This is a genomic window from Nocardioides sp. NPDC101246 (assembly GCF_044767415.1).
Classification (GTDB): domain Bacteria; phylum Actinomycetota; class Actinomycetes; order Propionibacteriales; family Nocardioidaceae; genus Nocardioides.
In genome coordinates this window covers 1-56,463 of record NZ_JBIWNX010000013.1, presented here as the reverse complement: position 1 = coordinate 56,463, position 56,463 = coordinate 1, and the positions used below count along the sequence as shown (strand labels likewise).

Genomic DNA, 56,463 nt, shown 5'->3' with positions numbered 1-56,463 from the left:
CCACCTGGTCCACGCCGAAGGCGCCGCCGGCGTTGTTGACCAGCAGGTCGAGACGGTCCCCGACCGCCTCGACGAGCGCCGCGACGGAGTCGTCGGAGGTGACGTCGGTCGCGATCGCGGTGCCGCCGATCTCCTCGGCCAGCGCCTCGATCCGGTCGGCGCGGCGAGCGGCGAGGAAGACGTGGTAGCCCTCCTTGGCGAGCTGGCGGGCGGTGGCGGCGCCGATCCCGCTCGAGGCGCCGGTGACGACAGCATTCTTGGACGACATGGGGCCATTCTCTCGTCGCCCGCTCGACTTTGCCCACCGGGTCCCACGATCGAAGACGTTTCACGCGGGTTCGCGCAGCCGGGAATGATGGACGAGGTCCGCGTGTTGAGAGACGGGACCACAGGCGTACACACAAAGGGGCAGGAATGATCCACCGCGTAGCGATGGTCAGTCTGCACACCTCTCCGCTCGACCAGCCCGGCACCGGTGACGCCGGCGGCATGAACGTCTACGTGCTCGAGCTCTCCCGGCGGCTGGCCACCCAGGGCATCGCGGTCGACATCTTCACGCGCGCGACCTCCTCGCGCCTGCCGCAGGTCGTGGAGGCGTACGACGGGGTGGCGGTCCACCACGTCCATGCCGGTCCGTTCGAGGGGCTGGCCAAGAGTGACCTTCCCGGACAGCTGTGCACGTTCGCGCGTGAGGTGCTCCGCGCGGAGGCGTCCAACCCGCCGGGCTACTTCGACGCCGTGCACTCCCACTACTGGCTCTCCGGCCAGGTCGGTGCCCTCTCCCGTGACCGCTGGGGCGTGCCGCTGGTGCACTCGATGCACACCATGGCCAAGGTCAAGAACGAGGCGCTGGCCGAGGGCGACAACCCCGAGCCGGAGGCCCGCGTGATCGGGGAGGAGCAGGTCGTCGAGGCGTCCGACATGCTGATCGCCAACACCGACCTCGAGGCCAAGCAGCTGATCAACATGTACGACGCCGAGCCGGGTCGTGTCGCCGTCGTGCACCCCGGGGTCGACCTGCGCGTCTTCCGTCCGCGCGGGCGGGCCGAGGCGCGTGCCGCGCTCGGGCTCCCGGCCCAGGCTCACGTGCTCCTCTTCGCCGGTCGCATCCAGCCGCTCAAGGCTCCGGACGTGTTGTTGCGGGCGGCCGCGGTCATGCTCGCCCGCGACCCGTCGCTGCGCCGGTCGCTGGTGGTGCCGGTCGTCGGGGGACCCTCCGGCTCCGGTCTCGAGCACCCGACCGGGCTGGCCGACCTGGCCGCTGAGCTGGGGATATCCGACGTGGTCCGGTTCGTCCCGCCGGTGCGCCAGGACGAGCTCGCGCTCTGGTACTCGGCCGCCTCCGTCGTCGCCGTCCCCTCCTACAACGAGTCGTTCGGTCTGGTCGCCGTCGAGGCCCAGGCCTGCGGCACGCCCGTCGTCGCGGCCGCGGTCGGCGGTCTGACCACCGCGGTGCGCCACGGCCGCAGCGGTCTCCTGGTCGATGGGCACGACCCGGCGCAGTGGGCCGACGCGCTCACCAACGCCGTCTCGTCCCACTCGCGCTGGTCGGCGCTGGCCGACGGCGCCCGCGAACACGCCCAGGATTTCTCCTGGGATCTCACCGCACGCAATACGCTCGAGGTCTATGAAGAGGCCAAGATGCTGATGCGTGAGGAGCTGACGGCATGACGGATGGTTCGCGATCGGACCTGGAAGAGGTCGTACGCGGCTGGCTGAAGTCCAACGACCTGACCTGGGACGAGACGTCGCTGCCGTCGGGCGACCTGACCTTCTCGTTCTCGCTCCCGGGCGAGCGCAAGCTGCAGACACCGGTCCGGATCGACCTGGGACAGCACGCGTTGGGCGTGCACGCCTTCGTGTGCCGCCGGCCCGACGAGAACTTCGAGACCGTCTACCGCTGGCTGCTCGAGCGCAACCTGCGGCTCTACGGGGTCGCGTTCGGCTTGGACCGGCTCGGCGACATCTACCTCGACGGTCGGCTGCCGCTGGCCATGGTCGACCCCGACGAGCTCGACCGGCTGCTCGGCTCGGTCCTGACGTACGCGGACGAGTCGTTCAACACCATCCTCGAGCTCGGCTTCGCCTCCTCGATCCGCAAGGAGTGGGAGTGGCGCAAGCTGCGTGGGGAGTCCACCGCCAACCTCGAGGCCTTCCGGGGCTGGCTCGAGGCGACTGACCAGCGCGACTGATCAGCGCGGCTGGCGGCGGGTGATCAGCACACCCGCGATGCACATCGCGCCACCGACGAAGGCGAGCGCCGGCGGCACCTCGTCGAGCACCAGCCACGCCATCAGCGCGGTGATGAACGGCACCAGGAACGTCGACTGCGCGAACTTGCCGGCATCGGAGTGGGAGAGGGCGTAAGCCCAGGTCACGAAGGCCAGGGCGCTCGGGAAGAGGCCGAGGTAGACGATCCAGCCGATGTTGCCGACGCTGATGTCGGGGATCGTGGTGGCGAGCTCGAACGACCACGGCAGGCAGATGACGAGGCCGGCGACGGCGTACCAGAACGTCAGCAGCAGCGCGCCCATCGTCGGCAGCAGCTTCTTCTGGGTGAGGACGCCGACCGCGAAGGTGAGCGCCGCGACGACCGAGAGGGCGACGCCGATCCAGTCGCCGGTGTCACCGTTGGCCGAGGCGCGGCCGATGACGACGACCCCGGCGAAGCCGACACCGGTGCCGATCAGGATCCACCGATGGATCGTCTCCTTGAGCACGAGGCCGGCCAGCAGTGCCACCACGATCGGCCCGACCTGCACGATCAGTGCCGCGGTGGCGGCATCGATGCGTCGCTCCGACTCGTTGAGCGCGAGGTTGTAGATCCCCAGCCACGAAGCACCACCCAGCGCGATCAGCGGCCACTCGCGCCTGGTCGGCAGCCGGAACCCGCCCTTCAGCGCGAGGTAGGCGCCGAGCGCCGCCACCATCACCACGAGTCGGCCCAGCGACAGGCTTCCCGGAGGAACGGTGTCACCCAGATGACGGATCCCCACGAACGCCGATGCCCACAGCACCAGCGTGATCCCGCAAGCCACCAGCGGCTTCCAGAGCGGTGTGGTCGTGGAGGGGGCCGGGTCGATCGTCGTCGTCACAGTAAAAGGCTAAGGACCCGTGCGTCTCGGGGCGAGCGGATATCGGCCAACCATGTCCGACATCCCGCCATCCCACCCCCGCCGAGGCGTCACTCGCGTCGGCCGAGGCGTCGCTTGCGTCGGCCGAGAGGTCGCGTTGGTGCCATCTCGGCCGACCGGAGTGACGCCTCGGCGGGGGTGGTCAGCCGCGGAAGGTGCGGCGGTACGCGGTGGGGGTGATGCCGAGGGCGGCGTGGAAGTGGAGGCGGAGGGACTGGGCGGTGTTGAGGCCGCAGCGGGTGGCTACCTGCTCCATGCTCAGGTCGGTGGTCTCGAGGAGGGTGCGGGCGAGCTCGATGCGCTGGCGCTGCAGCCAGCGGCCGGGGGAGTCGCCGGTCTCGTCGCGGAATCGGCGGGTGAAGGTGCGTACGGACATCGAGACCTGGGAGGCCATCGCCTCCAGGGTGAGGGGTCGGTCGAGATGGGCGAGGGCCCAGGCGGTCGCGGCCGAGATGCCGGTGTCGCCGGGGGCGGGTGCGTGGTGCCGGATGAACTGCGCCTGCCCGCCGTCGCGGTGGGGAGGTACGACCGTCACGCGGGCGACGCGGTTGGCGACCGCGGCGCCGTGGTCGCGGCGTACGACATGCAGGCAGAGGTCGATTCCGGAGGCCACGCCGGCGGAGGTGAGGATGTCGCCGTCGTCGACGAAGAGTACGTCAGGGTCCAGCCTGACCTGCGGAAACAGGGTCCGGAAGTGGTCGGTGTGCGCCCAGTGGGTGGTCGCCGGTCGGCCGTCGAGAAGGCCTGCCGCGGCGAGCGCGAAGGCGCCGGTGCAGATCGACATGATCCGGGTGCCGGGGCGGATCATGTCGAGCGCCTCCTTCAACGGCGCCGTCAGTACGCCGTCCGACACGGTTTCGTCGTACGCCCCGAACTTCGGGATCACCACGGTGTCCGCGTCCGCGAGCGCCTCGGGCCCGTGCGGCGCGAGCACGACGACGTCCGAGTCCGACTGCACCGGTCCCGGACCGCCGGTGGTGCAGGTGACGACCTCGTAGAGCAGCCGGTCCTCGCTGTCGCGTGCCTTGCCGAAGATCCGGTGCGGGATGCCGATCTCGAACGGGATGAACCCGTCCTGGATCAGCACCGCGACCCGGTGCGGAGAAGTCACCCCAACGTCGCCCATGGCTGGATCTTACCGATAGATGTCAATCAGGCCACTGTCCAGTGGGGTGCGCACGCGAAAGGATCATCCCCATGTCCCAGACGACGACCCCGCCGCCTGTCGGCCGCACCTCCGCGCGCCGCCCCCGCATCCACCCGGCCTGGTGGGTGGCCGCCATCGCGTTCGTGACCATCGTCGGTGCCGCGGCCTTCACCGCGGCACCGGGTCTCCTGGTCGGTCCGCTGCACGACGAGTTCGGCTGGTCGCGCGGCACGATCGGTGTCGGCATCACGCTGCAGCTCGCGCTCTACGGCCTGACCGCCCCGTTCGCCGCTGCCCTGATGGACCGCTTCGGGATCCGCCCGGTGGTCGCCGTCGCGCTCACGATGATCACCCTCGGCTCCCTCGGGACCGTCTGGATGAGCGACTCGTGGCAGTTCGTGCTCGGCTGGGGCGTCCTGGTCGGCGGTGGCAGCGGCTGCATGGCGCTCGCCTTCGGTGCGACGATCACCACCCGCTGGTTCGTCAAGCGGCAGGGCCTGGTCAGCGGCCTGCTGACCGCCGGTGGCGCCTCGGGACAGCTGATCTTCCTGCCGGTGCTGGCGGTGCTCATCGGGGAGTTCGGCTGGCGGGCGGCCTCGGTCACCATCGCCCTGGTCGCCGCCGCGGTGATCCCGTTCGTGCTCCTGCTTCTCCGCGACTACCCGGCGGACATCGGCCTGGCGCCCTACGGCGCCTCGCAGATCGTGCCGCGGCCCGCACCCGCGACCGGCGCCGCGCTGCGGACCGTGCGGGTGCTCGGGATGGCGATGCGTACCAAGGCCTTCTGGCTCCTCGCCGGCGCCTTCGCGATCTGCGGGATCACCACGAACGGCCTGATCAGGACCCACTTCGTGCCCGCTGCGCACGACCACGGGATGGCCACGGTCACGGCCGCCTCGCTGCTCGCCGTGATCGGGATCTTCGACGTCGCCGGAACGATCTTCTCCGGCTGGCTCACCGACCGCTTCAACCCGGTCGTGCTGCTCGGCGTCTACTACTCGCTGCGCGGGATCTCGCTGATCTTCCTGCCGATGCTGCTCTCGTCCGAGGTGCACCCGCCGATGGTGTTCTTCATCGTCTTCTACGGCCTCGACTGGGTCGCCACCGTGCCCCCGACGCTCGCCCTGTGCCGTGAGGTCTGGCCCGAGGATGCCCCGATCGTCTTTGGCTGGGTCCTCGCCTCCCACCAGGTCGGCGCCGGCCTGGTCGCCTGGGTCGGCGGCGTCGTACGCGACACCACCGGCTCCTACGACCTGGTCTGGTACGCAGCCGGCGCCCTGTGTGCTGCCGCCGCGCTGATGTCGCTGGTGGTGCCGAGAGCGCCCGTGGCCCAGCCGTAGCGGACTCACCCGCCGGCGCACTCGTCGCTGTCGCCGCCGGAGTAGCAGACATGTGCGCCGGGGGACGGCTCGGGATCGACCCGCTCAGGATCGGCCCCCTCAGGGGCGGGCCGCTGCCAGTCGATCGCGGGCACCGCGAACAGAACTGCGCTCAGAGCGACGACGAAAGCAACGACCAGGTGTGAGATCACCCCGGCCGCCGAGCGTCGCCGGACTGCCAGCACGAGGGCTCCCGCCGACGACAACGCCATCAGGACGAGCACGACCCGGTAGGTGATCACGTTCTCGGCCGGAGGTGGTCCGCAGGACCCCGCTCCGGCGAAGCAGGGGCAGGAACCCGACGAGCCAGGCGAGCGCCGCGAGCAGAACGATCGCGATCACCGGGATCGGGGGCCGTCGGGTGGGGGAGAGGGTCACACCCGAATCCTGCAGGCACACCACGGTGCCGCACATGAGTTCTGACACTCAACCGCACCCGCGTACACAGATCGTGGGAGTCGTGAGGTCAGCCTGTGACCTCACGACTCCCACGTCGGGAACGACTTCTACAGGTCGAGCTTGTAGCCCAGGCCGCGGACCGTCACCAGGAACTTCGGCTCGGACGGGTCCGGCTCGAGCTTGGCGCGCAGGCGCTTGACGTGGACGTCGAGGGTCTTGGTGTCGCCGACGTAGTCGGAGCCCCAGACGCGGTCGATGAGCTGGCCGCGGGTGAGGACGCGGCCGGGGTTGCGCAGGAACATCTCCAGGAGCTCGAACTCCTTGAGCGGCAGGCGCTGCTCGGATCCGTCGACGGTCACGACGTGGCGCTCCACGTCCATCCGGACGGGGCCGGCCTCGAGCGTCGCGGGGGCCGCGTCGGGCTCGGTGCCTCGCCGCAGGACGGCGCGGATCCGGGCGACGAGCTCGCGCGGGGAGTAGGGCTTGGTGACGTAGTCGTCGGCGCCGAGCTCGAGGCCGACGACCTTGTCGACCTCGTCGTCCTTCGCGGTCACCATGATGACCGGGACCGACGAGGTGGCCCGGATCTGCCGGCACACCTCGGTGCCGGAGAGACCGGGAAGCATCAGGTCGAGCAGCACGATGTCTGCCCCGTTGCGGTCGAACTCCTTCAGGGCGTCGGTGCCGTCCTCGGCGACGGCGACCTCGAAGCCCTCCTTGCGGAGCACGTAGGACAGCGCCTCGCTGTAGCTGGCTTCATCTTCGACGACGAGTACCCGGGTCACGGGCGTTCCTCCTTGCTTGTGCCGGACTGCCCGGCAGTTGGTAGGTGCTGGGGCAGGGTGAGGGTGAAGGTGGAACCCTGACCCTCCTGCGACCAGACCTTGACCTCGCCACCATGTGTGGCGGCGACGTGTTTGACGATTGAGAGGCCGAGCCCGGTGCCACCGGTGGATCGGTGGCGGGCCGGGTCGACGCGGTAGAAGCGCTCGAAGATCCGGTCGATCTCCGTGGACGGGATGCCGATGCCCTGGTCGACCACCGAGATCTCGACGGAGCCGTCGGTCGCGCGGGTCGAGACGGTCACGGTCGAGCCGGGGTCGGAGTAGGCGACCGCGTTGGAGACCAGGTTGGTGACCGCGGTCGAGACCTGCTCGTCGTTGCCGAAGACGTGCAGCCCGGCGGTGCCGGCGCTGACCACGTTGATCCCCTTGGCGCTGGCGTCGACGGTCGAGCTGTCGACCGCGGCCGCGATGACCTTGTCGACGTCGACCGCGACCGGTGCCTCCAGAGGCTCGTCACCCTGCAGCCGGGACAGCTCGATGATCTGCTGGACGAGCTCGGTCAGGCGCTCGGACTCGGTGATCATCCGGTGCGAGAAGCGGCGTACGGCCTCGGGGTCGTCGGAGGCCTCGGTGACCGCGTCGGCGAGCACCCTGATCGCGCCGACCGGTGTCTTGAGCTCATGGCTGACGTTGGCGACGAAGTCGCGGCGTACGGCCTCCACGCGGCGCTCGCGGGTGCGATCCTCGACCAGCGCGAGGGCCAGGCGCGTGCCGAGCGGAGCGACGCGGGCGGTGACGTGCCGCGAGGCCCCGTTGGCGCGCGAGATGACCAGCTCGGTCTCCCGGATCTGGCCGTCACGGCGCACACCGTGGACGAGTTCGGAGAGCTCAGGGGAGACCAGCGAGGTGCCGCGCACCAGGCCCAGGGCGTACGCCGGTGCGCTGGCCTTGAGCACGGTGTCGTGCTCGTCGACGACGACCGCGCTGCTGCGCAGGACCGAGAGGACCGCGGCCACCTCGGAGGGAACCTTCGGGGGCTCGACCTCCGGGATCCGGCGGCGGGAACGTTCGCTCATCGCCCACGCAAGCACCGCCGCTCCGGCGACGACAGCGCCGAGGAGCGCAGCAAGAAAGGCCTGCGTCGTCGAGTCCACACGATCAGGGTAAGCCCATCAAACACCCAAACTTCGCCTCTGGACGTCTCCGCGCCGAACGTTCACCGTCGGTTCACTCGGGATGGAGATCAGTACATCTCGGGTGTCTAGGATCGGGCTCATGCGCGCTGCTTTCCATGAGGACCTCGATGCCATCTTCACCGATCTCACCAACGTCTGTGAGCTGGTGTCGGTGGCCGTACGCGACGCCACCACCGCTCTCCTCGAGGCTCGCAACGACCTCGCCGAGCAGGTGATCGACAAGGATGTCGAGATCGACGACGCCCGCGAGCGCATCGAGGAGAACGCCCTCGAGCTGCTCGGTCTCCAGTCGCCGGTCGCCGGCGATCTCCGCGTCGTCGTCGCCGCGCTGCGGATGATCTCCGACCTCGAGCGGATGGGTGACCTCTCCGTCCACGTCGCCAAGATCGCCAGGCTGCGTACGCCGAACAAGGCCGTCCCCGAGCTGGCCCAGCCGACCATCGCCAAGATGGCCGAGATCGCCCAGCAGATGGTCGAGCGCACCTGCGAGATCCTCCGCACGCGAGATGTCTCCGCCGCTCAGGACCTGGTCGCCGACGACGACGAGATGGACCAGCTGCGGCGCAAGTCGTTCGCCGAGCTGCTGGGCCAGGACTGGACCCACGGCGTCGAGCCCGCGGTCGACGTGGCCCTCCTGGGCCGTTACTACGAGCGCATCGCCGACCACGCCGTCACCGTGGCCAACCGGGTCGTCTTCGTCGTGACCGGCGAGACCCCCGCCGACTCCTGACCCGAAATCACTCCGGCTCGGCTCGTCATGACGAGCCGAGCCGGAGTGGTCGTTGCTACTGCTTGCCCTGGTTGGCGACTGCCTCAGCGGCGGCGGCCGCGGCCTCGGGGTCGAGGTAGGTGCCGCCGGCGACGACCGGCTTGAGCGACTCGTCGAGCTCGTAGACCAGCGGCTGGGCCGTGGGGATGTTGAGCTTGGCGATCTCGGTGTCGGAGATGTTGTCGAGGTGCTTGACCAGCGCGCGCAGGCTGTTGCCGTGGGCGGTGACCAGGACGGTCTTGCCGGACTCGAGGTCGGGCACGATCGCCGACTCCCAGTAGGGGATCATCCGGGCGACGACGTCCTTGAGGCACTCGGTGGCGGGCACGTCGATGTCGGCGTAGCGCGGGTCACCGGCCTGGGAGTACTCGGAGTCGGCCTCGATCGGCGGCGGCGGTACGTCATAGGAACGACGCCACAGCTGGAACTGCTCCTCGCCGAACTTCTTCAGCGTCTCGGACTTGTTCCTGCCCTGGAGCGCACCGTAGTGACGCTCGTTGAGGCGCCAGTCGCGGCGCACCGGGATCCAGTGGCGATCGGCGGCGTCGAGGGCGATGTTGGCGGTGTTGATCGCGCGGCGCAGCAGGCTCGTGTGGACCAGGTCGGGAAGGATCCCGGCCTCGGTCAGCAGCTTCCCGCCGTTGACGGCCTCGGCCCGGCCCTTGTCGGTGAGGTCGACGTCGACCCAGCCGGTCGACAGGTTGAGCGCGTTCCACTCGCTCTCGCCGTGACGCAGGAGGACGAGCTTGTAGGTCATCAGTGACCTTCCTCGGCGCCGGGCAGGGCGGCCGGGGGGAACTCGCACGAGTAGGGGTCCTCGGAGCTGGTGCCGTGCGCCTCGCCCTCGGTGGCGTGCTCGCCTTCGGCGGACTCGTCGGCCGGCAGGGTCGACGCCTCCTCGGTGCCCTCGGCAGCGCTCTCGCCGGCGGCGTCCTCGGACGCCTGGTCATCGGCGTTCTTGCCCTTCTTCGCGGGCTTCGTGGTCTCGTCGGCGGCCGCGGCGACGACGTCGGAGTACGGACCACACTGGGTGACGACCGGGACGTTGATGGTCCGCTCCTCACCGTCGGAGAAGGTGAAGGTCATCGGGATGCTGTCGCCCGGCTTGAAGTCGCCGGTGACCGCGATGCCACCGACGGTCGGGTCGGCCAGGTTGATGATGCCGGACTTCGGCAGCTCGATCGGGGTGAACGACTCGGGCGTGACCGTCTCCTCGGCCTCGGACCCCGTGGCGATGGAGGTGACCGACGGCAACGCCTTGCCGGCGACCGCCGGGTTGATCGCCGGGTCGAGCGAGAAGGTGCCGACCAGGACGCCGGAGCCTTCCTGCGCGGTCACGATGCGAGCGGCGTTGATCCGGATGGCACCGTCGAGCGTCGAGCCACCGTGGGTGATCTCGTTGGGCCGGTCGGTCGCGTAGTCGAAGCTGCTGCAGGCGGTGAGCGCCGGGAGGGCGAGAGCCACGAGTGCGCCCGTCACTGCGAGCCGCTTCTGCATAACCTTGGTCGTCACGCGCGACACTCTATCCGCCCGATCCTGCAATCTCGGAAAAGGGTCAGGCACGTAGTCCGACGGCGCTCGCGGCGTACAGCATCCCGCCGATCACTGCGGCGATGTAGACCAGCGTGACGAGGAGCAGCTTGCCGGCGCCGAGCTTCAGTCCCGCCCTGAGCGGCAGGTACGTCCACTTGTCCTGGTTGTCGGCGACCAGGCCCCACAGCGCGGTCAGGAAGTGCACACCCACGCCGAGCGCCGCGGCGAGCGCGACCATCACCCAGTGGGGCGGTCCGCCCGAGAACTCACCGGCCCAGCCTGCGTACGAGAGGTATCCGGGGTAGCAGGCGAAGGCGGCCGCCCACAGGACCCAGGAGAAGAGGCCCTTGCGCAGCAGTACGTTGGCGAGCATCCCGAGCACCAGCGAGCCGAGGTAGAACAGCCCCGCGACGGTGCCTGAGGTGACCGAGAGCGGAATGACGAGGAGTACGCCGCAGCACAGCGCGAACCAGACACCGCCCGGTTCGAGCCGGCCGTCGGAGATCGGTTTGCCCTCGCGCTCGTGACGACGGTCGACGACCTGGTCGACGAGGTCGTTGTGCCAGCCGAGCACGGCCTGGCCGACGAGCACGGTCACCGCGATCAGCGTCACCTCGCGTGTCGTCATCCCGGCGAGGACGGCCGCCACCGACAGGCCGATGGCCGTCAGCACCGCCTGACGGGGGTGGGCGGAGCGGATGAGGAGGAACGGGGCCCAGTTGCCGATCTTGTCCATGACGCTTGCTCTGCCTGCCGGGGCATCAGGAACGGCCGACGCGCTGGCCTGCGTCTGTTCCGGGTCCTGATCCTGGGCGTGCGACGACACGGTGAAGATGGTCTTGGGGGCGCTCTGCGATGCATTCGCCATGGCGGCAGTATCGGGCACTCGGCCGAGCCGCGCAGGACAACAGGCTGGCTACGGCGAGATTTCGGCGTCGTTTCGAAATCAGCCATGCTGCCACGCCCGACGGGCCTGCGCGCGCGGAACCACACAAGTTGTCAATCTGTCAACCCCAGATTGAGCCCCTGACCTGCGCAAACACGGAATCCGAATTCTAAGATCCGTGGTAGACTTATGGACCTAGGAAGGGGTACCTAAAAATATGACTTTCACCGTCGGCGAGACCGTCGTATACCCGAACCATGGCGCGGCCGTCATCGAAGACATCGAGATGCGCACCATCAAGGGCGAGGAGCGGCAGTATCTGGTCCTCCGCATCATCGCTCAGCAGGACCTCGTGGTTCGTGTTCCGGCCAACAACCTCGAGCTCGTCGGAGTTCGAGACGTCGTAGACAAGGACGGGCTTGATCGAGTCTTCGAGGTGCTTCGTGCGGAGCACGTCGAAGAGCCGACCAACTGGTCGCGTCGTTACAAGGCAAACCTGGAGAAGCTGCACAGCGGCGATGTCATGAAGGTCGCCGAGGTCGTGCGTGACCTGTGGCGTCGTGAGCGTGACCGTGGCCTCTCCGCCGGGGAGAAGCGCATGCTCGCCAAGGCACGCCAGATCCTCGTCTCGGAGCTCGCGCTGTGCGAGCACACCAACGAAGACAAGGCTGAAGTCCTCCTCGATGAGGTGCTGGCCAGCTGAGGCTGGTTTCGGTCTGCGTTACAGGCTCCGGGGAAACCCGGGGCCTGTTTCGCGTTTTATTGCGGATACGGTGACTCCCATGGAGGACCCCTACGCCGACTACGACGAGATCGACGAGACCGTCGAGGTCCCGCCGGCTCTCGGGATCGTCGCCGATGACGGCCGAGGCTCGCTGCCGTTCGTGCTGATCCACGGTGAGGCGCTGGTCGCTGCGGCGACCTGGTCCCTCGGGGAGTCCGGCGTGACCCCCGTCGACTTCACCACCTCGTGGGAAGGGATGGTCGCTGCCGAGGAGCCGCTGGTCCTGCACGACTCGCTGTGCCCGATGACCCCGCCGGCCTTCATCGCCCACTGTGTCTCGACCGCGCTCGCGCGCGAGGCGGTCGTGGTCGGCGTACGCCCGGTGACGGACACGGTCAAGAAGCTCGCCATCGAGGACGGGGTGCCGGTCCTCGGTGAGACCGTCGACCGCTCAGCGCTCGTCTCGGTCACCTCGCCGATCGTGCTGCCCCCGGCCGTCGTCGCCGCCCTGGACGAGTGGCCGGCCGGAGACTTCGCCGACATCGCGGCCTCCCTGGCCCGCCGGTTCCCGGTCGTCTCGGTCGAGGCCCCACCGGTCGGTCGCCGGGTCGCGTCCGAGGATGACGTACGCCTGCTCGAGGCGCTCTCGCGCAGGTGAGCCGTCAGCCGAGCCCGTCAGCTGAGTAGCGCCGCGGTCGCCTGCAGATCGTCGGCGAAGGTCACCTTGAGGTTCAGCGGAGAGCTGGGCACGGCGACGATGCGTACCCCGGACGCATAACGCTCCAGCGTCGCGCCGGTGTCGGTGCCGTCGAAGCCGTCCGCCGCGGCCTGGGCGTAGGCGGCCAGCAGGTCGGAGGCCCGGAACGCCTGCGGGGTCTGTACGCCGACGAGAGCACCGGCCACCGGCTGCAGGTCCCGTGTCGAGAGGTGGGTGAGCGGCGCGGCGGGGATGGCGCCACCGTGCTCGCCGGCGACGGCGATGACCGCGAGGAAGAGCTCGGGTGCGGCCAGCGGCCTGGCGGTGTCGTGGATCGCGACCACGTCGATCTCGCCGGCCTCGATGTCGGCCCGGAGCACGGCGAGCGCGGCCTGCTCGGAGGCATGGCGGGTGTCGCCGCCGGCCACCATCACGACCTCGCGGTCGCCGAGCAGCGGCTGGGCGACGGCCGCGACCGCCTCCTCGTCGCCGCTGCGTACGACCAGGACGAGGCGGCGCACGTCGGGCACCTCCAGGGCGGTCCGGAGCGAGAGGCCGAGGGCTGAGGAGGCCGGATCTTCGGACCCGTCGAGCGGGAGCAGCACCTTGTTGGTGGCGGCTCCGACGCGGGTGCCGGATCCGGCGGCCAGGAGGACGAGAGCGGCGGGCACCCCTGGAGGTTAGCGGTTCGGTGGGGTGTTTACGCACCCGTAACAAACCGAAACAGGAGGTGACCACCACGCCCCATAGCGTTCAAAATCCACCGACGGAAGGACCCGACGAATGTCGACGAAGCGGCTCGGGCCGACGACGTCATGAGTGAGCGTATGCAGGAGGATTGGCAGTCCGTCTGCCCCGTCGACGCGCTCGAGGTCAAGCGCGGTGCCACGGCGCTGGTCCACGGGCAGGCCATCGCCATCTTCCGGATGCCCGACGACGTCGTCTACGCCCTGGGGAACCACGACCCGTTCGCCAAGGCGTCGGTGATCGCCAAGGGCATCGTCGGGGTGCGCGACGGAGTGCCGTTCGTGGCCTCGCCGGCTCACCGGCACGGGTTCGACCTGCGTACGGGACAGTGCCTGGACGACCCGCACGTGACCATCCCCGCCTACGAGGTCCGGGTCGTCGACGGGCTCATCCACGTCGGGCACCGGAAGGTAGCCTGAGACGGGCCGTCTGGGAGACTGCGGAGCGTGCAGCTTCCTCTGGTCGGCATCGGGACCGACGTACACAGCCTGGCCGACGGTGTCCCGATGCATGTGGCCGGTCTGGCCTTCCCTGACGAGAAGCAGGGCTTGGCCGGGCACTCCGACGGCGACGTCGCAGCCCACGCCTGCTGCGACGCGCTCTTCTCCGCCGCAGGACTCGGTGACCTGGGGTCCAACTTCGGCACCTCCGAGCCCGAGTGGGCCGGGGCCGCCGGAGTCGTCCTGCTCGCCGAGGCCGCGCGCCGGGTCCGGGAGGCCGGTTTCGAGATCGGCAACGTCGCGGTCCAGGTGATCGGCAACCGGCCCAAGATCGGTCCGCGGCGGGACGAGGCCAACGAGGCGCTCTCGGCGGCGGCCGGCGCGCCGGTCGCCGTGACCGCCACGACCACCGACGGTCTCGGGCTCACCGGCCGCGGCGAAGGTGTCGCCGCGATCGCAACCGCGCTCATCGCGCCACGTCGGTAGCGCAAGCGCGAGGATACCGACATGGCCCGATGAAATGCCGTTTGTTCGCTCGCTGGCGCTCGCTCATCGTGCGTCGCGATAGGTAGGGAACCCGCGTACGTCCCTAGACTTGGGGTATGGCACTTCGGCTCTACGACTCGGCGACCCGTGAAGTACGTGACTTCACCCCCTTGCAGCCCGGCAAGGCGTCGCTCTATGTCTGTGGCCTGACCGTGCAGAGCGAGCCGCATGTCGGACATGTGCGGAGCGGGGTGAACTTCGACGTGCTGCAGCGGTGGCTGCGGGCGTCGGGCTACGAGACCACGTTCATCCGCAACGTGACCGACATCGACGACAAGATCCTGGCGAAGTCCGCGGACCAGGGACGCCCCTGGTACAACCTCGGCTACGAGATGCACCGCGAGCTCGACGCCGCCTACGCCTCGCTCAACGTCGCCCGCCCGACCTACGAGCCGCTGGCCACCGGTCACATCCCCGAGATCATCGCGCTGATCGAGGAGCTGATCGCGAAGGGGCACGCCTACGCCGCCGAGGACGGCTCGGCCGACGTCTACTTCGACGTGCGCTCCTGGCCCTCCTACGGTGAGCTGTCGGGGCAGAAGGTCGAGGACATGGAGGCCGCTGCCGACGCGACCCCCCAAGAAATTGCACAGCGCAAGCGCGACCCGCGTGACTTCGCTTTGTGGAAGGGCCGGAAGGTCTCCGAGCCGGAGACCGCCTCCTGGCCCTCGCCGTGGGGGCTGGGTCGGCCCGGGTGGCACATCGAGTGCTCGGCGATGGCCGGGAAGTACCTCGGGCCCGCCTTCGACTTCCACGGCGGTGGCCTCGACCTGCGCTTCCCGCACCACGAGAACGAGCAGGCGCAGTCGCGCGCTGCCGGCCGCCCCTTCGCGAGCTACTGGCTCCACAACGCCTGGATCACCACCTCGGGCGAGAAGATGTCGAAGTCGCTGGGCAACTCGCTGGTCATCCCGGAGGTCCTGAAGAAGGTACGCGGCATCGAGCTGCGCTACTACCTGGTCGCGGCCCACTACCGGTCCCACGTCGAGTTCTCCTTCGAGGCGCTCGGAGAGGCGGCCGCCGGGTTCCAGCGGATCGAAGGCTTCCTGGAGCGGGCGGCGTCGGTAGTCGGGGCCAGCTTGACGGAGGCCAGTCCTTCCGATGGTGTCGCGTGCGCCGACTTCGTCAATGCGATGGACGACGACCTCGGCACTCCCGCGGCCGTCGCCGCGCTGCACGAGGTCGTACGCGAGGGCAACAAGCTGCTCGCCGACGGCGACAGCCCGGCGCTGCGCGGGGTCGCCGCGAGCGTCCGCGCGATGCTGGACATCCTCGGTCTGGACCCCGCCGACCCGGCGTGGGGCCCGGCGAGCGGTGATGACGAGAAACTGACCGGCGCGCTCGACGTGCTGGTCCGCGGGGTCCTGGACGAGCGCGCCGAGGCGCGCGCAGCCAAGGACTGGGCCCGCGCCGATGCAATGCGAGACCGGCTCAAGGACGCCGGGATCGAGATCGAGGACACCCCTGAGGGTCCGAAATGGAGCGTTAACTGATGGCAGGCAACTCCCAGCGTCGCGGAGCGATCGCGAAGGGACGCAAGAAGGGTGCCCAGGTCGGCACCGGCGGCAACCGGCGCAAGGGTCTGGAGGGCAAGGGCCCGACGCCGAGGGCGGTCGACCGGCCGTACCACAAGGCGCACAAGGCGGCCCAGGCCGCCGAGAAGCGAGCCGGCAAGGGTCCGCGCAAGCGGGCCGCCGGCGATGCCGAGTGGATCATCGGACGCAACTCCGTGGTCGAGGCGCTGCGTGAGGACGTACCGGTCAACGGGATCTACGTCGCTGAGGGCGCCGAGCGCGACGGGCGGCTGCGCGAGGCGTTCATGCTCGCCTCCGAGAAGGGCATCTCGCTGCTCGAGGTGACCAAGGTCGAGCTCGACCGGCTGACCGGCTTCAACGGTCACCAGGGGCTGGCCGCGCGGATCCCCGCCTACGAGTACGCCCACGCCGACGACCTGATCGACCGGGCGGCCGAGACCGGGGAGAAGGCGCTGATCGTGGCGCTCGACCAGGTCACCGACCCGCGCAACCTCGGTGCGATCGTCCGCTCCGCGGCCGCCTTCGGCGCGCACGGCGTGGTCATCCCCGAGCGGCGTGCCGCGGGCATGACCGCGGCTGCCTGGAAGACCTCCGCCGGTGCTGCCGCCCGGATCCCGGTCGCGCAGACCGTCAACCTGACCCGGCAGCTGAAGGCCTACCAGGAGGCCGGTTGCATGGTCGTCGGGCTCGACATGGAGGGTGACATCACGCTGCCCGAGCTGGGTGCCCCCGACGGCCTCGCCGACGGTCCGCTGGTGATCGTCGTCGGTGCCGAGGGTGGTGGGCTCTCCCGCTTGGTCCAGGAGACCTGCGACCAGATAGTGTCGATCCCGATGGTCAACTCCGTAGAGTCCCTCAATGCCGGCGTCGCCGCGTCGGTCGTGCTCTACGCGGTCGCGGAGGCGCGCAGCTGATCTCTCGCCGCACTCTGGTTCAGGGCCTCGCCGTCTGGGCGGGGCTCGGAGTGCTGTGGCTCGTGCTGGCCGTGGCGCTGAGCGCGTGGCTCTTCCTGTCCAGCGAGCGCCAGGTGGTTCTGGCCGGCCACGACTCGGTCCTGCGCCCGACGCTGTCGGGGAAGGCGATCATCCACACCGGACCGGTGCTGCCTGACGTACGGCTGGACGTGGGTGGCCCGATCGGTGTCGACGTCACCCTCGGGAAGACCGAGCTGCGGTCGATGGACGAGCTCTTCGAGCGCTACGCGGTCCTCGGCTCGGCCCCCGACGGCCAGCGCGCGGTCGTGGTGGAGGAGGTCGAGTCGATGCTCGTCGCGGCCGTGCTCCGCGGTGCTGCCGTCTCGTTGGTGATCGTTGCCGGGGGAGTCCTGCTGTGGCGGCTGCCCGGTTCCCAACGCCGTGCTGACCTGCGCAGACGTGTCACGGAAACGGCCCGCACCAGGCGCGGCCTCACCACCGCGGGCGTCGGTGTGGTCGCGGTGGCGGTGCTCGCGGTCGCGGTCTGGCAGCCCTGGGGCGAGCCCGGAGCGCCGGCCGCCGACAAGGAGGCCGGACCGGTCGCCGGCGACTGGACCCCGCTGGCCGACTTCCTCGGCGCGGATATTCCCGTGCCCGAGGAGCTGGCCGATGTGGAGGTCCGTGGCGACGCCTACGCCAACCAGACCCGCCGGCTCGTGGCCAGTGCCGTCGACACCTACAACTCGAGCCGGACCTTCTACGAGAAGGTGGTGGCGAAGGTGCCGGACCTGGCGCTGCGCGAGCCCGGCGAGGACGAGACCGTGTCGGTACTCGTCTCCGACCGCCACGACAACGTCGGCATGGACTCGGTGGTGCGTGCGATCGCCGACGAGGGCGGCGCGACCGGCATCCTCGACGCCGGGGACGACACCTCGACCGGGTCCGAGTGGGAGACCTTCTCCCTCGACTCGCTCACCGACGCGAGCGACGGCCTGGACAAGTGGGCGGTCACCGGCAACCACGACCACGGCCCGACGGTCGGCGACTATCTGGCCGAGCAGGGCTGGACCATGCTCGACGGCGAGGTCGTCGACGGCCCCGGTGGCTCGACGCTCCTGGGCGTCCCCGATCCGCGTACCAGCGGCCTCGGCAACTGGATCGACGAGAAGGGCGTCACCCTCGAGGAGGCCGGCGAGAAGCTGGCTGACATCGCCTGTGCCTCGAAGGAGGACGGTGAGCCCGTCGCGACCCTCCTCGTCCACGACCCGTCGCTGGGCCGCGAGACCCTGCGCCGCGGTTGCGCGACCCTCGTCGTCGGCGGCCATCGCCACGTCCATCTGGGACCGAGCGAGGTGACCGGTGAGAACGGCGACCTGGGGTGGACCTACACCAACGGCACCACCGGTGGCGCCGCGTACGCCTTCGCGATGGGCAAGATCCGCCGCACCGCCGAGGTCACCCTGATCACCTACGCCGACGGGCTCCCCGTCGGTCTCCAGTCGGTCGAGCTGGAGACCAACGGCGCCCTCACCGCCCACGAGTACGTCCCGCTCGATCCGGCTCGCTAGCCGCGTCGGCTGCGCACATCGGTCGGGGACTGGCTACGATTGTCCCGCCGTCGCGGAGACGTACGGCATGCCGGTGTAGCTCAGTTGGTAGAGCGTTCGCCTTGTAAGCGAAATGTCGCGGGTTCGACTCCTGTCACCGGCTCCAAGAAATGTCGGTGGTAGGCCATACAGTCATTGCCATGAGCCGATGCTTGGGGTGCGGTCGTGAGCTGACCCAGCGACACCAGAAGATCTACTGCAGCAACGCCTGCCAGATGCAGGTGAAGCAGAGGCTCATGGTGGAAGAGTGGCTTTCCACCGGGATCGGCAAGGCGCAGAGCAAGCGCCGTCACTATATTCGCGACTACGTGCTCCAGCAGCAGGGTGGCCTCTGCGCGGTCTGCGCGATCCCGTCTGAGTGGAACGGCCTCGAGCTCTTCTTCGTGCTCGATCACATCGATGGAGATGCCACCAACAACAGGCGCGAGAACCTGCGACTGGTCTGTCCGAACTGCGACAGCCAGCTGCCGACGTACAAGGCCAAGAACCGGGGGAGTGGCAGGGCCTGGCGGCGGCAGCGTTACGCCGACGGCAAGTCCTACTGATCAGCGGAGCTGAGTGACCTCGTACGTCGTCGGCGGGTTGGCGATGTCGTCCTGGGAGGCGATGAGCTCGAGCTCGCGGCGGCCGGACTTCAGGGTGCGGTCGAGGATGGCGAAGAGGGTGTTGGCGGTGCGGCCGAGGGCGGCGGGAGTCGAGCCGGTCGAGAGCAGGTGGGAGAGGTAGACCGCGGCGGTGACGTCGCCGCCGCCGTTGGGCGAGATCGGGAGCAGGGGAGTGGTGACCGACCAGGCGCCCTCGTCGGAGACGGCGACCAGGTCGAGGTGGGTGGGGTCCTTGGTGATCACCGAGGTCACGAGCACGTTCGACGGACCGGACTGGCGGACGATGTCGACGGCGGCGAGCACCTCCTGCAGCGTGTCGGTCGACTCGACGCCGGCGAGGAAGTTGAGCTCGAAGTGGTTGGGCGTGATCACGTCGGCGGCTGGGACGACCTCGTCGCGCATGAACTCCGGGATGCCCTCACGGACGAACATGCCGCGCCCGACGTCGCCCATCACCGGGTCGCAGCAGTAGAGGGCTCGCGGGTTGAGCGCCTTCACGCGGCGTACGGAATCCAGGACGATCGCGCCGACGGCAGGGTCGCCCTGGTAGCCGGACAGGACCGCGGAGACGGTGGAGAGACCGTCGCGCTCGGAGATCCCCTCGATGACCTCGGCGACCTGGTCGGCGGCCACGACCGGTCCACGCCACGCGCCGTAGCCGGTGTGGTTGGAGAAGTTGACCGTGAGCACGGGCCAGACCTCGTGACCGAGGCGCTGGATCGGGAAGACTGCCGCCGAGTTGCCGACGTAGCCGAAGGCCACGTGCGACTGGATGGAGAGGATCTGCATGCAGCCAGTCTCCATCAGCTGGTTCAGGCAGTCTTCTTCCGGGCTTGCTTCCGGGGCGGGTCGTTGAGCAGCCAGGCGGCCAGCGCGCCGCCGATCGCGCCGAAGAGGTGGCCCTGCCAGGAGACGCCGGTCTGCCCGGGGAGTACGCCGAGCAGCAGGCTGCCCCAGACCAGGAAGATGAGCACGCCGATGACGATCTGGCCGACGCGGTGGTTGAACAGTCCGCGCAGGATCAGGTAGACGAGCCAGCCGAAGATCAGCATCGAGGTGCCGGCGGTGATGCTGCCCGGGGGCGACATCAGCCAGACGCCGACTCCTCCGACCACCCAGATGATGAGCGTCGCGACGATCCCGCGGCCGACGCCCGAGGCGAGCACCAGGAAGCTGAGGACGAGCGCGAACAGGGTGTTGCCGTAGAGATGGGCCCAGCCGAAGTGGAGCATCGGGGCGAACACGATGCCGAGCAGGCCGGCGTCGGTGCGCGGCTGGATGCCGAGCGAGTCGAGCTGGTGTCCGCTGATGTAGTCGGTGGCCTCGAGCACCCACAGCAGCGCGACGAAGCCGAGCGACCACATGCCGGCCCGAATCCAGTCGGCGCGTTGGGGGCGCGTGGGGGAGTCCTGGCTCACGCCTGAAATCTTACCTACCGCTCCACAGCGGCGAGCCGTTGCTCGAGACTCTCATAGAGGTAGGGGACGGCGGCCGGATGCGGTCCGGTCTCGTAGAGCTCGGTGGCGAGCCTGCGGGGAGACTCCCCGGCGTGGTCGGCCGCCCAGGTGCCGCCACCCCCGGTGATCCGCCCGCCGTCGAGGGGAAGCACCGCCTCGGCCGCCAGCGCGACCCAGCGTCCACCGCCGTCCTCGAGCCAGGCCACCGGAACGGCGTACGCCTCGCCCTCGGTCATATCGGCGTCGAGATCGATCCCGCGGCCGATCTGATGGGCTCCCTGCCGGCTCCACAGGATGGTCGTGACCTCGAGCCGGTCGGTGTCGTCAGGGTCGGGGGTGCCCAGGACGAGGTGGTCGGCGAAGGTCGCCCAGTCGCGTACGTCGGTCGCGGGGAACTCCGGAGGCCCGGCCCGCTCCAGCAGGATCCGGCCGCCGAGCACCGCGGCCCAGGTCGCCAGCAGGACGACGACGATGGTGCCGCCGATCTTGAGCCGGCGTGAGACCGCCAGCGCCGGTCCGGTCGCGTTCTCGCCCACCTGACCCCCGTTTCACCGTGCCGATGAGGCCGATCCTAATCGGGAAGGGACCAGTCGACCGGGGAACCGCCCTGCTCGACCAGGAGGGCGTTGGCGCGGGAGAACGGCCGGGATCCGAAGAACCCCCGGCGTGCGGAGAGCGGCGAGGGGTGGACGGACTTGATCGCGGGCACCCCGTTGAGCCGCGGCTCGAGATTCTGCGCGTGCCTGCCCCACAGGATCGCCACCAGCGGTCCGCCGCGACGGCCGAGAACGTCGATCGCCCGCCCGGTGACGTCCTCCCAGCCCTTCTTCGAGTGGGATGCGGGAGCCCCGGGGCGCACCGTCAGCGAGGTGTTGAGCAGCATCACCCCGCGGTCGGCCCAGGTCGAGAGGTCGCCGTGCTCGGGCACCTTCAGGTCGAGGTCGGTGGTCAGCTCGGCGTAGATGTTCTTCAGCGACGCCGGCAGGGGACGTACGTCCTTCTCGACCGCGAAGCTGAGCCCGATCGGGTGTCCGATGGTCGGGTAGGGGTCCTGGCCGACGATCAGGACGCGTACGTCCCGGAGCGGTCGCCGGAAGGCGTTGAAGATGCGGTCGCCGTCGGGAAGATAGGGACGCCTGGCCGCCAGCTCGTCGCGCAGGAAGCGGCCCATCTGCTCGATCTGCGGCTCGGCCGGCGCCAGCGCCTCGGCCCAGTCGGCAGCCATCAGGCCCTTGTCCACGAGTCCGGCGAGTGCGCTCATAAATGATGAGGGTATCGGCTGGCACCGGCGGATAGGTTGTCCGTGGCACTCAGGTTGGACTCACCAAGGAGTAGACATGAAGTTCGGTTTCTTCGTCCCGCAGGGATGGCGCTTCGACCTCGTCGGGATCGACCCGGCGGACCAGTGGACGACGATGAAGAACCTGGCGATCCACGCCGACTCCGGGCCCTGGGAGAGCATCTGGGTCTACGACCACTTCCACACCACACCCGAGCCCTCCGACCAGGCGACCCACGAGGCCTGGTCGCTGATGGCCGGTATGGGCGCGGTGACGTCGCGGGTGCGCCTCGGGCAGATGTGCTCGTGCATGTCCTACCGCAACCCGGCCTACCTGGCGAAGGTCGCCGCCACCGCCGACCACATCAGTGGCGGCCGGGTCGAGATGGGCATCGGCGCGGGCTGGTACGAGCACGAGTGGCGGGCCTACGGCTACGGCTTCCCCGCGGCGCGTGACCGCCTCGGGATGCTCCGTGAGGGCGTCCAGATCTTCCAGCAGGCCTGGACCAAGGGTGTCTCGTCGCTGGACGGGAAGTACTACCAGGTCGACGGCGCCATCTGTCAGCCGCTGCCGCTCCAGCAGGGGCGTTCCGGCATCCCGCTGTGGATCGCCGGCGGCGGCGAGAAGGTGACCCTCAAGATCGCGGCGCAGTACGCCGACTACACCAACTTCCTCGGTGACCCGGAGACCTTCAAGGCGAAGTCCGACATCCTGCGCGGCCACTGCGAGAGCCTCGGTCGCGACTTCGCGGAGATCACCCGCTCGTCGAACTTCAACGTGCTGCTCGGGGAGAACGACGCCGAGGTCGCCGAGAAGGTCAAGGCCTGGGAGGCGCGGCTGGTGCCGCACCTGGGCGCGGCCAAGGCGGCCGAGGTCGTCAACGGCGCCGTCGAGGGACCGACCTCCCTGGTCGGCACCCCGGACCAGGCCGTGGAGAAGCTCAAGGTCGTGGAAGAGCTCGGGATGACGTACGCCATCGGCTACTTCGCCGACGCCGCCTACGACCGCTCCTCCCTCGAGCTCTTCGAGTCGAAGGTCATCCCCGAGTTCGCCTGAGCGACGCCCGGCGACACCGTCGCGGACGTTTACAACGAGATGACTGCCCGGTAGGAAGACGTACATGAAGATGACGACCCTCCTCGGGGGAGTGGCAGTTGCCGCCGGCGTGGTCGCCGCGCGTGACCTGAGCCAGCGCAAGCACGCGATCCTGCGGAACTTCCCGGTGATCGGACACGCGCGTTACCTGATGGAGAAGATCGGGCCGGAGCTGCGGCAGTACATCGTCGCTGACAACGATGAGGAGCGGCCCTTCAGCCGCGACCAGCGGCGCTGGGTCTACGCCTCGGCCAAGGAGCAGAACAACTACTTCGGCTTCGGCACCGACAACGACATCGAGCACACCCAGGGCCACATCCACATCAAGCACCGTACGTTCGCCGACTCCCTGCCCGACGACCACGACCCGGCCGCCAAGCTCCCGTCGGCGAAGGTGCTCGGAGCGCCGCGCGGGCGCGCGAAGGCGTTCCGGCCGGAGTCGATCGTCAACATCTCGGCGATGTCGTTCGGGTCGCTGTCCGGGCCGGCGATCAAGGCGCTCAACCTGGGTGCACGCCGGGCCGGGGCGATGCACAACACCGGCGAGGGCGGCATCTCGCCCTACCACCTGGAAGGCGGCGCGGATCTGGTGATGCAGGTCGGCACCGCCTACTTCGGGTGCCGGAACGCCGACGGCACCTTCTCGATCGATCGGCTCAAGGAGCGGGTCGCCACCGCGCCGGTCAAGGCGATCGAGATCAAGCTCTCGCAGGGCGCCAAGCCCGGTCTCGGTGGACTGCTGCCGGCGGCCAAGGTGACCCCGGAGATCGCCGAGATCCGCGGCATCGAGCTCGGCAAGGACTGTGCCTCGCCGTCTCGGCACTCCGCCTTCCACGACGTCGACTCGATGCTCGACTTCGTCGAGATGATCGCCGCCGAGACCGGGGTGCCGGTCGGCATCAAGTCGGCGGTCGGTGAGATGGAGTTCTGGCAGGAGCTCGCCGGCCAGATGCGGTCGGGGGAGCGTGGCGTCGACTTCATCACCGTCGACGGCGGCGAGGGTGGCACCGGTGCCGCGCCGCTGATCTTCTCCGACGCGGTCGCGATGCCGTACCGGATCGGCTTCTCGCGGGTCTACGGCACGTTCGCCGAGCTCGGCCTGACCGACTCGGTCACCTTCATCGGGTCGGCGAAGCTCGGCCTTCCGGAGAACGCCGCCGTCGCCTTCGCGCTCGGCGCCGACATGATCAACGTCGGCCGCGAGGCGATGATGTCGATCGGCTGCATCCAGGCCCAGAAGTGCCACGACGACACCTGTCCGACCGGTGTCGCGACGCAGAGCAAGTGGCTCTCCGGCGGCCTCGACCCGCTGGACAAGGGCGATCGCTGTGCCAGCTATCTCAGGACCCTGCGCAGGGAGCTGACGAAGGTCTCCGCCGCCGTCGGTGTCGCCCACCCCGGCCTGATCACCCCGCATGACATCGAGGTCATGAACGGCGACTACGAGTCACGCACTCTCGCCGGCGTCTACGGCTACAAGGACCACTGGGGCGCTCTCGGCCCCGATGTGGCCCGCGATCTTCTCGCCGTCGTGCAACCGCACCGCACCTTCAACGAGAAGCCGACCACCGCCTGAGCGCCGAGGCGTCAGGTACGTCGGCCGAGACGTCACTCGCGTCGGCCGAGACGGCGCCCGGTGCCGACTCGACCGACGCCGCTGACGCCTCGGCCGGCGGGGGTGACCTCTCAGGCCTCGTTGGAGTAGCGGGCGCCGATGGACTCGCGGATCATGTCCATCTGGCGCATCAGGCTGAGCGTCTGGCTGTGGGGCACCAGCGGGGACTCCAGGAGCCCCTCGCGCAGGCAGCGCTGCACCTCGACGATCTCGTTGCCGTACGCAGCGCCGATGACGGGCTCGTCGCCGACGATCTCGACGGGCTCGTCACCGTTGGCGGGCTTGAAGACCGCCGAGGACGGGTGGTGGAAGTCGGTCAGCTCGATGCGGCCCTGGTCGGTGGCGATGGCCGCCGAGCGTGAGGAGTAGGAGGTGACCGAGGAGACCATGGTGGAGAGCTCGTCGCCGGCGTACTTCCCGGTCATCACCAGGTCGAGGTCGAAGGTGGCGCCGTCGGCACCCTCGCCGAGGTTGGCCTGAGCGGTCAGCGCGCGGGCCTCGCCGAAGAGCAGGTGGGCGAAGGTGAGCGGGTAGATGCCCATGTCGAGCAGCGCGCTGGCGCCGAGCGCGGGGTCGAGGAGGCGCTGGTTCTGCTCGGGGTCGGCGACGAAGCCGAGCTCGGCGTGTACGTGACGGGGGACCCCGAAGCGGCCCGACTTCACGTCGGCGACGAGGCGCCGGATGACCGGGTTGGTCGCCATCCACATGGCCTCCATGAGGAACAGCTTCTTGGAGGTGGCCAGGTCGACCATCGTCTGCGAGTCGGCGGCGTTGAGGGTCAGCGCCTTCTCGCACAGCACGTGCTTGCCGGCGTTGAGCACGAGGGTGGCGTGCTCGAGGTGGTGGGAGTGGGGGGAGGCGATGTAGACGACGTCGACGTCCTCGTCGGCGGCCAGCTCCTCATAGGCGCCATGCGTGCGGACCGGGCCGTGTGTCTCGTACTCCTTCGCGAACGTGTCCGCGGACTCCTTGCTGCGTGAGCCGACGGCCACGAGGCGACCGTCGGGGACGAGCATCAGGTCGGTGGCTAGGGAGTGGGCGATCCGGCCGGTGCCGAGAATTCCCCACCTGATCGGGTCAGAGTTGGTGGTCACGCCTCGACTCTAGCCACCTGGGAGGGCCTAGTGGGCGTTGGGCGGGAGCACGTTCTTGGTGTGGCTGCCCTCCACGGCGGCGAGCTCCTCGAGGAAGGTGTCGGCCCAGTGGCGTACGTCCTTGGCCGCGACCTGCTTGCGCATCGCCTTCATCCGGCGGGTGAGCTCCTTCGGCTCGGCCTCGTAGGCCTCGAGCAGCGCGGCCTTCATCCCGTTGATGTCGTAGGGGTTCACGAGCCAGGCCTGGCGCAGCTCCTCGGCCGCGCCGGCGAACTCGGAGAGCACGAGGGCGCCGTCGTCCTCGTAGCGGCAGGCGACGTACTCCTTCGCGACCAGGTTCATGCCGTCGCGGTAGGGGGTGACGACCATGATGTCGGCGGCGCGGTAGAGCGCGGCCATCTCCGCGCGGGGGAGGCTCGTGTGGAGGTAGGAGATGGCCGGACGGCCGATGCGGCCGAGATCGCCGTTGAGGCGGCCGACGAGGCGGTCGATGTCGTCGCGGAGCTTGCGGTACTGCTCGACGCGTTCGCGAGACGGCACCGCCACCTGGACGAAGATGACGTCCTCGACGTCGAGCTCGGTGTCGCGGAGCATCTCGCCGAAGGCGCGCAGCCTGGCGTAGATGCCCTTGGTGTAGTCGAGCCGGTCGACGCCGAGAAAGATCTTCTTCGGGTCGCCGAGCTGCTCGCGGATCTCCTTGGCACGCTGGTTGACGCCCTCGTCGTGGGCCATCTCGTCGAAGCCGACGAAGTCGATCGAGATCGGGAAGGCGGCCGCGTGCACGGTGCGCCCGTCGGGGAGATAGACCAGGTCACGATGGGTCTTGTGGCCGACGCGCTGACGCACCAGGCGGACGAAGTTCTGGGCCGCCTGGGGGAGCTGGAAGCCGACGAGGTCGGCGCCGAGGAGGCCCTCGAGGAGCTGGCGGCGCCACGGGACCTGCTGGAAGAGCTCGGCCGGAGGGAACGGGATGTGCAGGTAGAAGCCGATGCGCAGGTCGGGGCGGAGCTCGCGCAGCATCTGCGGGACCAGCTGGAGCTGGTAGTCCTGGACCCAGACGGTCGCGCCCTTGGCGGCGACCTCGGCGCACTTCTCGGCGAACCGCTGGTTGACGCGCTGGTAGCCGTCCCACCACTCGCGGTGGAACTCCGGCTTGGCCACGACGTCGTGGTAGAGCGGCCACAGGGTGCCGTTGGAGAAGCCCTCGTAGTGCTCCTGGATGTCCTCGGCGGTCATCGTCATCGGCAGCAGGTGGAGCCCGTCGTCCTCGAACGGCTCGAGGTCCTCGTCGGTGCCGCCGGGCCAGCCGATCCAGACGCCGTCGTTGGCACGCAGGACGGGTTCGAGGGCGCTGACCAGGCCTCCGGGGGAGCGTCGCCACGCTTTCGTGCCGTCCGGCATCTCCACTCGATCGACGGGAAGCCGATTGGCCACGATTACCAGGTCAGCCTGCACATCTCCGACTCTAATGGACCGGGGCCAGGTTCGGCGCGGTGTCGTTCCACCAGTGACTTCCGGCCCCGACCCGAATACCTGTCGAGTAACACGCCGACAGGGTGAACCACAGCGGTGTAGTTCGGCGCGTTAGGGTGTGGTCAGATGCAGACGACACCGGGGGACGAGGAATGAGCGCTGTCAACGTGCAGGTCACAGGCCCAGGCGAGGACCCCGCGAGCCTCAGCGAGCGTGACAAGCAGATCCTCGACTTCGAGCGTCAGTGGTGGAAGTACGCCGGCGCCAAGGAAGCCGCCGTGCGCGAGGCGTTCAACATGTCCGCCACCCGTTACTACCAGGTGCTCAACGCTCTCATCGACAAGCCGGAGGCCCTCGAGGCCGACCCCCTGCTGGTACGCCGCCTGCGACGGCTCCGCGCGGCCCGGCAGCGTCAGCGCTCGGCGAGACGGCTCGGTTTCGAGGTCTGAATGACCGGCTGCGTACGTCCTTCGAAGGGTGAGCGTGGCGTTGCGCTCCCCACACCCGTCATCGCGCTGAGCGTGGTGGCTGTCGTTGCCGCGGTGGTCGTCTTCTGGGTCACCGGGGGCTCCGATGACGGGGGCGGGAAGATCGCCCAGGCCGGCGGCAGCCCCTCGGCATCGGCATCGGCCTCGCCGAAGCCGGCCAAGACCGAGGAGAAGAAGCCGGCCAAGGCGGAGCCCTCGCCCGTCGACCGGGCCAAGGTCAGCGTCGAGGTCTACAACCAGTCCAACATCGGCGGCCTTGCCGGCGACGTCGCGGCGAAGGCGACCACGGTCGGCTGGAACGTCGTCGGCGAGGACAACTGGATGGGCTCCGTCCCGGAGAACACCGTCTACTACCCGCCCGAGATGAAGCGCGAGGGCCAGCAGCTCGCCGATGACCTCGGTATCAAACGCACCCATGTGTCGGTCGAAGGCTCGATGAAGGGCGACCGGTTGACGGTGGTTCTGACCGGTGGTCTCTGAGCGTTTCCGGTCGTTCTCGACGGTGTGTGATCTGCCGCACGGGCCTGTGGTCCCGGTCGGCTCGACGGTGGTTGCCGTGTCACAGTTGAGGCATGGCCGAACCTCTGCCTGATGGCACCGCAGGAGAGCAGAAGTACGCCGCGATCGCGGCTGCTGCCGCCGAGACCCTCGTCGGTCTGGACTTCGACGGGACGCTCTCCCCGATCGTGGAGGACCCGGCTTCGGCTCGGATCCATCCGGACGCGGCGGAGGTCCTGATCTCGCTCGCGTCCCGGGTCAAGGCGCTGGCCATCGTCACCGGCCGACCGGCCGGACAGGTCGTCGAGCTGGGCGGGCTGGCCGCGATCGCCGACGCGTTGGCGGAGCTGGGCAAGGAGCTGTACGTGTTCGGGCAGTACGGCAACGAGCGCTGGAGCGGCGCCGACCGGGTCGTCGTCGGCCCGCCGCCGCCCGAGGGGCTGGCCGCCTTCGAGGCGGCGCTGCCGGAGGTCCTCTCCGCTCATGAGGCGCAGGACGCCTATATCGAGGAGAAGGGTCTCGCCATCGGCGTCCACACCCGCCGGTTCCCCGACCCGGACGGCCTCGCCGCGCGCCTGCTCCCGCCACTGACTTCGCTGGCCGCCGAGCACGGGCTCGTCATCGAGCCCGGCAAGCAGGTCATCGAGGTGCGTGCTCCTGGCACGCACAAGGGCCACGCGATCTCCACGCTGGTCGAGGAGGTCTCGCCCGGCGCGATCCTGTTCGGCGGCGACGACCTGGGAGACATCGAGGCGTTCGAGGCGGTCCGCGCCTGGGGAAAGACGACCGGGTCGCCGACGCTGCTCGTCTACTCCCACGCCGGACCCGACAGGGGTCCGCTCGCCGGGCTGGCCGACGTCGAGGTGGCTGGGCCGGACGGTGTGCTGGAGCTGCTGCGTGAGCTGACCGACGACGCGCGCCAGGGGTAGAACGGCGTCCGCTGACAGCGAACACGATAACCGGAGGGAACATCCGGTTGCTCCCGGAAGTTGAGCGGGTATCACTCAACTTTTCTAGGAGGGTCCGCAATGGACAAGCTTCCTGTGCTGTTCGTCTCGGATGCCGTGGTCCTGCCGGGGATGGTCGTGCCGATCGAGCTCGACGAGGCCGCGCAGGCTGCGATCGACGCCGCTCGGGCCGGCTCGGAGAGCCGGCTGCTGGTCGCGCCGCGGCTCGGGGACCGGTATGCGACGTACGGTGCCGTGGCCACGATCGAGCGTGTCGGCCGGTTCCGGGGCGGTGAGCCCGCGGCGGTGCTGCGGGCCGTCGGCCGCGCGAAGATCGGCTCCGGCGTGACCGGACCCGGTGCCGCGCTGTGGGTCGAGGTCGAGACGGCCGAGGAGACCACGACGGAGCACGCGAAGGAGCTGGCCGAGGAGTACAAGCGGCTGGTGGTCGCGGTGCTGCAGCGACGCGAGGCCTGGCCGGTCATCGACCAGGTCAACCGGCTCACCGAGCCGTCCGAGATCGCCGACACCGCCGGCTACGCGCCCTACCTCGACGACGAGGCCAAGCGTGAGCTGCTGGAGACGCCCTCGGTCGAGGAGCGGCTGGAGAAGGTGATCGCCTGGGCCAAGGACAACATCGCGGAGTCCGAGGTCACCGACAAGATCGCCGAGGACGTACGCGAGGGCATGGAGAAGACGCAGCGGGAGTTCCTGCTGCGCCAGCAGCTCGCCGCGATCCGCAAGGAGCTCGGCGAAGGCGAGCCCGAGGGGTCCGACGACTACCGGGCCCGGGTCGAGGCAGCCGACCTGCCCGAAGCCGTACGCGAGGCCGCGCTGCGCGAGGTCGACAAGCTCGAGCGTGGTTCCGAGCAGAACCCGGAGACCGCGTGGATCCGGACCTGGCTGGACACGGTGCTGGAGCTGCCGTGGGGCGTGGTCACGGAGGACTCGACCGACGTGACCGCGGCTCGCGAGGTCCTCGACGCCGACCACCACGGCCTCGAGGAGGTCAAGGACCGGATCGTGGAGTACCTGGCGGTGCGGACCCGACGTGCCGAGCGCGGCCTGCAGGTCATCGGTGGCCGTGGCTCGGGCGCCGTGGTGCTGCTCGCCGGTCCGCCGGGAGTCGGCAAGACCTCGCTGGGTGAGTCCGTCGCGCGTTCGCTCGGGCGGAAGTTCGTCCGGGTCGCGCTGGGCGGCGTCCGCGACGAGGCCGAGATCCGCGGCCACCGGCGCACCTACGTCGGCGCGCTCCCGGGCCGGATCGTGCGGGCCATCAAGGAGGCCGGTTCGATGAACCCGGTCGTGCTCCTCGACGAGGTCGACAAGGTCGGCTCCGACTACCGGGGCGATCCTGCCGCGGCGCTGCTGGAGGTGCTCGACCCGGCGCAGAACCACACCTTCCGCGACCACTACCTCGAGCTCGACCTGGACCTCTCCGACGTCCTGTTCATCGCGACGGCCAACGTCGTGGAGCAGATCCCGAGCGCACTGCTGGACCGGATGGAGCTGGTCACGATCGACGGCTACACCGAGGACGACAAGGTCGCCATCGCCCGCGACTTCCTGCTGCCTCGGCAGCTCGAGCGCGCCGCGGTGACAGCGGAGGAGGTCACGGTCTCCGACGACGCCCTGCGTGAGCTGGCCGCCAACTACACCCGCGAGGCGGGTGTACGCCAGCTCGAGCGGCTCCTCGCCAAGGCGCTGCGCAAGGCGGCGACACGTTTGGCCACCGGGACCGAGCACGTCGATGTCGACCTGGACAACCTCAAGGACCTCGTCGGACGGCCACGGTTCACGCCGGAGTCGGCAGAGCGTACGTCGGTCCTGGGTGTCGCCACCGGACTGGCCGTCACCGGCCTGGGCGGGGACGTCCTCTTCATCGAGGCGTCCGCGGCCGACGGGCAGACCGGCCTGAACATCACCGGCCAGCTCGGCGAGGTGATGAAGGAGTCCGCGCAGATCGCGCTCTCCTTCGTCCGCTCGCACGCGGCCGAGCTGGGTGTGGACCCGGCGGTGCTGGACCGCTCGCTGCACGTCCACGTGCCGGCCGGTGCGGTGCCCAAGGACGGTCCGAGCGCCGGCATCACCATGGTCACCGCGCTCACCTCGCTCGCAACCGGTCGCCCGGTGCGCGGCGAGGTCGGGATGACCGGTGAGGTCTCGCTCTCCGGCCGGGTGCTGCCCATCGGTGGCCTCAAGCAGAAGCTGCTCGCCGCTCAGCGAGCCGGTCTGACCGAGGTCTTCGTGCCGCAGCGCAACGAGCCCGACCTGGACGAGGTGCCCGATGAGGTGAAGCAGGCGCTGAAGATCAACCTGGTCAGCGATGTCCGGGATGTCGTACGCGGCGCCCTGGCTCCCGCCGAGGGGGAGGCCACCAACGAGACCCCTGTGGTCGCTGCCTGACCGGATCGTTCCGGTTGCTGCCCGCTTGATGCCTCGTGCATCGAGCGGGCAGCTCGCACACTGGACACATGAGCAACCGAGCCCTTCTCGTCATCGACATCCAGGAATCCTTCCGTCAGCTGGACAAGTGGGAGCAGACCCTTCACCCCGACATCGCCGAGCGGGCCGAGAGGCTGTTGAGCCTCGCGCGCGCCGCGGGCGACCTGGTCGTCTGGGTGCTGCACACCGAGCCCGGCAGCGGCAACGCCTTCGACCCGGCCACCGGTCACGTGCGCTACCTCGACGGGCTCAGTGGCCCGAAGCCGGGCGAGGTCGAGGTCCGCAAGACCTCCCACAATGCCTTCACCACGACCAACCTGCAGCAGATCCTGACCGAGCACGGGATCACCGAGCTCCTGGTGTCCGGGATCCGCGCCGAGCAGTGCGTCGAGACCACCGCCCGGGTCGGGTCCGACCTCGGCTACCGGGTCACCTATGTCGCCGACGCGGTCACCACCGAGCCGCTGGGCGGGCTGTCGGCCGAAGAGGTCGTCGAGCGTACGAAACTCGTGCTCAGCGGCCGGTTCGCCGAGATCACGACCATCGCCGACTTGGAGGCCGTGACAGCATCTGTGGCATGAGCGCCGTCGTGTTCGTGCTGCTGCCCGGCGTACATCTGCTCGACCTCGCCGGGCCGGCACAGGCCTTCCACACCGCGGGCAACCTGGGGCACCCCTACGACCTCGTCTACGTCGCGGGTGCCGAGCCGGGGGAGGTGCTCTCGGCACAGGGGCTGCCTCTAGCGGCCCGCGGCGAGTGGCCCGATCTCGACCCCGGCGACCTGCTCCTGGTGCCGGGCTGGCGGGCGGCGTACGACCTCGTCGCCGGGCCCCGGCTCAGCCGCGAGACCGCCGAGCGGCTGCGCGCCCACCATGCGGCCGGGGGCGAGGTGGCGAGCGTCTGCGCCGGCGCTGACGCCCTTGGCCAGGCAGGTCTCCTCGACGGACGCCGCTGTACCACCCATCACGACCTCCAGGACGCGCTGTCCCGGCGCTATCCGATGGCCCGGGTGGTGCGCGACGTACTCTTCACCAGCGATGACCGGATCGTGACTTCGGCCGGTATCGCCAGCGGCATCGACCTGAGCCTTCATCTCCTCGCGATGCGCCACGGACCGGCGCTGGCGGCCCGGGTGGCCCGCGACATGGTCGTCTACGCGCGGCGCAACGGCGACCAGCCGCAGGAGAGCGTCCTGCTGCGCCACCGGAACCATCTCGACGACACCGTCCACCACGTGCAGGACGTCATCGACGCCCGGTTCGCCGAGCCGCTCCCGCTCGCCGGCCTCGCCGAGGGGGCGGGCGTGAGCGAGCGCACCCTGACCCGCGCCTTCGTGAGCGCGACGGGTCTCACGCCGCTCCGCTACCAGCAGGCTCTTCGCCGCGAGCGCGCCGACCACCTGCTCGCCGCGGGCACCACCATGGAGACGGCCGCCCGTGCGGTGGGGTTCGATGACGCCCGCATGCTGCGGCGTCTCCGTGCCCGCTGACTGTCCATATCGTGGACGCATGGTCCGCGGAGTGGAACCCGGGTGTGTTTGGCGGTTGATACCTGCCGTACGATCGCTACTGCTCATCGAGAGGGACTGAGGGAACGGCCCAGTGAAGTCCCGGCAACCGACCGCGAGCCTCCTCCCATGCCAGGGCGGGTAGCGGAGCAGGTGCTAATTCCGGCCCGGCGCGAGAGACGTGATCGGGGAAGATGAGGAGGAGGTTTCTCATGAGCGCTGTGACCACGGAGAAGAAGGCCCTGCGCGAGGGTGCGTTCGGCAACGCCTCGGCCCTGTCGTGCCGGGAGTGCGGCAACCAGGTCGAGCTCGGACCGCATTACGCCTGTCCGGAGTGTTTCGGGCCACTGGAGGTGGCCTATGACTTCCCGGCCGTGACCCGCGAGGAGATCGAGGACGGACCCCGCAACATCTGGCGCTACAAGGCGCTGCTGCCGGTGCCCGACGACATCGAGCAGAGCCCCAACACCGAGCCCGGCTTCACCCGGCTCCTGGACGCGAAGAACCTCGCCAAGGAGCTCGGCATCGAGAAGATCTGGGTGAAGGACGACTCGACCAACCCGACCAACTCCTTCAAGGACCGCGTGGTCGCCTGCGCGCTGAGTGCCGCCCGCGAGCTCGACGCCAAGGTCTTCGCCTGCCCGAGCACCGGCAACCTGGCCAACGCGGTGGCGGCGGCGGGCGCGCGGGCCGGCATCCCGACCGCGGTCTTCATCCCGAGCAACCTCGAGCAGCCCAAGCAGGTCAACTCCGCCGTCTTCACCGACAACCTGATCGCCGTCGACGGCAACTACGACGACGTCAACAAGCTCGCCCAGGAGATCGCCGCGGAAGAGGACGGCTGGGCGTTCGTGAACGTCAACGTACGTCCCTTCTACGCCGAGGGCTCCAAGACCCTCGGCTACGAGATCGCCGAGCAGCTCGGCTGGCGCCTGCCCGACCAGATCGTCATCCCGGTGGCCTCCGGATCCCAGCTGACCAAGGTCGACAAGGCCTTCAAGGAGCTGATCAAGCTCGGTCTGGTCGAGGAGAAGCCCTACCGGATCTTCGGCGCCCAGGCGACCGGATGCAACCCGGTCGCGACCGCGTTCAAGGCCGGCGTCGACGCCATCCGCCCGGTCAAGCCCGACACGATCGCCAAGTCGCTGGCCATCGGCAACCCCGCCGACGGCATCTACGTCCTCGACGCCACCCGCTCCTCCGGCGGCGCCGTCGAGGAGGTCACCGATGACGAGATCCGCGCCGCGATCGTGCTCCTGGCCCGCACCGAGGGCATCTTCACCGAGACCGCCGGCGGCACCACCCTCGCGGTCACCAAGAAGCTCGTCGAGACCGGCGCCCTCGACCCGAGCCTGGAGACGGTGATCATCAACACCGGCCACGGCCTCAAGACGCTCGACGCGATCAGCGGCATCGTCGGCCCCCGCGCCACCATCGCCCCCAACTACGACGCCTTCGAGGACGCCGGGCTCTCCCAGGCTTAGGGCTGTTCCTTCGGCAAGGTATGCAGACGAAGGCTCACATCCCCTGCGGAGCTCCGCAGGAGATGTGGCCCTTGACCTGCATACCGTGATGAAGGAACCCCGCGTTCACCTACGTGCGCTACAGATAAGGAATGTGAGCAGCGCGAAGACGAGTGAAGAGGCCAGGTGGCTCGGCATGGTCGCCGCCACCGCGGGAGTCGCCGGCGCAGTCGGTGTGGTGGGGGCAGCCGCAGGTGCCGGGTTCGTGACGTTGCTGAAGAGACAGGCGGCGCACGCGCGCGACGTGATCGGCAAGCCGCTCGGCGAGGAGGCGATCTACGCCGACAAGGTCTACAAGAAGACCTACAGCGGTACGCCGGTGGAGCTCCTCGTCCTCGGCGACTCGATCGCCGCCGGACTCGGTGCGGAGACCAGGGGTGGCACCCTCGGCGCACGGCTGGCCAAGGGAACGGCGAAGGCCCTGCAGCGGCCGGTGCGGCTGCGTACGGCCGCGGTGGTCGGGGCGGAGACCTCGATGGTTCCCGCCCAGCTCGAGTCGCTGCCTGAGACCTACCGACCCGACGTCGCGGTGGTCATCGTCGGCGGCAACGACGTCACCCACCGGGTACCGCAGAAGGATTCCACCCGGGTGCTGGGAGAGGTCATCGACGCCCTGCGGGAACGCGGCGCCGAGGTGGTGGTCGGGACCTGCCCCGACGTCGGTGCGGTCCGACCGCTGCCGCAGCCGCTGCGCTCGCTCGGGCGCAGGATCGCCAAGCAGCTGGCAGACGGGCAGCGGGAGACCGCGCTGGCCAAGGGCGCCCACGTCGTCTCGCTCTCCGAGGTCGTCGGCCCGTTCTTCATCACGAACCCCGACGAGATGTTCGCGATCGACCACTTCCATCCCAGCGCGATGGGCTACAAGCGCACCGCGAAGGCGATGCTGCCCTCCGTCCTCGCCGCGCTGGGGCAGGTCGAGCGGGTCCCGTTCGGCCACCACCTGCCCGAGGCCGTGGACGTCACCGAGGGGCGCCCCAGCGAGAGCTGAGGCGCCCCTCGGTGCGGCCTACGCGCCGGTCTCGGCCTCGGCGTCGTCCTCGTCCGGGCCCCTCCCGCCACTACCGAGCCCGCCGGTGCTGAGCATGTCGGCGGTGAGGCCGGTGGCGGCGCGGTAGTCGACGGTCCCCGCAGGCGTACGCGGCACCGCGTCGACGAGCAGGACGAGCTTGGGCTCGTGCGACTCCCCGAGTAGGTCGCGGGAGTGCTTGCGCAGGTCGGCGGCGGTCGTCGCCGACGACGGAGCCAGCTGCACCAGCGCCGCTACCTGCTGGCCCCAGCGCGGGTGAGGCATGCCGAAGACTGCGGCGTCGACGACGTCGCCGTGGGCGAGGAGCACGCCCTCGATGGTCTCGGGGTGGATCTCGAGGTCACCGGTGCGTACGAGCGTGGCGGCCCTGCCGAGCAGTGTGATCGAGCCGTCGTGCTCGCGACGGGCGAGGTCGCCGGGGAAGGTCCAGCGCCGGTTGTCGATCAGCTTGATCGCGGTGGCCGAGCGGGCGTTGTCCTTGTAGTAGCCGAGGGCCGAGGGGCCGGAGCGGGCCAGCAGGCCCTCGACGCCGGGAGCCGCCGGGGTGAGGTCGGGGTTGAAGACCTCCACCTCCGGGCCGACCATGAACCGTGCCTCGCCGGGCGCGAGCGGGGAGCCGTCGTCGGCGCGGGAGCCGGTGACGCCGGTCTCCAGCGTGCCGTAGGAGTCGACGATGACCCGGCGGGCGAACGCGTTGCGCAGGACCCCGAGGACGTTCTCGGAGAGCGGCGCCGCGGTGTTGGAGACACCGGCGAGCGAGCGCAGCGGCCAGCGTTTCTTGCCGACCAGCCGCGCCGCCGCGACCGGCCGCGCCTGGGCGTCGCCCAGCAGCGTGATCGCGGTCGCGCCGGCCTGCTCGGCGAGGTCGAGGAACGCCTCGGCGGAGAAGGTGGGCGAGGTGTCGAGCACCGCGGTGCCACCGGCGACCAGCGCCCGCAGGAGCAGTAGCTGGCTCTGCCCGTGCAGCAGCGGACCGCCGGCGAGCAGGACGACACCCGAGTCGCGAGCGGCCGCCTCGGCGGCGAGGCCCTCGACCGACGGGATCGGCGCGTTGCGGCGGACCGTGTTCAGCGCGGCCCAGATCAGGTCCTCCTGGCGCCAGACCGCACCCTTCGGGGTGCCCGTGGTGCCGGTGGTGAAGATGATGTGCCAGTCACCGGGCGTACGTCCGACGGTCGGCCGCTCCTTGGACGCCGCGGCGACCTTGGCGTCGTAGTCGGGGCCGAGGACGACCCGGTGGTCCAGCTTCAGGTCGAGCTCGTCGAGGTCGTCGGTGAACTCGGGGGAGACGATGGCCGCGACGCAGTCGGTGGCGGCGTACGTCCGGGCGAGCTCGTCGCGCCGGTAGGCGTGGTTGATGTTGACCGGGATCGTGCGGGCCTTGAGGCATCCGTAGAGCGCGTCGACCCACTCGATCCGGTTGGTCGCGTGGACGGCGACCTGGGCACCAGGCTCGAGGCCGACGCTCAGCAGGTGGTTGGCCAGGCGCGTGGCACGCTCGTCGATCTCGGCGTAGGAGTAGGCGCGGTCGGTGGTGACGACAGCCGTGCGATCAGGGATCGCATCGGCCATCGCCTCCAGGATGTCGGGCAGTGTGAGGGGGATCACGGCGGACACAGAGACGTAGGCTTTCCAGGGGTAGGGCCGTACGGCAACCGAACCGTACGTCGGATCAGCCGGTCGTCACCTACGCGCCTCGAGCAGCTCGGCAGCGACCGTAGCGCTCGCACGATAGTCCACCTTGCTCACGGGCGTGCGAGGGACTCGCTCCACGAGCAGGATGTCCTTGGGCACCTTGTAGGCGGAGATGAGGCTGCGGCAGTGCTCCCGCAGCGCGTCGTCCGAGGTCGTGGCGCCCTCGCGGAGCTGCACGAGAGCGGTCACCTGCTGGCCCCAGCGCTCGTGCGGGGTGCCGACGACCGCGGTGTCGAAGACGTCGGCGTGACGCAGCAGGACCGCCTCGACCTCCTCGGGGAAGACCTTCTCGCCGCCGGTGTTGATGCAGCCCGAGCCGCGGCCCAGGACGGTGATCGAGCCGTCCTCCTCGCGCCGCGCGAAGTCGCCGGGGATCGACCAGCGCTGCCCGTCGATCTCCTTGAACGTCGCCGCGGTCTTGGCCGGGTCATTGTAGTAGCCCAGCGGGATCGACCCGGTGCGCGCGAGCATCCCGGTCTCGCCCGGGGCGCACGGCGACAGGTCGGTGTCGAAGACCTGTACGTCGATCCCGACCTGGAACTTCGGCGCGGCCTGCGCGCCCTCGTTGCCCTCGTCGACCTGCATGCCGGTCGCTCCGGACTCCGAGGCGCCGTAGGAGTCGAGGATGTAGCGGCCCGGCAGTGCCTCCCGGAGCTGGGTGCGAACCCCCGCGGAGAGCGGGGCGGCGCCGTTGGAGACCGCGAACAGGCTGCTCAGGTCCCAGCGCTCGGGCTCGCGCAGGATCGCCTCGGCCACCGGGCGCCCCATCGCGTCGCCGAGGAAGGTGAGCGAGTTGACCCCGGCCGCCTGGACGAGGTCCAGGATGCTCTCGGGTGACCAGGTCGGCTCTGTGAAGAGCGCGACCGTGCAGCCGCCGACATGGCCGTTGCCCATGATCCACTGGCTGCCGCCGTGCATCATCGGGCCGCACGCCAGCAGCACCATCGGTGTCTCCTGTGCCGCCGCCTCCTGGGCGAGCTGCTCGACGGTGTCGAACGGCGCCCCGAACCGGCTCGCGTTCATCGCGGCCCGGATGATGTCCTCCTGGCGCCACACGACGCCCTTCGGCATCCCGGTGGTGCCGCCGGTGAAGATCACGTAGCGGTCGTCGGGGCTGCGCTCGATGTCGGGCCGCTCCTTCGACGCGGCGGCGACCGCGGCGTCGTACTCCTCGCCCAGCACCAGCGTGGGGATGCCCAGGCCGAGCGCGGCGACCGCCTCGACGTGCTCCGGTCCGATGATCGCGGCGACCACGTCGGAGCTGCGGTAGAGGTGGTCGAGCTCGTCGTGGAGGTACTTGTGGTTGATGTTGATCGGGACCGCCCGTGCCTTCATGCACCCGTAGAAGGCGTCGACCCACTCGATCCGGTTGCGGGAGTGGACGGCGACGTGGTCGCCGGGCTTGATGCCCTGCCCGAGGAGGTGGTTGGCCAGCCTGGTCGCGCGCTCGTCGACCTCGGCGAAGCTGTAGGCGTGTTCCATGGTGAACACGGCGGTGCGGTCGGGGATGGCGTCGGCCATCGCCTCGAGGATGTCAGGGAGAGTGATCGGGGTCACATCACCGAGTGTCGCAACTAGAACGTGTTCTCGTCTAGCGATTGGCTCAAAACTTCCAGGGCGTCCCGTCGTCGGCCGAGATCGGCTCGCTCCGGTCCGTGCGCGCAGAGAGCGATGGCCTCCGCGTAGGCGTCGATCGCCTCGAGGTGACGCCCCGACCGCTCCAGCAGCTGCGCCCGTACGGCAGGCAGCCGGTGTCCCGGCAGGGCGACCGAGTCGAGCGCCTTCAGCCCGGCCTCAGTGCCGGAGGCCTCGGCGACCGCGACGGCGCGGTTGAGACGTACGACCGGAGTGTCGCGGAGCGCGAGCAGCTCGTCGTAGCGCTCGACGATGCGGTCCCAGGCGGTCGTCTCGGAGGTGGGCGCGACGGCGTGCTCCGCGGCGATCAGGGCTTGGAGGAGGTAGGGCGCCGGTGCGGCGTGGGCGAGCGGGGTGAGGATCGAGAGGGCCTCGGCGATCTCGTCGGTGCGCCAGCGGGTGCGGTCCTGGTCGGGAAGCAGGACGAGGGCGCCGTCCGGTCCGATCCGCGCATCGCGGCGGGAGTGCTGCAACAGCATCAGGGCGAGGAGGGCGTCGACCTCCGGGTCCGGCGCCGGGAGCACCGTCCGCAGGACCCGGACCAGCCGGATCGCCTCGCCGGCCAGATCGCTGCGTACGACATCGGGGCCGGTGCCGGGGGCGTAACCCGCCGTGAAGGCGAGATAGGCGACCTCCGCGACGATGCCGACTCGGTCCCGCAGGTCGGCGAGGTCCGTAGGCACCTCGAAGGAGGCGCCCGCGAGCCGCTTCCGCGCCCGGGTCAGCCGCGCCGCCATCGTCGCCTTCGACTGCAGGAACAGCCGCCCGATGTCCTCGGTGGAGACGCCGAGGACCAGCCGGAGGGTGAGGGCCGCGGCCGCCTCCCGAGACAGCGTCGGGTGGGCGCAGAGCAGCACCAGCCGGAGCCGCTCGTCGGTGACCGCCTCGCCCCCGGCGCCGGCCGGCACCGTGGCCATCACCTGCTGCGCCTCGTGCGTGAGGCCGGCGTCTACCACGAGCAGGGGCATCTTGCGGGCCAGCACCTCCTCGGAGCGCATCCGGTCCACGATCCGCCTGCGTGCGGTCGTCAGCAGCCAGGCGGGCCCGTTGTCCGGCTCGCCGTCGACCGGCCATCGCCGGGCGGCGGCCTCGAAGGCGTCGGCCAGACCGTCCTCGGCCAGGTCGAGCCGACGGAACTGCGCGACGAGCAGGGCAAGCAGCCGACCCCACTCCTCGCGCAGCAACGTCTCCAGCATCGTCGGTCGTCAGTCCAGCTCGGCCGGGCGGATCTCGATCGCCGACTCCGCCGTGGCGAGCAGCCGGCAGCACTCGACCAGATCGTCGCGGTCCTCGGACTCCACGACGTAGAGCCCGGCCAGGTGCTCGGCCGCCTCGGTGTACGGCCCGTCGGTCACCCCGGACCCGCGCACGGTCACGGCCGTCGCCGGATCGGCGAGCGCCGCGCCGTACCCCTTCAGGTTGGTGTGCCCGCGTTCTTCGAGCAGAGCGGCGAACTTCTCGTGCGTGGCGAAGACGGCGTCCTTCTCGGCCTGCGTCTTCGCCTGCCACTCGGCCTCCACGTTGGGGATGAGCAGGTAGTAGCGGGTCACCTCACGCCATCCCTTCGTGCTCGACGATCTCGCGGACCTCGAGCGCCGTCTCCAGCTCGGCGAGCACCTTGCAGCACTCGAGCATGTCGTCGACGTCGTCGGTCTCGATCGTGTAGAAGCCGGTCACGTGCTCGACGGTCTCGGCGTACGGGCCGTCGGTGATCACCACCCCGTCGCCCTCCTTGCGGAGCGTCTTGGCCTTGCTGGAGTGGTGGAGCTCGGCGCCCCCGGTGACCTTGTGGCCACGCTCGGCGAGTAGCTTGGCGAACTTGCCGTGCACCTCGTAACCGGCGGCCTTCTCCTCCGGCGTCGACTCGGCCCAGAAGGCCTCGTTCGTCGGCAGCAGCACCATGTATCTGGTCATTGTCTTGATCCCTTCGTGTGCCTCGGTGTGAGTCTGTCACCGGGGATGACGGGCGGGACAAGACCAAATCGACACCGAGAAGGAACGATGATGTACGTCGTGCGTTCAACTCTTCCCGGAAGGCTCCGCATGTGACTGCCCCTCTGCTGCGCGGCGATCTTGCGCCGGAGCCCCGGACGCTCGTCGACATCTTCCGGGAGACCGCGGCCCAGGTGCCCGACGATCCGGCCGTCGACGCGGGCAACGGGCTGCTGACGTACGCCGAGCTCGAGGAGGCCGCCGACGGGCTGGCCGCCGAGCTCAACGCCGCCGGGATCGGGCCGGGGGACAAGGTCGGGCTGCGGATCGCGAGCGGCACCACCGACCTCTACGTCGCGATCCTCGGGATCCTCTGCGCGGGCGCTGCCTACGTGCCGGTCGACGCCGACGACCCCGAGGAGCGGGCCCGGCTGGTCTTCGGCGAGGCGCAGGTCGCCGCGATCGTGACCAACGACCTGCGGGTCACACTGACTCCGACGGTCGGGCTCGGCGAGACCGGCGAGGCGCGCGAGCCGGAGGAGCCGGCGACCGACGACGACGCCTGGGTGATCTTCACCTCCGGGTCGACCGGCACCCCGAAGGGTGTCGCGGTCACCCACCGCAACGCCGCGGCGTTCGTCGACGCCGAGTCGCGCCTCTTCCTCCAGGACGCCCCGATCGGGGTCGGTGACCGGGTGATGGCGGGTCTCTCGGTGGCCTTCGACGCGAGCTGTGAGGAGATCTGGCTGGCGTGGCGCTACGGCGCCTGCCTGGTCCCGGCCCCACGAGCGCTGGTGCGGTCGGGGGTCGACGTCGGCCCGTGGCTGGTCGCCAACCAGATCACCATCGTCTCGACGGTGCCCACGCTCGTCGCGCTGTGGCCGCCGTCCTCGCTCGAGCGGGTCCGGCTGCTGATCACCGGAGGCGAGGCGATCCCGCCCGAGCTCGCCGCCCGCCTGGTCACCTCCGAGCGGGAGGTGTGGAACACCTACGGTCCGACCGAGGCGACGGTGGTGGCCTGCGGTGCCCGCTTGACCGCCGAGGGACCGGTCCGGATCGGTCTCCCGCTCGACGGCTGGGACCTCGCCGTCGTCGACCCTGCGACGGGGGAGCCGGTCCCCGAGGGCGAGACCGGCGAGCTGATCATCGGCGGCGTCGGCCTGGCCCGCTATCTGGATGCGGCCAAGGACGCCGAGAAGTACGCCCCGATGGCCACCCTCGGCTGGTCGCGGGCCTACCGGTCGGGCGACCTGGTCGTCAACGACCCCGCCGGGCTGCTCTTCGGCGGTCGCGCCGACGACCAGATCAAGCTCGGTGGCCGGCGCATCGAGCTGGGCGAGATCGACAGTGCCCTGCTGCAGCTTCCCGGTGTCGTCGGGGCGGCCGCCGCCGTGCGGAGGAGCGCGGCGGGCAACAGCCTCCTGGTCGGCTACGTCACCGTCGACGACGCCTTCGACCAGGCCACCTCCGTCGCTCGGCTCCGGGCCGACATGCCGGCCGCGCTGGTGCCGCGGCTGGCCGTGGTCGACAGTCTCCCGACGCGTACGAGCGGGAAGGTCGACCGCGACGCACTGCCGTGGCCGCTCGCCTCGGCAGCGGGTTCGGGGGAGGGGCTCAGCGACACCGAGGCCTGGCTGGCCGGGCTGTGGAACGACGTCCTCGGCGCCGAGGTCACCGGGCCGGCGGCCGACTTCTTCGACCTCGGTGGCGGCAGCCTGACCGCGGCCCAGATGGTCAGCCTGATCCGCGAGCGCTTCCCGGAGGTCGCGCTCGGCGACATCTACGACCGGCCGAAGCTCGGCGCGCTGGCCGGCTACATCGACGAGATGGGCAGCTCTGCCGCGCTCTCCGAGCGCGAGGTGCCGGCCGTACGCCTCAAGACCCAGATCGCTCAGGTGGTCGCGACGATCCTGCTGCGCTGCCTCGCGGCACCGCGCTGGCTGACCTGGATCGCGCTCGGGACGACGCTCGCCCAGCCGTGGGCGCCCTGGCTGCCCTCGCTCAGCTGGTGGGTCCTCGTACCAGCCGTCCTGGCCTTCCTGACCCCGCCCGGCCGGATGCTGCTCGCCGCGGGCGCGGCGCGGCTCATCCTGCACGGCGTACGTCCGGGGGAGCACCCCCGCGGCGGCAAGGTCCATCTCCGGCTCTGGCTGGCGACGCACGCCGTCGACGAGCTCGGCGCCCACGGTCTCGCCGGGGCACCGTGGATGCTCTGGTACGCCCGGCTGCTCGGCGTGCGGATGGGCAGGAACGTCGACCTGCACAGCCTCCCGCCGGTCACCGGGATGCTCACCCTCGGCAAGGGCTGCTCGATCGAGCAGGAGGTCGACCTCTCGGGTCACTGGATCGAGGGCGACGTGCTCCATCTCGGTGAGGTCGAGGTGGGCGAACGGGCCCGGGTCGGGGCGCGGTCGACGCTGCTGCCCGGCGCGACGGTGGGCGACGATGCCGAGGTCGGTCCCGGATCGGCGGTCTTCGGTCAGGTGCCGGCGGGCGAGTTCTGGTCGGGTTCGCCGGCTGTCCGTGCGGCCCGGGAGGCGCGCGGGCCGTGGCAGCCACCCCAGGCCCGGGCCCGGGTCTGGATGCTCCTCTACGGCATCGCGGCCGCCGTCCTCGCCCTTCTTCCCGCGGTCGCCATCGGCGTCGGGACCGTCGTCGGTGTCGCTCTCGCCGGTGTTCCGGACTCCTACACCGACATCGGGGCGCTGCTCGCCTGGAGCCCGGTCGCGGTGGCGGCCGGCTTCGTCACCCTGGCCGTGCTGATCTGGGCGATGGTGCGGCTCGCCGGTCTGGCGATCAGCCCCGGCGTACATCCCGTACGCAGCCTTGCCGGTGTCGCGGTCTGGTCGACGATGCAGGTGCTCGACGAGGCCCGCACCTGGCTCTTCCCGCTCTACTCCTCGACGCTGACGCCGCTGTGGCTGCGGGCGCTCGGCGCCAAGATCGGCAAGCACGTCGAGGCCTCGACCGTGCTGATGATCCCCGGCCTGACGCAGGTCAACGACCAGAGCTTCCTGGCCGACGACACCCTGATCGGCGGCTACGAGCTCGGTGGAGGCTGGCTGCGGGTCGAGCGGGTGAAGATCGGCAAGCGGGCCTTCGTCGGCAACTCCGGCATGGCGGCGCCCGGCCGCAAGGTGCCGAAGGCGTCCCTGGTCGCCGTGCTCAGCGCGGCCCCGCGGCGCAAGCGCGCGCAGAAGGGAGAGAGCTGGCTCGGTTCGCCGCCGGCGCCGCTGCGCCGGGCGGCCGGCGAGACCGACTCGGGGCGCACCTACGACCCGCCGGCCGGGCTCAAGATCGCCCGGGCGCTCGTCGAGGTGGCCCGGCTGGTGCCGCAGACGCTCGCGGTGCTGCTCTACGCCGGGGTGGCCTATGTGCTCGTCAGGATCTGGGAGGCGACCGACCTCCTCGTCGCGCTCCTGGTCACCGGGCCGGTGCTCGCGGCCGCTGGAGCGGTCGCCGCCGGCATCACGGTGGCGGCGAAATGGCTGCTCGTGGGCCGCATCCGGGCCGGCTCGCACCCGCTGTGGAGCTGGTTCGTGTGGGCCAACGAGCTGGCAGACACCTTCGTCGAGGTGCTCGCCGCGCCCTGGTTCACCGGCGCCGTCTCCGGCACCCCGGTGCTCAACCTCTGGTTCCGCGCGCTCGGCGCGAGGATCGGCCGCGGTGTGTGGATCGAGACCCACTGGCTCCCCGAGACCGACCTCGTCGAGCTCGGCGACGGCGCCACGGTCAACGCCGGTACGGTCGTGCAGACCCACCTGTTCCACGACCGCGTCCTGGCCCTCGACGAGGTCGTCCTCCGCCGCGGCGCCACGCTCGGGCCCAACTCGGTCATCCTGCCCGCCGCGGCGATCGGCAGGCATGCGGTCGTCGGACCGGTCTCGCTGGTGATGCGCGGGGAGAGCCTGCCGGACAAGACCCTGTGGATCGGCAACCCGATCGGTCCCTGGGACCAGGCCGGCTGAGCGGATGCCTCTACCATGACCGCCGTGCCGAAGCTCCCCACAGCCGACCCCTACCTCCCGGGACACGGGGACCCGTCGTGGAGCGCGACCCACTACGACCTCGAGCTCACCTACGACCTGGTCGGCAACCGGCTCGCGGGGACGGCGACGATCCGCGCGGTCGCCGTCGACGACCTCAGCCGCGTCGTCCTCGACCTCTCCGACCTGCGGGTGCAGAAGGTCGCGATCGACGGCCGCCCGCCGGCCAAGTGGTCCCACCACGACCACCGCCTGGTGCTGAACCTCCGCTCGCGGATCGCGGCCGGCGAGGAGTTCGTGGTCACGGTCCGATACTCCGGCAAGCCCCGCCCGGTGGTGCTCTCCCACCACGGCGACGCCGGCTGGGAGGAGCTCGACGACGGTGTCATCGTCGCAGGTCAGCCGCATGGTGCGCCGACCTGGTTCCCGTGCAACGACCGCCCTTCCGACAAGGCCCGCTACGCGATCAGCGTGACCACCGCGCCCGGCTATGCGGTCGTCTCCAACGGCGAGCTGACCTCCCGCGTACGCCGCGGCAGCGGGGAGACCTGGCGCTACTGGCAGGCCGAGCCGATGGCGACCTACCTCGCCACGGTGCAGATCGGGCGCTACCGGGTCGTCGACATCGCGCCGACCGAAGGGCCGGGCGGCCGGGTGCCGATCCGGGCCGCGTACCCGGTCGACGCCACCGCCGGGTTCGAGGCGTCCTTCGGGCGCCAGCGGGAGATGATGGCGTACTTCACCTCCGTCTTCGGCCCCTACCCGTTCGACTCCTACTCCGTGGTGGTCACCGACGACGAGCTCGAGATCCCCCTCGAGTCGCAGTCGCTGTCGACCTTCGGACGCAACCACCTCACCGGCGAGTGGTCGGACGTACGCCTCGTGGCCCATGAGCTCGCCCACCAGTGGTTCGGCAACGCGGTGACCCTGAGCGAGTGGCGCGACATCTGGCTCCACGAGGGTTTCGCCTGTTACAGCGAATGGTTGTGGTCCGACGCCTCCGGGGGTCGCTCGTGCGGCGAGCACGCCCGTCACCACCACCGCCGGCTCTCCGCCCTGGCGCAGGATCTGGTCCTCGTCGACCCCGGTCCCGCGGACATGTTCGACGACCGCGTCTACAAGCGCGGAGCGCTCACCCTGCACGCGCTGCGGCGCACCGTCGGCGACGAGGCCTTCTTCGAGATCCTGCGCACCTGGGTGGCCCGGCACAGCGGCGGATCTGTCACCACCGCCGACTTCGAGGCGCTTGCTGCCGAGGTCAGCGGCCGTGACCTCACCACGCTCTTCGACGCCTGGCTTCGGCGCCCCGCGCTGCCGGACCTGCCTGCCTGACGCGGTGAGGGTCGGCGCCACTTTCCCGCCATGGCGGGAAAGTGCGGCCCTGCAGACGCGGCGCCTGGCTATCCTCGACCGCGTGCTCGAGCTGACCTTTCGTGATGCCACCTTCACCGACGTTGACGCCCTGGTGGGGCTGATCGAGTCGGCCTACCGCGGCGACGCCTCGAGGGCCGGCTGGACCACCGAGGCCGACCTGCTCGCCGGCCAGCGCACCGACCCCGAGGGCGTACGCGAGGTGATCACCGCACCGGGCTCCCGGCTCCTGGTGGTCGAACGCACCGGTGAGATCGTCGCCTGCTGCCAGCTGCAGAAGCGGGAGGCGTACGTCTATTTCGGCATGTTCTCCGTCTCGCCGCGGCTCCAGGGAGCCGGCGTCGGCAAGGCCGTCATGGCCGAGGCCGAGCGGATCGCGCGCGAGTGGGGCGCCGAGGAGATCCGGATGACCGTGATCCGCCAGCGCGAGGACCTGATCGCGTTCTACGAGCGGCGGGGGTTCGGGCGTACGGGACGCTTCGAGCCGTTCCCCTACGGCGACGAGCGCTTCGGTCTTCCGCTGCGCGACGACCTCGAGTTCGCCGAGCTCACGAAGGCTCTCTGAAGCGGATTTTCTTGCACTCTCGGGGGTCGAGTGCTAAACATGACGCTGGCACTCTTACCATGAGAGTGACAACAACCGGACCGGTGACGTTGAGGCGTCGCGAGCGGCAGGGAAGGGTTCTGCCGGGAGTGACGTCGTCCGTCGCGGGCAGCCCATCGGACCGGATCCAACGAACTTCCCAAGTGAAGGATCGCAGGAGCAATGCCGAAGCTCATCGCTTTCAACGAGGAGGCCCGTCGGGGTCTGGAGAAGGGTCTCAACACCCTCGCCGACGCCGTCAAGGTCACCCTCGGTCCCAAGGGCCGCAACGTCGTGCTCGAGAAGAAGTGGGGTGCCCCCACGATCACCAACGATGGTGTTTCCATCGCCAAGGAGATCGAGCTCGAGGACCCCTACGAGAAGATCGGTGCCGAGCTGGTCAAGGAGGTCGCGAAGAAGACCGACGACGTCGCCGGTGACGGCACGACGACCGCGACCGTTCTCGCCCAGGCGCTGGTCCGCGAGGGCCTGCGCAACGTCGCCGCGGGTGCCAACCCGGCCGGCCTGAAGCGCGGCATCGAGGCGGCCGTCGACGCCGTCTCCGAGCAGCTGCTCGCCCAGGCCAAGGACATCGAGACCAAGGAGCAGATCGCTGCTACCGCCTCGATCTCCGCTGCTGACACCACCGTCGGCGAGATCATCGCCGAGGCGATGGACAAGGTCGGCAAGGAAGGCGTCATCACCGTCGAGGAGTCGAACACCTTCGGGCTCGACCTCGAGCTGACCGAGGGTATGCGCTTCGACAAGGGCTACATCTCGGCCTACTTCGTGACCGACCCGGAGCGTATGGAGACCGTCCTCGACGACCCGTACATCCTGATCGTCAACTCGAAGATCTCCAGCGTCAAGGACCTGATCCCGGTCCTGGAGAAGGTCATGCAGACCGGCAAGCCGCTGGTCATCCTGGCCGAGGACGTCGACGGCGAGGCTCTCTCGACGCTGGTCGTCAACAAGATCAAGGGCACCTTCAAGTCCGTCGCCGTCAAGGCTCCGGGCTTCGGTGACCGCCGCAAGGCCATGCTGCAGGACATCGCGATCCTCACCGGTGGTCAGGTCATCTCCGAGGAGGTCGGCCTCTCCCTGGAGACCGCCGGCATCGAGCTGCTCGGCCAGGCCCGCAAGGTCGTCATCACCAAGGACGAGACCACCATCGTCGAGGGTTCGGGCGACCAGGGTCAGATCGAGGGCCGGGTCAACCAGATCCGCGCCGAGATCGAGAAGTCGGACTCCGACTACGACCGCGAGAAGCTCCAGGAGCGCCTCGCCAAGCTGGCCGGCGGCGTGGCCGTCATCAAGGTCGGCGCGGCCACCGAGGTCGAGCTCAAGGAGCGCAAGCACCGCATCGAGGACGCCGTCCGCAACGCCAAGGCTGCTGTCGAGGAGGGCATCCTCGCCGGCGGTGGTGTCGCGCTGATCCAGGCCGCCGCTGCTGCCTTCGAGAAGCTCGAGCTCGACGGCGACGAGGCCACCGGTGCCTCGATCGTCAAGGCCGCCATCTCGGCGCCGCTGAAGCAGATCGCCGTCAACGCCGGCCTCGAGGGCGGCGTCGTGGCGGAGAAGGTCGCCGGCCTCCCGCAGGGTCACGGCCTCAACGCCGCCACGGGCGAGTACGTCGACCTGCTGGCCGCGGGCATCATCGACCCGGCCAAGGTGACCCGCTCGGCGCTGCAGAACGCCGCGTCGATCGCCGCGCTGTTCCTCACCACCGAGGCCGTCGTGGCCGACAAGCCGGAGAAGGCCGCCGCTGGTGGCGACCCGACCGGTGGCATGGGTGACATGGGCGGCATGGGCTTCTGAGCGAGTCCCGCTAGCTCCACCAAGAGGGTCCCTCCTTCGGGAGGGGCCCTCTTGCGTTTCGGCGGGGATGTTCCTTCGTCAAGGTATGCAGGGAAAGGACCGCTTCCCTGGCGGAGCTCCGCAGGGGAGGTGACCCTTCGGCTGCATACCTTGACGAAGGAACCGCGCGCCGCCCCAGGACCACCCGGCTACGATCGTCGACATGGGCCCGAAGGTGGCGTCGGCGCTGGTGCTTTCGGCCGTGCTCCTCGCCGGATGCGGCGGTGAGCCGGCTGCGGCGCCGCAGTCCGGGACCCCGTCGCCGACGACCTCGCCGACACCAACGACACCCTCCCCGAGCCCGTCGGAGACGCTGCCGCCGGTGACCGACAAGGTCTCTCTCCCGCAGCTGATGCGGGAGGACTTCCCCGGCGGCGAGGTGAAGGTGCTGCGGGAGTCGGGGAGCACGGATGCCTACCGGCGCTTCGAGGTCAGCTACCCGAGCGGCCGGCTGACGATCACCGGGGTGCTCTTCCGGCCGCGGGGCGCAGGGCCGTTCCCCGGGATCGTCTTCGCGCACGGCCACATCGACACCGACATCTACGTCACCGGGCAGGGGCTGCGCCGCGAGCAGGACCGGCTGGCGCGGGAGGGCTACGTCGTCCTGCACACCGACTACCGCGGCCACGCTGGTTCGTCTCCCATCCCGGAAGGAACCGAGGAGGACGAGAGCCGCCTCGGCTACACCCGCGACACCATCAACGCCGTCCAGGCGATGAAGAGGCTTCCGTACGTCGACCCCGACCGCACCGCGCTGCTCGGCCGCTCGATGGGCGGGGGAGTGGTGATGAACGCGCTCGTCGCTCAGCCGGGGCTGGTGCGGGCCGGGGTGACGTACGCGTCGGTCTCCTCCGACATCGTCGACAACATCAACCGGTGGGCGGTGCCGTCGCGGCCCGACGAGGTGGCCCGGCTCTACCGGCAGTACGGCGACCCCGAGACGGAGCCGGAGTTCTGGGACGGGCTGTCGGCGCGGACGTACTTCGACCGCATCGCGGTCCCGCTCCAGATGCATCACGGGACCAATGACGAGTCCTGCCCGATCAGGTGGGCCTACACCACCAGGGACCTGCTGGAGGGCGCGGGCGTACGCCAGCGACTGTGGGTCTACCCCGGAGAGCAGCACGCCTTCGGGCCCCAGTGGGACCTCTCGATCCGACGGGTCATCGGGTTCCTCGATCGTCATCTGGCATGACCTGATCGGACGATGAGGACGGGCCCAGCGGCCCCATCCTTTTGGGGACTTTCGACACTGTCTCGACAACAGCTCGGTAACGCAACATTGGTGCTCCACACAGTGGCCGACTGCGGGGAAGCGTCTGGATCTGGGGGGCTTTGAAGCCCAAGGGAATATCCGGGTGAGGTTCTGCAGCGGCGGGCGGGGTCAGGGCTCTTCGAAGCCAGGGCCCCGCCTGCGTGTGTCAACGTGCGGGGGGCCGGAGGGGTCCACGGACGGCACCCAGTGATGAGGCATGATGTTGGCATGAGCGAGCGCCAGCGAGCGACAACAGGTCTCAGGCCGCCGCGGTCACCGTGGCGTTGGGTAGCGGCCGTGATCGCCGCCGCGGTCGTGCTCGTCGCCATCGTCGCCTCCTTCGGCCTCCTCAGCTCCGACGACTCTGCTGAGGACCCGCAGGCCGCACCTCCCTCGCCGACCGCGACGGTCACCGAGACCGCGCCGGTCCCGTCGTCTTCGGCTCCGGCGGAAGGTGCGGGGGCGACCGAGCTGACCGTCGTGGCGGACGCCGCCCGGTGCATCCCGCCGACCTCGAAGTGGCTCTCCCAGAACGCCGCGCTGGCCTTCGAGGGCACCGCGGAGAGCGTGAGCGAGAGCGAGGCCGTGCTGCGGGTGAAGACATGGATGTACGCCGACGGCGTCGGTGGCACCGACACCGTCCGGATCATCCTGCCCGCGCCGACCACGATCCCGATGCCCGAGTTCGAGAAGGGCAAGACCTACCTGGTCGCGGCCAAGGGCGATGCCAAGGTCATCGGCTGTGGCTACAGCGACGTCAAGGCCGCGAAGCTGCAGAAGCTCTACACCGCCGCGTTCAAGTGACGATGGTCGCCGGCCTGCTCCTGGCCGCCGGCGCCGGGCGGCGGATGGGCATGCCCAAGGCGCTGGTCGACGACTGGCTGGTGCGGTCGATCGAGGTGCTGCGCGAGGGCGGCTGCGAGGACGTGCTCGTCGTGCTCGGGGCCGCCGCCGAGGAGGCCCGCGCGCGGCTCCCGGAGGGGCAGCGGGTCGTCGTCGCCGATGACTGGGACGACGGGATGGGGGCCTCGCTCCGGGTCGGCCTGGCGGCTCTCGGGCCGGGCGTCGAGGTGGCCGTGGTCCATCTGGTCGATCTGCCGGACGTCGGGGCCGATGTGGTGGCTCGGGTGGTCGCGGCCGGCTCGGCCGGCGGGCTCGCCCGAGCGGCGTACGCCGGGGTTCCTGGCCATCCGGTGCTGATCGGGCGCGACCACTGGGCGGGGGTCCTCGAGACAGCCGTCGGTGACCAGGGCGCCCGGAGCTACCTGAAGTCCCACGACGTACGCCTGGTGGAGTGCGGCGACCTGGCCGGCGGGAACGACGTCGACCGCCGCTGAACGACATTCGTCCGCCCCCTCCTTCGAGGTTGTCCAACCCTGAGCCAACGCTTCGCGTTCTAGGCTCAGGACATGGAGTCACTGACGCCCCGGGAGATCGCTGACCGCCTGGCGGCGACCGGATACCTGGCCGACCCGGAGTTGGCGACGGTGACCTTCCTCGCGCTGCGGATGCAGCGACCGCTGCTGCTCGAAGGCGAGCCCGGGACCGGGAAGACCGCCCTCGCGGAGGCCGTCGCCGAGGCACTCGATCTGCCGCTGGTGAGGCTGCAGTGCTACGAGGGGATCGACGCCACCCAGGCGCTCTACGACTGGGACTTCGCCCGCCAGATCCTCCACCTGCGTGCCCTCGAGGCGGCCGGTGGCGCGGGAGAGGTGGAGGAGGCCGAGAAGTCCCTCTACGACGAGCGGTTCCTGCTCGCCCGCCCGGTGCTGGCCGCGCTGCGCCAAGCCCCGTCGGTGCTGCTCGTCGACGAGGTCGACCGGGCCGACGACGAGTTCGAGGCGTTCCTGCTCGAGGTGCTGTCCACCTACCAGGTGACGATCCCGGAGTTCGGGACCGTCGCGGCGACGGTCCCACCGATCGTCGTCCTCACCTCCAACCGCACCCGCGAGCTCCACGACGCCCTCAAGCGCCGCTGCCTCTACCACTGGATCGACCACCCGGGCCTGGCCCGCGAGATCGAGATCGTACGCAGCCGGGCCCCCGAGGTAGCCGATGAGCTCGCCCGCCAGGTGGTCACGGTGGTCCAGCAGCTGCGCGGCGCCGAGGGCGCGAACGCGTTGCTCAAGCCCCCGGGCGTCGCCGAGACCCTCGACTGGGCCCGCGCTCTGCACCACCTCGGGGTGGCCGAGATGGACCTGGAGACCGCGGCCGCGACGCTCGGCGCGCTCGTCAAGCATCGCGAGGACGCCGACCGCGTCCGGGCCGCCCTGGACCGGCTGCTGGCATGACGGCACACGAAGGCCCCGAGATCCTGCTCGGCTTCACCCGGGCGCTCAGGGCGGCCGGGGTGCAGGTGACCCAGGATCGCGCCCACGGCTTCCTGCAGGCGACCGCGATCGTCGGCGCCGGCGACCCGACCGCCACCTACACCGCCGGACGGGCCACGCTGTGCGCCGGCCCCGACGACCTGCGCCGCTACGACCAGGTCTTCGAGGCCTGGTTCGGGTCGTCCGCGACGCTGCCGGGGCCGCAGGGGCCGCCGCGTACGGTCTCGGTCACCTCGACCCTGCCCGAGACCGAGCCGCAGGAGGGCGAAGGAGAGGGCGAGGAGACCGACGACCTCATCAGGGCGCGGGCCAGCGACCTCGAGACCCTGCGCCACCGCGACGTCGCCGGCCTCGACCCGGCCGAGCAGGAGCGGGTCGCTGCGCTGATCGCTCGCCTCCGTCCGCGAGCCCCGCGCCGACGTACGCCACGCCAGGACCCGTGGCGGCGAGGGCGCGTCGATGCCCATCGCACCCTGCGGGCCAGCCTGCGACACCTCGGCGAGCCGGCCGGCATCCACTACCGCAGGCGTGGTGAGCGGCCGCGCCGCGTCGTGTGGCTGATCGACGTGTCCGGCTCGATGAGCTCTTATGCCGATGTGCTGCTGCGGGTCGCCCACCGGGTGAGCTCGACGACCGGGAGCGGGGCGGTGTTCACCATGGGGACCAGGCTCACCAACGTCACCCGCGCGCTGCGCCACCGTGACCCCGACCGCGCGCTCGTCGCGGCCGGCGAGACGGTGCCCGACTGGTCGGGCGGGACCCGGCTCGGTGACGACCTGCAGGCGTTCCTGCGGCGACACCAGGGTCTGGCCAGAGGTGCGGTGGTGGTCATCGCGAGCGACGGCTGGGAGCGCGGCGACACCGCGCTCCTCGAGGAACAGACGGCGAGGCTGCACCGTCTCGCGCACCGCGTGGTGTGGGTCAACCCACACCGTGGCAAAGTTGGATATGAACCACTGCAGCGAGGCATCGTCGCGGTGCTGCCGCACGTGGACGACTTCGTCGCCGGACATTCCCTGGCGACGTACGAGGATCTGGTGGAGGTGATCGCGCGTGCGTGACGTACTCGACGATCTGATGAAGTGGTGGGACTCCGGCGAGACCGTGGCGGTGGCCACCGTGGTGGCGACGTTCCAGTCGGCTCCCCGGCCGCCGGGCGCCTCGATGCTCGTCGGTCCCGACGAGACCGCGGTCGGCTCGGTCTCCGGTGGCTGCGTCGAGGGCGCGGTCTACGAGGTCGCCCGCGAGGTCGCGGCGACCGGTGCCCCGGAGCTCAACCGCTACGGCTTCTCCGACGACGACGCGTTCGCGGTCGGGCTGACCTGCGGCGGCATCCTCGACGTCTTCGTCGAGAAGGTGTCGAAGGAGACGTTCCCCGAGCTCGGCGAGCTCGCCGAGGACGTACGCAGCGGCAGCCCGGTCGCCCTGGCGACCGTCATCGAGCACCCGGACCCCGAGATCCTCGGGCGCCGCGTCCTCATCCGCCCCGAAGGGGTCAAGGGGTCGCTGGGCAGCGCCCGGATGGACGACGCCGTCCACGACGACGCGCTGGGGCTCCTGGCTCACGGCACCAACCAGACACTGTCCTACGGGATCGACGGCGAGCGCCGCGGCGAGGGCATGCGGGTCTTCGTCTGGTCCTTCGCGCCCAAGCCCCGGATGCTCGTCTTCGGTGCGATCGACTTCGCCGCCGCCGTCGCTCGCGTCGGTGCGTTCCTCGGCTATCACGTCACCGTCTGCGACGCCCGTCCGGTCTTCGCCACCAACTCCCGCTTCCCCTCGGCCGACGAGGTCGTCGTCGATTGGCCCCACCGCTACCTGGGCGCCGAGGTCGAGGCGGGCCGCATCGACCAGCGCACCGTGATCGCCGTCCTCACCCACGACCCGAAGTTCGACGTACCTCTCCTCGAGGTCGCCCTCCGACTTCCCGACGTCGCCTACGTCGGCGCCATGGGCTCGCGCCGCACCCACGACGACCGCCTCGCCCGCCTACGCGAAGCAGGCCTCACCGACGCCGAGATCGCTCGCCTGAGCAGCCCCATCGGCCTCGACCTCGGAGCCCGTACGCCGGAGGAGACCGCCATCTCCATCGCCGCCGAGATCGTCGCCGGCCGCTGGGGCGGCTCAGGCGAGCGCCTGGCCACCACCACCGGACGGATCCACGAGGACCGTTAGCCAGAGGACAGCAGACACTCGGCGCACCTGCGATCGAGCCACGATCTGGCTTGTTACGGTCGAAGTGTGAAGAGAACATGGCAGCTCGGGAATGTTCTGGCCCTCGTCTTTGCCCTGGTGGCCAACTTCCTGACCGGTGCGCAGATTCTCGATCTGCCACCGATCGGTGAGATATCGGACAAGTACGCGACCTACCTGACCCCGGCTGGATACGCGTTCTCCATCTGGACTCTCATCTATCTGCTGCTGATCGTCTTCGCGGTCTACCAGGCGAGGGACCTGCGTGATCCGCGCGATGACAACCAGGTCCCGCAGCTGCTCGGGCCGCTCTTCATCGTCGCCAGCATCTGCAACGGGCTGTGGACCTACGTCTTCGTGAAGGAATGGGTCGGCCTCTCCGTCGTCGTTCTGCTGGCTTTCACCGCAAGCCTCTATGCCGGGCTGTGGCGCCTCGGGGTGGGCACGACCCGGCCGTCCACCAAGGACTTCCTCATGGTCTGGCTGCCGCTGATGCTCTACACGGGATGGGTGACCGCGGCGAGCATCGTCAACATCGCGACCTACCTGGACTCGAAGGATGTGAGGGTCAGCCCGCTGGCCGCGATCGTGGTGATCGTGGTGCTCACCGTCGCGCTGCTGACGCTTCTGCTCAAGCGCAACCTGCGCGAACTGCTGATCCCCTGCGCCTGGGCGCTGGTCGCGATCGGTGTCCGCCAGATCCAGCTCTCGCAGAGCACACCGGTGGCGATCGTGGCGCTGGTCTGCGCCGGGATCCTGATCCTCGCGATGCTCCTCCACGGGATCGCTCGCGGACTGTCGTACGACGGACCGCACCGAAAGCGCTCCGACCTGACCGTCGGCACGCCGGGCTGAGCAGGAGCTCTACAGCTCCTTCTCGTAGTAGAGCGCCCGCGGCCCGGAGCCGCGGCCCTCATGGTTGTCGAAGCCGAACCTCTCGTACAGTGCGCGAGCCGAGGTGTCGTCCTCGCTGGTACCCAGATCCATGTACGTCGCGCCGCGGGCCTTCGCCTCGTCGATGATCGCCTGCAGCAGGACGGTGCCGAGGCCTTGCCCGCGGCGGTCGGGCACGATGTAGAGCTCGGCGAGGTAGGCCTCGAGCTCGTCGGCCGTGGTCTGCAGCCGGAAGCGGGTGATGCCGTGGCCGACCGCGGGGTCCCCGATCAGCATCACGGTCGTCTCGCCGTTCTCGACGAGCCGGCTCAGGTGCCGGGCGAGCTCGTCCGCGGGTGGGGCGGGGTAGGCGTACTCGGTGTTGAAGTCGACCTGCAGCCTGGCCGCGGTCTCGAAGTCGGCCCAGGTCGTGGCCGTGCGCGTGTCCATGCACCCACTGTGACAGCGCCGTGGGAGCCGTGATGGGGCGTGGCGTGATCGGGTACCGCAGGGGGAATCGTGTGGCACGTCACAGGTGCTACCTCCTCGAGGCCGCCCTCCGCCTCCCCGACATCGCCTACGCCGGCGCGATGGGCTCACGCCGCACCCACGACGACCGCCTCGCCCGCCCGGTCGAAGCCGGCCTCGCCGAGGAAGAGATCGCCCGCCTGAGCAGCCCCATCGGCCTCGACCTCGGTGTCCGTACGCCGGAGGAGACCGCCATCTCCATCGCCGCCGAGATCGTCGCCGGCCGCTGGGGCGGCTCGGGCGGGTCTGTCTTCTCGACTGTGTTCTTCGGTCTGACTTAGTTAGGGCCTAGGCGGTCGCCGTAGGCCACGGTCAGTTCGTTCAGGATGGTAGTCCAGTTGTTGATCCTTCCGGTCGGGTTCGGGCGGTTCTTCTCGCGGTGGTAGATGGTGAGGAAGAGGACCTTCATGGCCGCGTCGATGTCCGGGAACGAGCCCCGGCGCCTGACGGCGGCGCGGAAGCGGGCGTTGAGGGACTCGATGCCGTTGGTCGTGTAGATCAGCTTGCGGACCTCGGGCTGGTAGTCGAGGAACGGCACGAACTCGTCCCAGGAGTTGCGCCACAGTCGGATCAGGGCCGGGTACTTGATCCCCCAGCGTTCCTCAAACGCATCGAACTCGACCTCGGCCGCCTCCGGCGTGGGACTGGTGTAGACGACCTTGAGCTCGGCCGCGACCTGCTTCCAGTCTCGACGTTGGGTATAGCGCAGGCTGTTGCGGATCAGATGAACCAC

The 56,463-nt window shown here is 70.0% G+C and carries 57 protein-coding genes, 1 tRNA gene and 1 riboswitch (1 of these 59 only partly in view); of the genes, 35 read left to right on the top strand and 23 right to left on the bottom strand.

Annotated features, from left to right (window positions below; genetic code table 11):
- On the bottom strand, positions 1–268 hold the 5' portion of the coding sequence (locus tag ACIRON_RS22530) for an SDR family NAD(P)-dependent oxidoreductase (protein ID WP_402995659.1). It extends 476 nt beyond the left edge of the window; 268 of the gene's 744 nt are visible here — the first part of the coding sequence; the start codon lies at positions 266–268; the stop codon falls past the left edge of the window.
- 146 nt (positions 269–414) lie between these two features.
- Here ACIRON_RS22530 and mshA point away from each other — a divergent pair, with 146 nt between their 5' ends.
- A complete protein-coding gene (mshA, locus tag ACIRON_RS22525) occupies positions 415–1,671 on the top strand; it encodes a D-inositol-3-phosphate glycosyltransferase (RefSeq protein ID WP_402995657.1) in 1,257 nt (418 codons plus the stop codon).
- Positions 1,668–2,192, top strand: coding sequence for a YbjN domain-containing protein (locus tag ACIRON_RS22520; RefSeq protein ID WP_402995655.1), 525 nt, complete (start codon positions 1,668–1,670; stop codon positions 2,190–2,192). The genes mshA and ACIRON_RS22520 overlap by 4 nt, the downstream gene beginning before the upstream one ends.
- On the opposite strand, the gene ACIRON_RS22515 is transcribed toward ACIRON_RS22520, so the two are convergent.
- Together ACIRON_RS22515 and ACIRON_RS22510 are read right to left on the bottom strand one after the other, a co-directional pair.
- Positions 2,193–3,095, bottom strand: coding sequence for a DMT family transporter (locus ACIRON_RS22515; RefSeq protein ID WP_402995653.1), 903 nt, complete (start codon positions 3,093–3,095; stop codon positions 2,193–2,195).
- 181 nt (positions 3,096–3,276) lie between these two features.
- Positions 3,277–4,260: a GlxA family transcriptional regulator gene (locus ACIRON_RS22510; RefSeq protein WP_402995651.1), complete on the bottom strand. Its 984-nt coding sequence runs from the start codon at positions 4,258–4,260 to the stop codon at positions 3,277–3,279.
- A 71-nt stretch (positions 4,261–4,331) separates the two neighbouring features.
- Here ACIRON_RS22510 and ACIRON_RS22505 point away from each other — a divergent pair, with 71 nt between their 5' ends.
- Complete coding sequence (locus ACIRON_RS22505; RefSeq protein WP_402995649.1) at positions 4,332–5,621, top strand: MFS transporter; 1,290 nt, start codon at positions 4,332–4,334, stop codon at positions 5,619–5,621.
- Between the two features lie 5 nt (positions 5,622–5,626).
- On the opposite strand, the gene ACIRON_RS22500 is transcribed toward ACIRON_RS22505, so the two are convergent.
- From ACIRON_RS22500 to ACIRON_RS22490, 3 genes are all read right to left on the bottom strand, one after another.
- Positions 5,627–5,902: a hypothetical protein gene (locus tag ACIRON_RS22500; protein WP_402995647.1), complete on the bottom strand. Its 276-nt coding sequence runs from the start codon at positions 5,900–5,902 to the stop codon at positions 5,627–5,629.
- A 264-nt stretch (positions 5,903–6,166) separates the two neighbouring features.
- Positions 6,167–6,844 (bottom strand): response regulator, encoded by a 678-nt coding sequence (locus ACIRON_RS22495; RefSeq protein ID WP_378729431.1) that lies wholly within the window; start codon positions 6,842–6,844, stop codon positions 6,167–6,169.
- On the bottom strand, positions 6,841–7,998 hold the full coding sequence (locus ACIRON_RS22490) for a sensor histidine kinase (RefSeq protein WP_378729432.1): 1,158 nt from the start codon (positions 7,996–7,998) through the stop codon (positions 6,841–6,843). Before ACIRON_RS22490 ends, ACIRON_RS22495 begins: the two co-directional genes overlap by 4 nt.
- A 121-nt stretch (positions 7,999–8,119) precedes the next feature.
- Here ACIRON_RS22490 and phoU point away from each other — a divergent pair, with 121 nt between their 5' ends.
- Positions 8,120–8,770: a phosphate signaling complex protein PhoU gene (gene phoU, locus ACIRON_RS22485; RefSeq protein WP_402995644.1), complete on the top strand. Its 651-nt coding sequence runs from the start codon at positions 8,120–8,122 to the stop codon at positions 8,768–8,770.
- A 55-nt stretch (positions 8,771–8,825) separates the two neighbouring features.
- Here phoU and ACIRON_RS22480 read toward each other — a convergent pair whose 3' ends face one another.
- From ACIRON_RS22480 to ACIRON_RS22470, 3 genes are read right to left on the bottom strand one after another with little or no spacing between them, the layout of a single operon-like run.
- Positions 8,826–9,566, bottom strand: coding sequence for a phosphoglyceromutase (locus ACIRON_RS22480; RefSeq protein ID WP_402995643.1), 741 nt, complete (start codon positions 9,564–9,566; stop codon positions 8,826–8,828).
- Positions 9,566–10,321, bottom strand: a complete 756-nt coding sequence (locus ACIRON_RS22475) for a hypothetical protein (protein WP_402995641.1) — start codon at positions 10,319–10,321, stop codon at positions 9,566–9,568. Before ACIRON_RS22475 ends, ACIRON_RS22480 begins: the two co-directional genes overlap by 1 nt.
- Before the next feature lie 43 nt (positions 10,322–10,364).
- Positions 10,365–11,210 (bottom strand): UbiA family prenyltransferase, encoded by an 846-nt coding sequence (locus tag ACIRON_RS22470; RefSeq protein ID WP_402995639.1) that lies wholly within the window; start codon positions 11,208–11,210, stop codon positions 10,365–10,367.
- A 235-nt stretch (positions 11,211–11,445) separates the two neighbouring features.
- Here ACIRON_RS22470 and ACIRON_RS22465 point away from each other — a divergent pair, with 235 nt between their 5' ends.
- Positions 11,446–11,931 carry a CarD family transcriptional regulator gene (locus tag ACIRON_RS22465; protein WP_008360791.1) on the top strand — a complete coding sequence of 162 codons (486 nt, stop codon included), beginning with the start codon at positions 11,446–11,448 and terminating at the stop codon, positions 11,929–11,931.
- Between the two features lie 79 nt (positions 11,932–12,010).
- Positions 12,011–12,610 (top strand): hypothetical protein, encoded by a 600-nt coding sequence (locus tag ACIRON_RS22460; RefSeq protein WP_402995637.1) that lies wholly within the window; start codon positions 12,011–12,013, stop codon positions 12,608–12,610.
- Positions 12,611–12,627: 17 nt separating this feature from the next.
- Here the strand turns inward: ACIRON_RS22460 and ACIRON_RS22455 are convergent, their stop codons facing one another.
- Positions 12,628–13,320: a 2-C-methyl-D-erythritol 4-phosphate cytidylyltransferase gene (locus ACIRON_RS22455; protein WP_402995635.1), complete on the bottom strand. Its 693-nt coding sequence runs from the start codon at positions 13,318–13,320 to the stop codon at positions 12,628–12,630.
- A 156-nt stretch (positions 13,321–13,476) separates the two neighbouring features.
- Between ACIRON_RS22455 and nirD the strand changes: the two genes are divergently transcribed.
- The 7 genes from nirD (at position 13,477) to ACIRON_RS22420 (ending at position 18,983) form a co-directional block, all read left to right on the top strand.
- Positions 13,477–13,815, top strand: coding sequence for a nitrite reductase small subunit NirD (gene nirD / locus ACIRON_RS22450; protein ID WP_402995634.1), 339 nt, complete (start codon positions 13,477–13,479; stop codon positions 13,813–13,815).
- Between the two features lie 27 nt (positions 13,816–13,842).
- Positions 13,843–14,322: a 2-C-methyl-D-erythritol 2,4-cyclodiphosphate synthase gene (gene ispF, locus ACIRON_RS22445; protein ID WP_402995632.1), complete on the top strand. Its 480-nt coding sequence runs from the start codon at positions 13,843–13,845 to the stop codon at positions 14,320–14,322.
- Between the two features lie 116 nt (positions 14,323–14,438).
- A complete protein-coding gene (gene cysS / locus ACIRON_RS22440) occupies positions 14,439–15,875 on the top strand; it encodes a cysteine--tRNA ligase (RefSeq protein WP_402995630.1) in 1,437 nt (478 codons plus the stop codon).
- On the top strand, positions 15,875–16,831 hold the full coding sequence (gene rlmB / locus ACIRON_RS22435) for a 23S rRNA (guanosine(2251)-2'-O)-methyltransferase RlmB (protein WP_402995628.1): 957 nt from the start codon (positions 15,875–15,877) through the stop codon (positions 16,829–16,831). Before cysS ends, rlmB begins: the two co-directional genes overlap by 1 nt.
- A 50-nt stretch (positions 16,832–16,881) precedes the next feature.
- Positions 16,882–18,399, top strand: a complete 1,518-nt coding sequence (locus ACIRON_RS22430; protein ID WP_402995626.1) for a metallophosphoesterase — start codon at positions 16,882–16,884, stop codon at positions 18,397–18,399.
- 69 nt (positions 18,400–18,468) lie between these two features.
- Positions 18,469–18,544: transfer RNA gene (locus ACIRON_RS22425), tRNA-Thr, on the top strand.
- 34 nt (positions 18,545–18,578) lie between these two features.
- Positions 18,579–18,983 carry an HNH endonuclease gene (locus ACIRON_RS22420; protein ID WP_402995624.1) on the top strand — a complete coding sequence of 135 codons (405 nt, stop codon included), beginning with the start codon at positions 18,579–18,581 and terminating at the stop codon, positions 18,981–18,983.
- Here ACIRON_RS22420 and pdxY read toward each other — a convergent pair whose 3' ends face one another.
- The 4 genes from pdxY to ACIRON_RS22400 are packed head-to-tail and all read right to left on the bottom strand — an operon-like array spanning position 18,984 to position 21,761.
- Positions 18,984–19,832 (bottom strand): pyridoxal kinase PdxY, encoded by an 849-nt coding sequence (gene pdxY / locus ACIRON_RS22415; protein WP_402995622.1) that lies wholly within the window; start codon positions 19,830–19,832, stop codon positions 18,984–18,986. It abuts the gene before it with no gap.
- Between the two features lie 23 nt (positions 19,833–19,855).
- A complete protein-coding gene (locus ACIRON_RS22410) occupies positions 19,856–20,461 on the bottom strand; it encodes a rhomboid family intramembrane serine protease (RefSeq protein ID WP_402995620.1) in 606 nt (201 codons plus the stop codon).
- A 14-nt stretch (positions 20,462–20,475) separates the two neighbouring features.
- A complete protein-coding gene (locus ACIRON_RS22405; protein WP_402995618.1) occupies positions 20,476–21,036 on the bottom strand; it encodes a hypothetical protein in 561 nt (186 codons plus the stop codon).
- A gap of 35 nt (positions 21,037–21,071) precedes the next feature.
- Positions 21,072–21,761 carry a uracil-DNA glycosylase gene (locus ACIRON_RS22400; RefSeq protein ID WP_402995616.1) on the bottom strand — a complete coding sequence of 230 codons (690 nt, stop codon included), beginning with the start codon at positions 21,759–21,761 and terminating at the stop codon, positions 21,072–21,074.
- A 76-nt stretch (positions 21,762–21,837) separates the two neighbouring features.
- Between ACIRON_RS22400 and ACIRON_RS22395 the strand changes: the two genes are divergently transcribed.
- Complete coding sequence (locus tag ACIRON_RS22395; protein WP_402995614.1) at positions 21,838–22,836, top strand: LLM class F420-dependent oxidoreductase; 999 nt, start codon at positions 21,838–21,840, stop codon at positions 22,834–22,836.
- A gap of 64 nt (positions 22,837–22,900) precedes the next feature.
- Positions 22,901–24,451: an FMN-binding glutamate synthase family protein gene (locus ACIRON_RS22390; RefSeq protein WP_402995612.1), complete on the top strand. Its 1,551-nt coding sequence runs from the start codon at positions 22,901–22,903 to the stop codon at positions 24,449–24,451.
- Between the two features lie 110 nt (positions 24,452–24,561).
- Here the strand turns inward: ACIRON_RS22390 and ACIRON_RS22385 are convergent, their stop codons facing one another.
- Both ACIRON_RS22385 and ACIRON_RS22380 read right to left on the bottom strand, forming a co-directional pair.
- The gene (locus tag ACIRON_RS22385; protein ID WP_402995610.1) at positions 24,562–25,584 is read right to left on the bottom strand and encodes a Gfo/Idh/MocA family protein; all 1,023 of its coding nucleotides are present in this window, start codon (positions 25,582–25,584) and stop codon (positions 24,562–24,564) included.
- A 27-nt stretch (positions 25,585–25,611) separates the two neighbouring features.
- Complete coding sequence (locus ACIRON_RS22380) at positions 25,612–27,054, bottom strand: trehalose-6-phosphate synthase (protein ID WP_402995913.1); 1,443 nt, start codon at positions 27,052–27,054, stop codon at positions 25,612–25,614.
- Between the two features lie 155 nt (positions 27,055–27,209).
- Here ACIRON_RS22380 and ACIRON_RS22375 point away from each other — a divergent pair, with 155 nt between their 5' ends.
- From ACIRON_RS22375 to ACIRON_RS22340, 8 genes are all read left to right on the top strand, one after another.
- Complete coding sequence (locus tag ACIRON_RS22375) at positions 27,210–27,506, top strand: DUF3263 domain-containing protein (RefSeq protein WP_091046051.1); 297 nt, start codon at positions 27,210–27,212, stop codon at positions 27,504–27,506.
- Positions 27,507–28,025 (top strand): LytR C-terminal domain-containing protein, encoded by a 519-nt coding sequence (locus tag ACIRON_RS22370; RefSeq protein ID WP_402995608.1) that lies wholly within the window; start codon positions 27,507–27,509, stop codon positions 28,023–28,025. It abuts the gene before it with no gap.
- A gap of 92 nt (positions 28,026–28,117) precedes the next feature.
- A complete protein-coding gene (otsB, locus tag ACIRON_RS22365) occupies positions 28,118–28,972 on the top strand; it encodes a trehalose-phosphatase (RefSeq protein ID WP_402995606.1) in 855 nt (284 codons plus the stop codon).
- 99 nt (positions 28,973–29,071) lie between these two features.
- Positions 29,072–31,396: an endopeptidase La gene (gene lon, locus ACIRON_RS22360; protein WP_402995604.1), complete on the top strand. Its 2,325-nt coding sequence runs from the start codon at positions 29,072–29,074 to the stop codon at positions 31,394–31,396.
- Between the two features lie 68 nt (positions 31,397–31,464).
- Entirely contained in the window at positions 31,465–32,016 is a 552-nt protein-coding gene (locus ACIRON_RS22355; RefSeq protein ID WP_402995602.1) for an isochorismatase family protein, read from the top strand.
- Positions 32,013–32,924, top strand: a complete 912-nt coding sequence (locus ACIRON_RS22350; protein WP_402995600.1) for a GlxA family transcriptional regulator — start codon at positions 32,013–32,015, stop codon at positions 32,922–32,924. Before ACIRON_RS22355 ends, ACIRON_RS22350 begins: the two co-directional genes overlap by 4 nt.
- Positions 32,925–33,004: 80 nt before the next feature.
- Positions 33,005–33,143, top strand: a riboswitch (SAM riboswitch).
- Positions 33,144–33,154: 11 nt separating this feature from the next.
- Entirely contained in the window at positions 33,155–34,426 is a 1,272-nt protein-coding gene (gene thrC / locus ACIRON_RS22345; RefSeq protein WP_402995598.1) for a threonine synthase, read from the top strand.
- 133 nt (positions 34,427–34,559) lie between these two features.
- Entirely contained in the window at positions 34,560–35,453 is an 894-nt protein-coding gene (locus ACIRON_RS22340; RefSeq protein WP_402995596.1) for an SGNH/GDSL hydrolase family protein, read from the top strand.
- A gap of 18 nt (positions 35,454–35,471) precedes the next feature.
- Here the strand turns inward: ACIRON_RS22340 and ACIRON_RS22335 are convergent, their stop codons facing one another.
- From ACIRON_RS22335 to ACIRON_RS22315, 5 genes are all read right to left on the bottom strand, one after another.
- Positions 35,472–37,100: an AMP-binding protein gene (locus ACIRON_RS22335; RefSeq protein ID WP_402995594.1), complete on the bottom strand. Its 1,629-nt coding sequence runs from the start codon at positions 37,098–37,100 to the stop codon at positions 35,472–35,474.
- Positions 37,101–37,175: 75 nt separating this feature from the next.
- Complete coding sequence (locus tag ACIRON_RS22330; RefSeq protein WP_402995592.1) at positions 37,176–38,744, bottom strand: AMP-binding protein; 1,569 nt, start codon at positions 38,742–38,744, stop codon at positions 37,176–37,178.
- A 17-nt stretch (positions 38,745–38,761) separates the two neighbouring features.
- Complete coding sequence (locus tag ACIRON_RS22325; protein WP_402995590.1) at positions 38,762–40,018, bottom strand: RNA polymerase sigma factor; 1,257 nt, start codon at positions 40,016–40,018, stop codon at positions 38,762–38,764.
- Positions 40,019–40,027: 9 nt separating this feature from the next.
- Complete coding sequence (locus ACIRON_RS22320; RefSeq protein WP_402995588.1) at positions 40,028–40,372, bottom strand: YciI family protein; 345 nt, start codon at positions 40,370–40,372, stop codon at positions 40,028–40,030.
- A gap of 1 nt (position 40,373) precedes the next feature.
- The gene (locus tag ACIRON_RS22315) at positions 40,374–40,736 is read right to left on the bottom strand and encodes a YciI family protein (RefSeq protein ID WP_402995586.1); all 363 of its coding nucleotides are present in this window, start codon (positions 40,734–40,736) and stop codon (positions 40,374–40,376) included.
- Positions 40,737–40,867: 131 nt separating this feature from the next.
- Between ACIRON_RS22315 and ACIRON_RS22310 the strand changes: the two genes are divergently transcribed.
- The 11 genes from ACIRON_RS22310 to ACIRON_RS22260 all read left to right on the top strand — a co-directional run bounded on the left by ACIRON_RS22310 (position 40,868) and on the right by ACIRON_RS22260 (position 55,184).
- A complete protein-coding gene (locus ACIRON_RS22310; RefSeq protein WP_402995584.1) occupies positions 40,868–44,722 on the top strand; it encodes a Pls/PosA family non-ribosomal peptide synthetase in 3,855 nt (1,284 codons plus the stop codon).
- Between the two features lie 15 nt (positions 44,723–44,737).
- Positions 44,738–46,072, top strand: a complete 1,335-nt coding sequence (locus tag ACIRON_RS22305) for a M1 family metallopeptidase (protein ID WP_402995582.1) — start codon at positions 44,738–44,740, stop codon at positions 46,070–46,072.
- Between the two features lie 82 nt (positions 46,073–46,154).
- The gene (locus ACIRON_RS22300) at positions 46,155–46,676 is read left to right on the top strand and encodes a GNAT family N-acetyltransferase (protein ID WP_402995580.1); all 522 of its coding nucleotides are present in this window, start codon (positions 46,155–46,157) and stop codon (positions 46,674–46,676) included.
- A 201-nt stretch (positions 46,677–46,877) separates the two neighbouring features.
- A complete protein-coding gene (gene groL / locus ACIRON_RS22295) occupies positions 46,878–48,512 on the top strand; it encodes a chaperonin GroEL (RefSeq protein WP_402995578.1) in 1,635 nt (544 codons plus the stop codon).
- Between the two features lie 202 nt (positions 48,513–48,714).
- The gene (locus ACIRON_RS22290; RefSeq protein ID WP_402995576.1) at positions 48,715–49,746 is read left to right on the top strand and encodes an alpha/beta hydrolase family protein; all 1,032 of its coding nucleotides are present in this window, start codon (positions 48,715–48,717) and stop codon (positions 49,744–49,746) included.
- Positions 49,747–50,103: 357 nt separating this feature from the next.
- Positions 50,104–50,610, top strand: coding sequence for a hypothetical protein (locus ACIRON_RS22285; protein ID WP_402995574.1), 507 nt, complete (start codon positions 50,104–50,106; stop codon positions 50,608–50,610).
- 2 nt (positions 50,611–50,612) lie between these two features.
- Positions 50,613–51,143 carry an NTP transferase domain-containing protein gene (locus ACIRON_RS22280; protein WP_402995911.1) on the top strand — a complete coding sequence of 177 codons (531 nt, stop codon included), beginning with the start codon at positions 50,613–50,615 and terminating at the stop codon, positions 51,141–51,143.
- A gap of 72 nt (positions 51,144–51,215) precedes the next feature.
- Positions 51,216–52,097 (top strand): AAA family ATPase, encoded by an 882-nt coding sequence (locus ACIRON_RS22275; protein ID WP_402995573.1) that lies wholly within the window; start codon positions 51,216–51,218, stop codon positions 52,095–52,097.
- The gene (locus ACIRON_RS22270) at positions 52,094–53,197 is read left to right on the top strand and encodes a VWA domain-containing protein (protein WP_402995571.1); all 1,104 of its coding nucleotides are present in this window, start codon (positions 52,094–52,096) and stop codon (positions 53,195–53,197) included. Before ACIRON_RS22275 ends, ACIRON_RS22270 begins: the two co-directional genes overlap by 4 nt.
- Positions 53,190–54,311: an XdhC family protein gene (locus tag ACIRON_RS22265; RefSeq protein ID WP_402995569.1), complete on the top strand. Its 1,122-nt coding sequence runs from the start codon at positions 53,190–53,192 to the stop codon at positions 54,309–54,311. The genes ACIRON_RS22270 and ACIRON_RS22265 overlap by 8 nt, the downstream gene beginning before the upstream one ends.
- A 66-nt stretch (positions 54,312–54,377) precedes the next feature.
- Positions 54,378–55,184, top strand: coding sequence for a hypothetical protein (locus tag ACIRON_RS22260; protein WP_402995567.1), 807 nt, complete (start codon positions 54,378–54,380; stop codon positions 55,182–55,184).
- Positions 55,185–55,193: 9 nt separating this feature from the next.
- Here the strand turns inward: ACIRON_RS22260 and ACIRON_RS22255 are convergent, their stop codons facing one another.
- Positions 55,194–55,652 (bottom strand): GNAT family N-acetyltransferase, encoded by a 459-nt coding sequence (locus tag ACIRON_RS22255; RefSeq protein ID WP_402995565.1) that lies wholly within the window; start codon positions 55,650–55,652, stop codon positions 55,194–55,196.
- A gap of 71 nt (positions 55,653–55,723) precedes the next feature.
- On the opposite strand from ACIRON_RS22255, the gene ACIRON_RS22250 reads away from it, so the two are divergent.
- On the top strand, positions 55,724–56,011 hold the full coding sequence (locus ACIRON_RS22250; RefSeq protein WP_402995563.1) for an XdhC family protein: 288 nt from the start codon (positions 55,724–55,726) through the stop codon (positions 56,009–56,011).
- Here the strand turns inward: ACIRON_RS22250 and ACIRON_RS22245 are convergent.
- The coding region (locus ACIRON_RS22245) for a transposase (RefSeq protein ID WP_402995561.1) at positions 56,008–56,463 on the bottom strand (456 nt) is incomplete at its 5' end. The two genes, ACIRON_RS22250 and ACIRON_RS22245, sit on opposite strands and share 4 nt — an antisense overlap.

Bases quoted from the DNA above. Each gene is read 5' to 3' on its own strand.
- thrC (WP_402995598.1), top strand. From the start codon at position 33,155: ATGAGCGCTGTGACCACGGAGAAGAAGGCCCTGCGCGAGGGTGCGTTC.
- ACIRON_RS22470 (WP_402995639.1), bottom strand. From the start codon at position 11,210: ATGGCGAATGCATCGCAGAGCGCCCCCAAGACCATCTTCACCGTGTCG.
- ACIRON_RS22420 (WP_402995624.1), top strand. From the start codon at position 18,579: ATGAGCCGATGCTTGGGGTGCGGTCGTGAGCTGACCCAGCGACACCAG.
- ACIRON_RS22270 (WP_402995571.1), top strand. From the start codon at position 52,094: ATGACGGCACACGAAGGCCCCGAGATCCTGCTCGGCTTCACCCGGGCG.
- pdxY (WP_402995622.1), bottom strand. From the start codon at position 19,832: ATGCAGATCCTCTCCATCCAGTCGCACGTGGCCTTCGGCTACGTCGGC.
- lon (WP_402995604.1), top strand. From the start codon at position 29,072: ATGGACAAGCTTCCTGTGCTGTTCGTCTCGGATGCCGTGGTCCTGCCG.
- mshA (WP_402995657.1), top strand. From the start codon at position 415: ATGATCCACCGCGTAGCGATGGTCAGTCTGCACACCTCTCCGCTCGAC.
- ACIRON_RS22275 (WP_402995573.1), top strand. From the start codon at position 51,216: ATGGAGTCACTGACGCCCCGGGAGATCGCTGACCGCCTGGCGGCGACC.
- ACIRON_RS22290 (WP_402995576.1), top strand. From the start codon at position 48,715: ATGGGCCCGAAGGTGGCGTCGGCGCTGGTGCTTTCGGCCGTGCTCCTC.
- ACIRON_RS22370 (WP_402995608.1), top strand. From the start codon at position 27,507: ATGACCGGCTGCGTACGTCCTTCGAAGGGTGAGCGTGGCGTTGCGCTC.
- ACIRON_RS22255 (WP_402995565.1), bottom strand. From the start codon at position 55,652: ATGGACACGCGCACGGCCACGACCTGGGCCGACTTCGAGACCGCGGCC.
- ACIRON_RS22390 (WP_402995612.1), top strand. From the start codon at position 22,901: ATGAAGATGACGACCCTCCTCGGGGGAGTGGCAGTTGCCGCCGGCGTG.
- nirD (WP_402995634.1), top strand. From the start codon at position 13,477: ATGCAGGAGGATTGGCAGTCCGTCTGCCCCGTCGACGCGCTCGAGGTC.
- ACIRON_RS22520 (WP_402995655.1), top strand. From the start codon at position 1,668: ATGACGGATGGTTCGCGATCGGACCTGGAAGAGGTCGTACGCGGCTGG.
- ACIRON_RS22350 (WP_402995600.1), top strand. From the start codon at position 32,013: ATGAGCGCCGTCGTGTTCGTGCTGCTGCCCGGCGTACATCTGCTCGAC.
- ACIRON_RS22325 (WP_402995590.1), bottom strand. From the start codon at position 40,018: ATGCTGGAGACGTTGCTGCGCGAGGAGTGGGGTCGGCTGCTTGCCCTG.
- ACIRON_RS22400 (WP_402995616.1), bottom strand. From the start codon at position 21,761: ATGAGCGCACTCGCCGGACTCGTGGACAAGGGCCTGATGGCTGCCGAC.
- ACIRON_RS22280 (WP_402995911.1), top strand. From the start codon at position 50,613: ATGGTCGCCGGCCTGCTCCTGGCCGCCGGCGCCGGGCGGCGGATGGGC.
- phoU (WP_402995644.1), top strand. From the start codon at position 8,120: ATGCGCGCTGCTTTCCATGAGGACCTCGATGCCATCTTCACCGATCTC.
- ACIRON_RS22355 (WP_402995602.1), top strand. From the start codon at position 31,465: ATGAGCAACCGAGCCCTTCTCGTCATCGACATCCAGGAATCCTTCCGT.
- ACIRON_RS22395 (WP_402995614.1), top strand. From the start codon at position 21,838: ATGAAGTTCGGTTTCTTCGTCCCGCAGGGATGGCGCTTCGACCTCGTC.
- rlmB (WP_402995628.1), top strand. From the start codon at position 15,875: ATGGCAGGCAACTCCCAGCGTCGCGGAGCGATCGCGAAGGGACGCAAG.
- ACIRON_RS22305 (WP_402995582.1), top strand. From the start codon at position 44,738: ATGACCGCCGTGCCGAAGCTCCCCACAGCCGACCCCTACCTCCCGGGA.
- ACIRON_RS22460 (WP_402995637.1), top strand. From the start codon at position 12,011: ATGGAGGACCCCTACGCCGACTACGACGAGATCGACGAGACCGTCGAG.
- ACIRON_RS22465 (WP_008360791.1), top strand. From the start codon at position 11,446: ATGACTTTCACCGTCGGCGAGACCGTCGTATACCCGAACCATGGCGCG.
- ACIRON_RS22480 (WP_402995643.1), bottom strand. From the start codon at position 9,566: ATGACCTACAAGCTCGTCCTCCTGCGTCACGGCGAGAGCGAGTGGAAC.
- cysS (WP_402995630.1), top strand. From the start codon at position 14,439: ATGGCACTTCGGCTCTACGACTCGGCGACCCGTGAAGTACGTGACTTC.
- ACIRON_RS22505 (WP_402995649.1), top strand. From the start codon at position 4,332: ATGTCCCAGACGACGACCCCGCCGCCTGTCGGCCGCACCTCCGCGCGC.
- ACIRON_RS22510 (WP_402995651.1), bottom strand. From the start codon at position 4,260: ATGGGCGACGTTGGGGTGACTTCTCCGCACCGGGTCGCGGTGCTGATC.
- groL (WP_402995578.1), top strand. From the start codon at position 46,878: ATGCCGAAGCTCATCGCTTTCAACGAGGAGGCCCGTCGGGGTCTGGAG.
- ACIRON_RS22315 (WP_402995586.1), bottom strand. From the start codon at position 40,736: ATGACCAGATACATGGTGCTGCTGCCGACGAACGAGGCCTTCTGGGCC.
- ACIRON_RS22375 (WP_091046051.1), top strand. From the start codon at position 27,210: ATGAGCGCTGTCAACGTGCAGGTCACAGGCCCAGGCGAGGACCCCGCG.
- otsB (WP_402995606.1), top strand. From the start codon at position 28,118: ATGGCCGAACCTCTGCCTGATGGCACCGCAGGAGAGCAGAAGTACGCC.